The organism is Viridibacterium curvum (assembly GCF_039544165.1).
Classification (GTDB): domain Bacteria; phylum Pseudomonadota; class Gammaproteobacteria; order Burkholderiales; family Rhodocyclaceae; genus Viridibacterium; species Viridibacterium curvum.
In genome coordinates, this window is record NZ_BAABLD010000011.1 from 114001 (window position 1) to 171671 (window position 57671).

Consider the following 57671-nt stretch of genomic DNA (forward strand, 5'->3'; position numbering starts at 1 on the left):
TGCGGCGAAGTTGGCTGGCGACAAGGCTTCGACGTATTGCTTGGTCATGAACTGCAGGCGACTCTTGGCCTGTTTGTCAGCGATCGGCAGCGCATCGGCCACTGCAGACAGGAACTGCGAGTTGAGGACGTAGGCCTGACGGATGTAGTCATAGAACGGACTGGCAGACCACTCCGGCGCAGAAAAACGGCGATCCTTGACCACCGCCGGCACCACAGGGTCGGCCGTTTCGTCCGGCTTGCGACCGGCAACGGAAGCCCACAGTTTTGCGTGCTGCTCAAGATGGTCGCGTTGCAAGCTGACCAGCTTTTCAGTGTCCATGCCGGGCATGACGACCGGTGCAACGGGTGCAGCGGAGATTGAGCCGGCGGCGCCCTGTGCGCCAGAAAACTGCTGGAAGAAGTTCTGCATGAAGGCCTGGCCGGCGCGCATCATGCCTTCAAGTGCTTCTCGGGACTGCTCGGGGGTCATGTTATTCATTGTCGAATCCGTTTGAAGTATTGTCTTCACGCAGCAGGCTGCGTTGTCTGTCAAGAACGTCTACGCGCAAACATTTTTGCACTGCACCAAAACCCCGTCAAGCAATCCGGCCCCTACCAAATCAGTAATTCTTATGTTTCCCATCATTGCGCTGGGCTGGCTCTACGTTGCCCTGATGCTGGCTGTTGGCTCAGGCTCCGTCGTGGCTGGCATATTTGCCTTTCTAGGCTGGGGCGTCGTGCCGGTTGGCATCCTCTGGTATCTGTTCGCGCGCAAGCCCTCAACGCGTGAGAAGCCCACCGAGGACGCCCAGACCCCGTCTCACTCGCCGCCGCCAGACTGATCCAGCCAGATCAGGCTGGCCATACGGCCGGTCACGCCGTCACGGCGATAAGAGAAGAAGCGCGCCGCATCGGTCACCGTACAGATCCCGCCACCATATATGTTTGCTGCCGCGAGGCCGCCCGCACGCAAACGTTGCCGGGCCAGCTCGAAGATATCGGCCATCAGGCGATCACCCTTTCCCGGCCTGAACGCCGCCGCGGCCTGCGCATCCTTGTCCATGAAAGCTGCGCGCACCTCCGGCCCGACTTCGAAGTGTTCCGGCCCGATGGCAGGCCCCAACCAGGCCATCACCTCTTCAGGCGGAACCGCCATCGCCTGCAATGTACGTTCCAGCACGCCGGCACAGAGCCCGCGCCACCCCGCGTGAGCCGCTGCGACCACTTGTCCCGCCCGATCCGCAAACAGCACGGGGAGACAATCTGCGGTCATGACGGTACACACCCGCCCCGTACTGCGCGTCACAGCTGCATCCGCACAGCGAGAATCCGAATCCGCGCGCCAGACATCCGTGCCATGCACCTGGTCAAGCCAGACCGGTTCCGAGGGCAGAACCGCCATCACCAGGCGACGGTTTTCCGCGACGTGAGCAGGATCGTCTCCTACCTTGCCCCCCAGATTCAAGGCAGACCACGGCGCCGCACTGACGCCGCCCAGGCGCATCGTTGAAATGGCCCGGACCCGCGCCGGTGCAGGCCACTCAGGCTCAATCAGGGCGAGACTCAACCAAGGCTCCGCAATGTATCGATCAGCACCTGCATGTCTGCCGCCATCGGAATCTCCCATTGCAGGGACTGCCGGCTGACCGGATGAATGAGACCCAGCCGGAACGCGTGCAAGGCCTGTCGCTCAAAGCCTGTTGCCCCCGGCGGCATGGCGCGCTTCGCGGCATAGACCGGGTCGCCGACCAAAGGGTGGCCGATGTGGGTCATATGAACACGAATCTGGTGGGTACGTCCGGTATCCAGCGCACATTCAATCAAGGCCGTTTTTTCGAACTGCTCGACCACCTGGTAGTGCGTACGCGCCTCCTTACCCCCCTCGACCACCGCCATTCGCGTACGCTGGGTCGGATGGCGGGCAATGGACGCCTCGATCCAGCCCGATAGCTTGGGCCGACCCAGCACCACGGCCGAATAGTTGCGTTTGACTGTACGCGCCTGCAGCTGGCGCACCAGATCAGTCTGCGCAATCAGGCTGCGCGCCACTACCATGAGACCCGAGGTGTCCTTGTCCAGGCGATGAACGATGCCGGCACGCTGCAAGCCCCGCAGTTGCTCGTCGTGCGCCAGCAAGGCGTTCTGCAGGGTGCCCGCAGGATTGCCGCTGCCCGGATGCACGACCAGCCCGGCCGGCTTATTGACCACGATGATGTGTTCGTCCTCGAACACCACGTCGAGCGGGATGTCTTCCGGCGCGTCAGCCAGTTCGGTATCGCTTTGCGCGGGACGCACCTCCAGGGCTTCGCCACCCACCACCCGATAGCGCGTGTCGGTCATCACGGCGCCATTGAGGCTCACACGCCCCTCTCGAATCCATTCCTGGAGACGGCTGCGCGAATGCTCGCTGAGGATCCTGGCCAAAGCCGCGTCGAAACGCATCCCGCCCAACTCCAGGGGCAGCAGGCAGTTCACGTTCGGGGGCTGGGGGCTTCCGCTATAATCCGCGGTCTCTAAAGTCTGTGGTGTCGGCATGTTCAATTTCACCCTTCGCAGTGTACCGGTTGTCCTCGCCCTTTGCCTGACGCTGGGCCTGACCGCCTGCGCGACGAATGAACGCCTCAAGGGCGATACGCCGCAAAAGCTGTTTGATGAAGCCAAAGAACTGCAGACCGCGGGCTCCTGGGAACAAGCGATCAAGGGCTTCGAGCAGCTGGAGTCCACCTTTCCCTTTGGCCGCCATGCCCAGCAAGCACAGCTGGAGATCGCCTACACCTATTACCGGATGCAGGAATATGCGTCCACCGTGGCGGCCTGCGACCGCTTCCTGAAGCAATACCCCAACCATGCAGCGGCGGACTATGCCTTGTATCTGAAGGGTGTAGCGACACAAATCGAGGAAGACCGTTTCTTCGCCCTGTTCTTCGAGCGTGACCTCGCAGGCCTTGATCAAGCGGCTACACGCGAAGCCTTCGAAGTCTTCAAGACTTTGGTCACGCGTTTCCCCGACAGTATTTACGCTCCCGAGTCACGCGAACGCATGGAAAAAATATCCAACGCGCTGGCCCGGGGTGATCTGAGTGTTGCCCGCTACTACTACCGGCGTGGCGCTGTGCTGGCGGCAGCCAACCGGGCCAAATCTGTCATGACTACGCACCCCGACTCGCCAGTCGTTGAAGAGGCACTGGCTATCCTGATGGCAAGCTACAAGCAGATGGGGCTTGATGACTTGCGTCGCGATGCTGAGCGCGTACTGCGACTCAACTACCCACAAAGCGCCTGGCTGTCTCGCGAGTACAAAGCGCCGAGCTGAGCCCCCCTCGTTCCACTTGCCTATTTTCACTGGCTGATTTGTGGCGCATTACGCGCCACGGGGTCCGCATGCAGATCCATCACGACATCTCATCCCTGCGCGCAGCACTGCGCACCGCTGACCGCGTCGCCTTTGCCCCCACCATGGGCAACCTGCATGCCGGGCACGTCAGCCTCATGCAGCAGGCACATGACCATGGTGATTGCGTTGTCGCCAGCATCTTCGTCAATCGACTGCAATTCGGGCCGCGCGAAGACTTCGACAAGTACCCGCGCACCTTCGAGGCCGACTGCGACAAGCTGCGCGCCGCCGGAGTCCATCACCTGTTCGCTCCGGATGAAAGGGTGCTCTACCCCAATCCGCAGCAGTATTTCGTGCAGCCTGCCCGCGCACATGACAGCATCCTTGAGGGCGCCTCGCGTCCCGGTCACTTTCAGGGCGTCGCGACCGTCGTCACCAAGCTGTTCAATATCGTGCAACCAGACGTAGTCTTGCTCGGAAAAAAGGACTATCAGCAGCTGATGGTGATCCGCCACCTCGTGCGCGAACTCAACATGCCCATCGACGTCGTTGGCTGTGACACCGTGCGCGCCGACGATGGCCTCGCACTGTCGTCGCGTAATGGCTACCTTTCCCCGGCCGCGCGCGCCGAAGCGCCGCGCCTGTATGCCCAGCTTCAGGGTATCGCCACCGCCATCAAGGCCGGTGAGCAGGATTTTGCCAAGCTTGAGAAAATGGCCTGCGATGTGCTTGCTGCACAGGGCTGGCAACCGGATTACATCAGCGTCCGCCGGCAGGTGGATCTTTTGCCACCGACTGTCGGGGATGACCTTGTCGTCGTGGCGGCAGCACGTCTCGAAACAACACGACTGATCGACAATCTGGAAATTGTCTGATCTGTGCAGAACTACACTGACAGCGGGCAATGAACCCGTTGCAATGCGAGCATCCTGAAAGTGCCAAAGTCCGGTAGATGCTAGCCGGCAGAAGAAGCGCCGACCGGGTATCGAAAAAAGGAGCGACGCTGTGCAGTACGACAGCTCGGGCATGGGCATGAGACTGGACTACCGGGAGGTGTGGGCGGCACCGCTTTGGCGCGCACTGGCGCTGGCCTGCGGCCTGATCACGTCTATCGCCCACGCACAGGGCGAGGACCTGCCGCTGGCCATTGCCCCGCATCTGGACGCTCACGCTCCGGCCGCTGGATCGGCCCCTGTCGCGCAGGCGGAACACGCCACGCCGGTCGTACTGCAGTTGAGCGCCCAACTCGCTCAACCCGTCGACAACGCCCCTCCGGCCGATAAGGTCAACCCTGTGGCAGCGCCAGCAACGCCGCCAGCACCCAGTGGGCGCGGGCTATGGACCTTCACTTTCTGGTTCGCCCTGCTGTTGCTGATAGGCATTGCCGCGCGCGACAGCATGCGCGTGATGCTGCAGATCCTCTGGCAGCCCGCGCCCCCGCGCGCGCGCCTGCCCTATGCCAGCTGGCCGAGCATTTGCCTGAGCTTCAGTGCCAACGACGCCGAGTCACTGGAGCAGACTCTGTGGCGCATTCGCGACCTCGACTACCCGCCAGAACGCTTGCTGGTCGTGGCGCTGATCGACATGGCGTCGGAGAGCGCGCTCGCCACGCTGAAGGCAGCTCGCCCACAGATGCGCAGTGAGGTCATAGCCAGCCCCCTGGACACGCAACTTGAGCCGGTACGTCAGTGTTTCGCAGCGGGCCTGCAACACGGACGCGGCGACATCGTGATGACCATTCCGGCTGGAGAGCCCATCGACAGCCAGTCACTCAAGCAAGCCGCCGAAGCTTTCCTCGATCCGACCCTCGGAGCGCTGCTTGGCTATCTGCCGCCAGGCACACCAGGCGACCAGGGCATCGCCGCGCGCCTGGGGCGGCTGCAACGTCGTGCCACCACCCAGCTGGACCTGCCCCCACCACAGAGCGTCCCACCCGGCACAGGTCTGGTCGCCATCCGGCGTGGCTGCGTCCAGTCAGCCAGCATCGACCCGACCCTGCCGAATGGCACGCTGTCCGTACTGCTCGATATCGAAGCCGCAGCGTGGCGTATCAGCCTGCAACCAGCCCAGATCGCTGCCGGCGCGCCGATGCAGGACTGGGACAGCCGTGCCAAATGGTTGCGCCGCCGCGCCCGCGCCCGCATCGAGAGCAACGCCGCCGTGCGCCTTTTCGGTCTGCTTCGCCATGGCCGTTTTGCCGGGGAACCCGGTCCCATGCTGACCCTGCTGTGGATCGCTGTGCTGCTTGCCTCTCTATTGCGCTTCTTCATGGGCGACATCTTCTCCGCCGCCATCGGTCTGGCAGCCTGCATGGCATGTGCTTTCGGCGTTGAAGCGCGCCCGGCCTCGCTGCTGGCACTGGGCATATTGCTGCGGACAACGGGACGCAACCCTGCTGCCATTCTGTCGGCATTCGCACCGGTGGTTTTCCTGCACGACCTGCAAGTCACCTTGCGACAGACCATTCGCAGTGTCATGACACGGCTGCGCCCCGGTAAAGCCACCGCCACGGCCCGAGCGTCCGAACTCGGCGCACCGTCGGTTACGACGCACTGAGGCCAGCCCATGCACGTCTCGTTCGCCTCCCTGCTGTTCGTGCCGCTGGCGCTGGCCGTATTGTTGTGCCCGCTTTGGCCCGTATGGCGGCAATGGCAATTCCCGCGTCGCGAAACCCCGCGTACAACCGAAGCGCACACCGAATGGAACGAAGACGCACTTGATGCTTTGCAAAGCACACAGATTGCCTTCGCCGAGCTGCTGGCCGTTGCGGAGCGTGACGGCGTGGTACGCGGCGCGGGCGAAGATGGCATCCCTTTCCTTGTGCTCGGCCCCAAGGATTATCTGTCTGGCCAGCTGCCGTCCAATGTCACGCGACTACGCATGCAGGTCGTCGCAGCACGTCACCTCGATGTGCCCGGCGAGCTGCTTTGTGACCGGTTGATGTTCGCGCGTAACCGCCTGAACATCGCGCACAACGCCATCGTGAAAACAGCACTTGCCGGCCGCGATGCCACCATTGGCCCCCGCGCCCGCGTGCGCCGCTGGCTGCATGCCGAGTCGCGCGTCGATGCGGCAGAAGGTGCCGTGCTGGGTGGCTGCTGCAGCGCCGGGCACGAAATCACCCTGGCTCGTCGCGTACGCTTCGAACAAGTTCTTGCGCCGACCATCCGTTTCGGCAAAACCGAGACGCCGCGCACCCCTGTCGTCCCGGTGCAATACATTCTCATGCAACCACCCGCCAACGCTTTTGTGCCCGGCGATGGACGCTGGATCATCAATGGCGACATGAGCGTTCCGCCCGGCCACCGCGTTAACGCCCATCTCGTCGTGCGCGGCAACCTGCTGGCGGGAACCGGTGCCTTCCTGCGTGGAAATGTGCGGGTCATGGGGGACTTCGTCATGCACCACGACGCCCGCTGCGGCTCGGCTGTCATCTGCGATGGCGACATGCAGACCGGTGAGTGCTGCCAGATCGGGGGGCCGCTGATTGTTGAAGGGGGATTGCAGATCGGCGCACAAAGCGAAATCGGCAGCCTCGCACAACCCAGCTCGGTCAGTGCGCGCAATCTGCGCGTCAATGAAGGTGTCGTGATTCACGGCGCCGTTCAGGCCAAGCGCCGCGGCGAAGTGGTCAACGATTCCAACCGGGGGCAACAGGCATGAGCAAGCCGCTAACGCCCCTGCCCGGCTCCTCGCGCATGCCGAATAGCCGACTCTTTTCTACACGCCGGCGACAACCACGTCCCAATAGTCAGGCACTGCCGTCACGCATCCTGCACGCTGTGCTGATGGGCTGCTTTGTCAGCCTGGTAGTGTGGCTGGCGCTGGCACCGCTGAGCCTCGCTTTTGCCGACATCGTCATCCAGGGGGCCGGGTTGCTCGACCTGCCCGCCATGCTCCAGCAGGAACCACTCAACATGGGCGGCAATGTCGTTCTGACCCGCTTCGGCCTGGCCGATGAGCCGATGGCCGTCAGCAGCTCTGACCTCATGCTCCATGTGCTGGGCATTGCCGTCCTGCTGATCGCCGGCAGCCGCCTGCGGCGCGTGCCGGTTCGCCATGCAGTGTTTGCCGTCTGCGCGCTGCACCTGCTGGGCACTGGCGTGGCATGGCTGCAGGGCGATGCCTTTCCGCACAACATGCTGACGCATACTCGCCTGGTGGCCGACACGAACCTGCTGTGGCTGGCATTAAGCCCGATCATGCTGACTCTCGGCTTCTACGTTGTCGAGCGCAGCTGGGTGAATCGCGTGTTGGCCACGGCCCTGTTTATCGGCTGGCAGATTGTGGCCCTGCCGCTCAAGGTGCTGTTGTCCGCCGTGCTGATCCAGGCGCTGACCCCCGCCGTCATTCCCTTGCTGTTCGTCGCAACAGGCCCGATGCTGGACGTGCTGTTGATGGCCGCGCTTTACGCCTGGTGCATGACCTGGCCCCTGCTGCAGCTAGACGAGCGTGGCAGACTGGCGACGCGGCCCGACCTGCAGGTCAGTCCTCCAAAGTAAGGATCGACGCGCCTTCCTCGGCCGTGCTGACCACCGCACGCAAGCTGCCGAACAATTCGCGCCCCATGCCGAACTGTGGTGCTGCGATGGCGAACGTCGCCGGTGTCCGAGCGGCGAACTCGGCAGCATCTACCTCGATACGCAGCGCACCGGTCTCGGCATCCAGTTCGATGATGTCGCCATCCCGCACGCGCGCCAAAGCACCACCCGCAGCGGCTTCGGGGCTGACGTGTATCGCTGCCGGCACCTTGCCCGACGCGCCGGACATGCGGCCGTCAGTCACCAGCGCCACCTTGAAGCCTTTGTCCTGCAAATTGGCCAGCGTCGGCGTGAGTTGGTGCAGCTCGGGCATTCCGATGGCCTTGGGGCCCTGGAAGCGCAGCACAGCGATGAAGTCGCATTCGAGCTGCTTCGCCTTGGCGGCCTTGAGGAAGTCATCCTGGCTCTCGAAAACCTTTGCCGGCGCCTTGACGTAACGGTGCTCCGGCTTGACGGCCGACACCTTGATGACCGCGCGGCCGAGGTTGCCCTGCAAGAGGCGCAGGCCGCCATCGGCACTGAACGGCTTGCTGGCCGACGACAGCACCGACTCGTCACTGCTGGTCTTGACCGGCGCCCAGTGCAGCGCCGTACCTTCGAGGGCCGGGGCCGTAGCGTAGGGACGCAGGCCCTGACCCACGACGGTCAGCACGTCTTCGTGCAGAAGACCCGCATCGAGCAGTTCGCCGATCAGATAGGCCATGCCACCTGCGGCATGGAACTGATTCACGTCGGCCTTACCGTTCGGATAGACCTTGGCGAGCAGCGGCACGACATGCGAGAGCGCCTCGAAGTCACCCCAGTCGATGAGGATGCCTGCCGCACGCGCCATGGCGACAAGGTGCAGGGTGTGATTGGTCGAGCCGCCCGTGGCGAGCAGGCCGACAATGCCGTTGACGATGGCGCGTTCATCGACAACGCGGCCGATTGGCGCGAAGTCTGGCTTGCCGACCGTGATGTCGACGACGCGCTGGGCGGCGGCACGCGTCAGCGCTTCACGCAGCGGTGTGCCGGGCGACACGAAAGCAGCCCCCGGCAGGTGCAGGCCCATGATCTCCATGAGCATCTGGTTGCTGTTGGCCGTGCCATAGAAGGTGCAGGTGCCGGGCGCATGGTATGAGGCGGCTTCGCTCTCCAGCAGTGCGTCCTGCCCCACTTCGCCCGCCGCGTACTGCTGGCGCACCTTGGCTTTCTGGTCGTTGGAGATACCGGTCGGCATGGGGCCAGCGGGCACAAAGATGAAGGGGACGTGACCGAAGCGCAGCGCACCGATGACCAGCCCCGGCACAATCTTGTCGCACACGCCGAGACAGAGCCCTGCATCGAACATGTTGTGCGACATGCCGATGGCCGTGCTCATGGCGATCACGTCGCGCGAGAACAGCGACAACTCCATGCCCGGTTGGCCCTGCGTGATGCCGTCGCACATCGCCGGTACGCCGCCAGCGACCTGCGCCGTGGCGCCAACTTCACGCGCAGCCTTCTTGATGATTTCGGGGTAGGTCTCGAACGGTTGATGCGCAGACAACATGTCGTTGTACGCCGTAACGATACCGATGTTCGGCGCCTTCACCGTCTTGATTCGGAACTTGTCCTCGGCCGGGCTGGCAGCGAAGCCGTGCGCCAGATTCGTGCAGCCGAGCTGACCACGATAGGGCGAGCCGGGAATCGCAGCGTCCAGCCGTGCCAGATAGCGCGCACGCCGCTCACGGCTGCGGTCAATGATGGCTTGGGTGGCTGCGGCTAGCTTGGCATGGACAGGCATTTAGAACCTCGACGGTAAAGGTGGCAATCATCAACGGAAGCGAAGGCTGTGCCATAGCTTACGCCTTGTGCGCGAACCTGTTGCATGGCAGCACTCCCTGATTCGACAGCCGCACGGCTGGTGGTAAATTGCCGCACCTGTCCGTCCACATCTGACGGATTCACTCACAGGCCTCGACACCATGCAATCCGCCCATTTCTCCGATCTCAAGAACAAGCGCGTCCTCATTACCGGCTCCACCATGGGCATCGGACTGGCAGCAGCCAAAGCTTTTGCCGCGCAAGGCGCCAAGGTCGGCCTGAATGGCCGCCGCGCGCCGGAAGAACTTGATGGCTTGCTCACAGGCCTGCGCGCCAATGGCGGTGATGCAGCATTCTTCGCGGCGGACCTGTCAGATTCGGCCGCTTGCGACAAGCTGGTTGCCGACTTCGTTGCGCGCTTCGGCGGCATTGATGTGCTCATCAACAACGCCGGCGGCCTCGTTGCCCGCAAGCCGCTGCCCGACATTGACGACGCGTTCTTCGACGCGGTGCACGATCTGAACATGCGCTCGGTGCTGATGACCACGCGCGCCGCACTGCCTCATCTGAGCGCGTCGGCAAAAGCGTCAGGGCAGAGCAGTGCTGTCATTTCGGTCGGCTCGATTGCCGGCCACACCGGCGGCGGCCCGGGCGCCTCGCTCTATGGCGCTGCCAAGGCCTGGCTGCATAACATCCACAAAAACTGGGTCGATTACCACACCGACGACGGCATCCGCTTCAACATCGTCTCGCCGGGCACGGTCGATACGGCGTTCCACGCTGACAAAACCGAAGAAGTGCGCCAGCGCATCAGCGCCGGCATTCCCATGGGACGCTTCGGCAAAGCCGAAGAAATGGCCCCCGCCTTCCTGTTCTTTGCCTCGCATGCCTGCAGCGGCTACATCACGGGACAGATTCTCGATGTGAATGGCGGGCAGTTCATGCCCTGATCGCCGCCTGAATGGTGCCTTCCGCCGCCGTAGCGGGCTCTCGGCCCGCACGGAATCACGGCATCGCTTCCTGGTACGGAAAATCTGCCCCGCAGACTCCGCCGCCCCGGCTCAAGCCCTGACAAAATTTTCCGGATACCAAACATGCAACGCCTCGCCCCCCTATTCCTGCTCTTGCTCGCCGCAAACGCCAGTGCCGCTGTCGGCGGTTACGCACAAGCCACCGGTGGCGGAAATGCCAAGCCGATCGTGGTCCGTGACAAGTACGAAATGCAGGACGCGATCAACGAGTACGCCGGCGCCGGCGGGCTGGTGCTGCTCTACACCGGCAAGTTCGATGCAGCCCCCATTCTGGCCGACGTCTGCAGGCAATGGCGCAAACCCACCATTGAACTGGTCATCCACGACAAGCGAGACATCACCATCCTCGGTGCAGACGGCTCCACCGCCAATTTCGGCATCCGCATCAAAGGCTTCGCCAGCAACATCATCGTGCGCAACATGAGCATCGGCCTTGTGCCGGGAGGCGCGAACAACGGCGACGCCATCGGCATCGAGGGGCGCGCGAACCACATCTGGATCGATCACAACGAGCTCTACAGCCAGCGCATCCATTGTCCCGATACGCCGGGCGACGACACGACCTTCGACGGCTTGCTCGACATCCGCGACAACGTCGACAACATCACCATCTCTTACAACTACATCCACGACCACGACAAGGTCGGCCTCAATGGTTCCAGTGATCGCGATACCCCAGACCGCCACATCACCTACGCCCACAACTGGTACCGCAACGTCGGCCAGCGCCTGCCCCTGCAACGTGGCGGTTTCGCCCACATCTACAACAACTACTACGACGGTATCGCCGAGCACGGCATCAATGTGCGCATGGGGGGCCAGGCCCTCATCGAAGGCAACTGGTTCGAGAACGCCCGTAATCCCGTTACCTCGCGCCTGAGCCCGAAAACCGGCGACTGGGAGCTGCGCGACAACAACATCGCCTCACCCGCCGACTTCGAGCGATTCAACATCACCTGGAGTCCTGTGCGCAGCGGCCCCAGCCGCGACGCCACCGACTGGGCCAGCACCATCCAGTTCCCGCAGCCCCTGCCCTATGCCTACACAGCGCAACCTTCAGCCCTGGTGAAATGTCTGGCCATGGCGACGGCGGGTCCGGGCAAGCAGTTGGCTGAGGTGGATGCCGCCCTGCCAGGCTGCAAAACCGCACGCTAAGCCCGGCCTGACACTGTCGCATTGCCTCGCTCATCAAGGGCTGGCGCGGACATCACCTGCTCGCTGCACTGCGAGATTGTCAATCCGGCTGTTCTATCCCACACTACATCAGCTTGCCCAAGGGGCGCAGACCCCGGCATGCCAATGCGCCGTCACCGCGGCGCAACAAAACCCATAGATTCAGGAGACAACCCATGAAGTCGATGCATCTCAAACATGCAGCGGTATTCGCTGCGCTTGCCGCAAGCAGTCTCGTTCACGCAGCCGTTCCCGGCTTTGCCACCGCGACCGGCGGCGGCAACGCCACTCCCGTCGTTGCCAGCAGCCTGTCTGCCATCCAGAGCGCCATTGACAGCTACTCCGGCACTGGCGGCCTCGTCATCCAGTACACCGGCACGTTCGACCCCGCTCCGATCCTCGCCAACATCTGCGGTCAATGGAGCAAGGCCAAGCAGGAAGTGTCGATCAGCGGCAAGAGCAACATCACCATCCTTGGCGCCAACGGGTCGTCGGCCAACTTCGGCATCCGCATCAAGGGTTCGTCGAGCAACATCATCGTGCGCAACATGACCATCGGACTGCTGCCCGGCGGCGCCAGCGATGGTGACGCCATCGGCATCGAAGGCACGGCCAACAACATCTGGATCGACCATAACGAGCTCTACAGCCGCAACTACAAATGCGCCGGTACGCCAGGCGACGACACGACGTTCGACGGCCTCATCGACATCAAGTCCGGCGCCACCAACATCACCGTCTCTTACAACTACATTCACGACCACGCGAAGGTCTCGCTGGGTGGCTCCAGCGACAGCGACGTCTCCACCGTTCGCCGCGTCACCTGGGCCTACAACCGCATCGAGAACATCCAGGAGCGCGGCCCCTTCAACCGTGGCGGGCTCTATCACCTGTACAACAACTACTACAACCAGATCCTGGGCAGCGGCATCAATGCGCGCGTCAACAGCAACAACCTGATCGAGGGCAATTACTTCGAGAACTCGGTCAATCCTGTGGTGGCGCGCTACAGCAGCGTCATCGGCTACTGGGATCTGCGTAACAACAACATCCTGAGCCCCTCGGACTTCGGCGCCTATGGCATTACCTGGACGGTAGACAGCGACACCAAGAAGAACGCGGACGACTGGACAACAACCAAGCCCTTCCCCATCGCCCTGCCCTATACCTACACCGTGCAACCGGCGCTGAAGGTCAAGTGCATCACGCTGGCTGCGGCGGGTGCCGGCAAAGGCCTGAAGGAAGCTGCCGACGTGGTGGGTAGCTGCGGCACGTCTTCGTCTTCCAGCAGTGCCACCTCGTCATCGTCCAGCAGCGTCGCTTCGTCCAGTAGCTCCAGCGCCGTGTCGTCATCGAGCAGCAGCTCGATATCCAGCAGCGCGCCGAGCAGCTCGTCCTCATCCAGCGTCAGCTCGACACCAACCGGCACCAACCTCGCCCTGAGCGGCAGCGCCACGGCATCCGGTCAATCGGGCAGCAGCCGCACCGCCGCCATGGCCAAGGATGGCAACGTCGCGACGCGCTGGGAAGCGAGCAACAGCAGCCCCGGCAGCTGGCTGAGCATCAACTTCAGCTCGGCCAGGACGGTGAGCAGCGTCACCCTGCGTGAGTACCTGTCGCGCGTCACTGGCCACCGCGTGGAGTACCTGAGCGGTTCAAGCTGGGTCACGCTGGGCAGCGGCTCAAGCATCGGAGCCGCCAAGAGCTACAGCTTCACGCCGGTCAGCACCACGGCCATCCGTGTCTACTTCACCGGCGCTTCGGGCCAGCCCTCGATCACCGAGTTCGAGGTGTACTGAGTCAGGCTGCAGCAGTAAAAACAAACGGCGCCCGCGGGCGCCGTTTGTTTTTGCAAGCAAAGCGATCAGGCTTTCTTGGTCCCGACTATCTCCATGGCTGCGGTAATCAGGCCCGCCATGTTGCCCATGTCAGCCGGCACGACCACGGTATTGCCTGCCTTGGCGATGTTTCCGAAAGATGAGACGTACTGCTCGGCAACCTTCAGCTGGATGGCCTTTTCACCCCCCTCGGTCTGGATGGCCGCTGCGATGGAACGGATCGCAGTGGCCGTTGCTTCCGCCACCAGCTTGATGGCTTGCGCCTCGCCCTCGGCGCGATTCACGGCCGCCTGGCGCTCACCGTCCGAAATCATCACGGCCGACTTCTGCTCACCCTCGGCCTTGTTCATGGCCTCCTGGCGCTGACCTTCCGAGCGTGCAATCAAGGCACGCTTCTCGCGCTCGGCCTTGATCTGCAGTTCCATCGCATGAAGGATGCTTTCGGGCGGCGTGATGTCCTTGACCTCGTAACGCAGCACTTTCACACCCCAGGCGCCGGACGCTTCATCGAGCGCCGACACCACGGCCTGGTTGATCTCGGTACGCGCCTCCAGCAGACGGTCCAGCTCACGCTTGCCCGCCTCCGAACGCAGCATGGTCTTGGCCAGTTGCTCGATGGCGAACTCGTAGTTGGCGGTGCCGTACGAAGCAAGCTGCGGATCCGTCACCTGGTAATACAGAATGCCGTCGATCTGCACCTGCGTGTTGTCACGGGTGATACAGGTCTGCGGTGCGACATCCATCGGCACTTCCTTGATCGAGTGCTTGTAGGCCACGCGATCAATGAAAGGCACGAGGAAATGCAGTCCCGCATCCAGTTGCTCGTTGAACTTGCCAAGGCGTTCGATGATGAACACCGTCTGCTGCGGCACGATGCGGACCGCGCGCACCACAAAGATGAAAGCGATGATCAGCAAACCGAGGGCGAGGAAGGATACATTCGTCATACGTCGTTACTCCCGTCTGTGTCAGCCTGGAAATCCGGCCCTGCTCCGGGCCATGGCGTCAGGTAGCGCCAGTCAGTTCTTCAGTGAGAGGCCGACTTCCAGCACATTGCCCTGGCGGCCCAGCACCTCAAGCTTTTCTCCCACCATGGCCGAAGTCGGGCCATTGGCATCCCACTCCGTGCCGCGCCAGCGCACGCGCAGCTTGCCCGGCACGATCACCTGCGCCACCTCGACATTGCCGCCACCCAGGTTCTGCGGCATGGCCGCAGCCGGCTCCGGTTTGAAACGGCGAACAAACAGGGCACCGAGCACGCCAACCAGCGCAGCACCAACGCATTGCCAGCTCAGATCGAAACTGTTCCAGGCCAGGGCCGCGCCAGCCGCACCTGCAATGCCGATGACCAGCAGGTACAGCGTACCCGTCATCATTTCCGCCACGATGGCGCCAACCGCCACCACCAACCAGAAAAGCGTCATGCACATCTCCTCTCGGGCAGCCGGAATGGCTGCGTGGCGGAGATTATCCCAGCGCCGTGACCGCTCGGGGGTACACTCGGGCAAATGGATGCACATGATCAATCCGCCAGCACGGATCACACCGCCTCGGCGGAACAGCCCTTCGCCTCGCTGACGCCGTCAGCCCTGCTCGATGCGATCGATAGTCTGGGCCTGCGTACCGACGGGCGTCTGCATGCGCTGAATAGTTTCGAGAACCGCGTCTACCAGGTTGGCATCGAAGCAGACGACGGATCGACAGCCCCGATGCTGATTGCCAAGTTCTATCGCCCGGGGCGCTGGAGTGATGCGGCGATACGCGAAGAGCACCGCTTTACCCACCAATTGGCTGACGCAGAAATCCAGGTTGCCGCGCCGCTGGCCTTCGGAGACGAAACCCTGCATCACGTGGGCGATTTCCGCTTTGCGCTCTATCCCCGCCTGCGTGGCCGTCCACCTGAACTCAGCGATCTCGACGCGCTCACCTGGATGGGTCGCTTCATAGGTCGCATTCATGCTGTCGGCGCACGTTCGACTTTTCGCGAACGCCCAGCGCTAAGCCTCACACGCTTTGGCGATGAACCGCTGCAATGGCTGAACACACAGGATCTGGTGCCGCCCGAGTTGCGCGAAGCCTGGCGCATCACCGCCGAACGTGCCTTGCAGGTTGCGCGGCTTCGCTTTGCCGATGCCGGCGAGCTACGCACGCTGCGCATCCATGGTGATTGTCACGCTGGCAATATCCTGTGGGCTGATGACGGCCCATGGTTCGTCGACTTCGATGACTGCTGCAGCGGTCCTGCGGTGCAGGACCTGTGGCTGCTGCTGTCAGGCGAGCGCGAAGCGATGTCACTGCAGCTAGGTGCCGTACTACGCGGCTATCGCCAGTTCCACGATTTCGATCTGCGTGAGCTGGGGCTCATCGAAGCGCTTCGCACTTTGCGCCTCATCCACTATGCGGCATGGATCGGCCGCCGCTGGCACGACCCTGCCTTTCCGATTGCGTTTCCATGGTTTGGCTCGGCACGCTACTGGCAAGACCGCATCCTTGAACTCAAGGAGCAGATTGCCGCAATGGAAGAAGAGCCGCTGCAGCCGGCGGATCCGGCATGAAAACCAGCAAGGCAGCGAAACCATTGCCTTGCCCCTGTGGCAGCGTGAGCTATGCAGACTGCTGCGGCCGCTATCACGCCGGCGACGCAGCGCCGAGCGCCGAGGCCCTGATGCGCTCGCGTTACAGCGCTTACGTGCTGCGGCTGTCGCCCTATCTCATGGCTACCTGGCATCCGGACACCCGGCCTGCGTCGCTGGATCTTGATGAAGACGCCTGCCAGTGGATCGGTCTTCAGGTGCTCTCACATGCGCGGCAGGATGACAGCCGTGCAACCGTTGCCTTCGTCGCCCGATATCGCATCAATGGCCGCGCCCATCGGCTCAGCGAGCTCAGCCGATTCGTGAGGCAGGATGGGCGCTGGCTCTACGTCGACGGGGATACGGGCAGCTGAGTCGGAAAGCTGCTTCGGACGGCTGGGCCGCGCGGGCTGAAGTCCCCTCCGGGAACACCCTCATTGCAGTGCACCATCCGCAGACCATACTGAAAAATCGTCCCAACCGAGGCATACCCATGGGTTCAAGCAGCGCCTTGCCGCGGGCCTACCTGCGTCACCCTGCGGACATCCCGATCGAGATCCGTGCCCAACCCATTCTTGAAGCCGCCCCCCGTCGCCTCAAGGATGTCGGCATGGGCGGCCTGGCTTGTCGCTCGGACAAGGCACTGGAGGTCGGCACGCCGGTCGAAGTCAGCATTGAACTCGTCACGCCCCCCTTCACCGCCGAGGGACGTGTTGCCTGGTGCAAGCGCTGCGGCACGCATCATGAAGTCGGCATCCAGTTCACGAATGCCGACGACGCATTTGCGGCGCGCATGGTGGAGCAGGTCTGCCACATCGAGCAGTACCGGCAAGATGCCCTGCGTTGCGAGGGGCGGGTGATCGACGGACGCACGGCTGCTCTGGAGTGGATAGACCAGCACGCCGCAAATTTTCCGTCCGTGTCGGAATTCAAATACGACTAGCGCCGCCTCAGCGTGCGGGCCCCGCGCTCAGACCTTGAACTGATGCACGGTCTCGTTCAGTGCATTCATGGCCGAGCGGGTCTGTTCGATCAGTCGGTCAAGCGACTCCGCATCATGGCTGGCCTCATGCACATCCCGGCTGACTTGCTCGATGATGCGCGCAACCTCGTTCTGCGTACTGCGCTGAGCCGCAAGTGCATCGCGAATACCGTGCATGCCGGCAACCACGTTGGCTGCCGCCACGGGGATCTCAGCCACTGAGCGCGCCGAGCTGGAAGCACGCTCTATCCCTGCCGTGACCGAACTGACACCGTTCTCGACACCACGAACGGCGTTTTCGCTTGCAGCACGTATTTGCTCGATGCGAGAGAAAATCTGATCCGTCGAGTTGCTGGTGCGCTCGGCAAGCTTGCGTACTTCGTCAGCCACCACGGCGAAGCCACGGCCCTGCTCGCCCGCACGCGCCGCTTCGATGGCAGCGTTGAGCGCCAGCAGGTTGGTCTGGTCGGCAATGTCACGAATCGCCGAGGCAACGCCGGAGATCTCGTTCGCCTCATGGGCCAGCGAGGTGATGATTGCGGCGATCTCTTTGACCGTATGTGCGAGGCTGTCGAACTCGCGGGTGCTGTTCGTCACGTCCTGCGCGCCAATCTGCGAGATCTTGCCGGCCTGCTCGGCGGCGCTGGCCGCCTCCGAAGCGTTTTCAGCGATCACGTTGATGCTCTCGGCGGATTCTTCAAAGCCGGCCATCGCACGTTGCATCAGGCTGCTCTGTGCGCCAGCGTTCGTGCGGACACGACCGGAAAGCGCACCGAGCTCCTGCATGTGCTTGTAGATGGTGCCTGCCGTACTGTGCGACTGCGACACGACAGCGCGCTGCCGCACGATAAGCTGGTTGAAGGCGTTAGCTACCTGCTGCACTTCCTCGCAGCCCACCTCGCCAAGCGTGATGGAAAGATTGCCGTCACGCGCGATACGCGTCGTATCCGCAGCCATACGCTGCAACGGCGGCACACTGGTCTGATAGACGCGCCAAGCCACCAGGCTGAGGATGCCCAGCGCGACGACCGCTCCCAGCCAGATCACGAAGCGTGCCTGGCTGACGGCCGATGCATTGGCCTGACTCTCGCTGGCCGCATAGGCCTCAATGGCCTTCGTCAGATCGCCGAGTCTGATCTCCAGCGCTTCAAAGTCATTCTGGAAGCGCTCCAGCTCCGCCGCGCTGTCTTTGTCCGGATTGGCCACGATGCGGCGTGCGGCCTCGAAGTAGCGCTGCAAGGTTGGCTTGGTGTCATTGGCGAGCTTGCGTGCTTCGGGAGGCAGGCGTTCAAGGTTGTCGTTGAACAGTTTTTCGAGGTCGCCCGCGTGCTCGTCCAGATCCTTGCGAGCCGCAGCAACGCCTTCCGGATTGCCTTGCTTGACAAAGAGGAGAACGGCCAGCACATCGGCACGTACGGCGTCGTGGTTCATGTCGACGTCCGCCTGTTGCTGCGTGATTCGGCCGGTATCGAGCAGCTTGTCGTTGGCGTCCAGCAGGCGCGAAATGTTGATCTGCGCAAGCACCGCAAGGACGAGAATGCCGCTCAGGGCACATATGGCAATCGTCAGCAACAGGCTGCGCAGCGAGAGGCTGGAACGGGTAGGCATGGAGCGATCCTCCTCCATAAGGGTTCAACTGCACTTAACGGCCAGGATGCCGATACCCTTAGCTATAGCCGACCGATATCGCCCACGTCCGGAACCGCCAGTGCCTCGGGCTGTCTGTGCGGGACCTGCCCGGTGCTATCCTCGCTGCCTCGCAGCTCCCCCCGTTCCTTCCGGATCCCGCCATGCATCTCCTGCGTATTCCGTTTGCCGGCAAACTTGCCGCCCTCTTGCTGACTTTCTGCTGTCTCTCCGCCCAGGCGGCTGACGACAGGAGCATCGTCGAACAACGCATCCAGGCCATGAACGGCAAGCTCGCCAACGAGCACCCCCGGCTACTGATCCGCCCGGCCGACATCCCTGCCCTGCGCAAATCCCTGCTGGAGACACTGCCTGCACAGCCTGACACGGCCGCCCTGGCAAAACTCGCGCTGGCGCCCCTCGACAACAAGCCCTTGCCCCCTCAACCCCTCGCGGTTTCCAACGGCACCGATGAAGGCAGCAAAGCCTGGCGCGAGGGCTACCAGACGGCCAGCGACACCGGCAACCAGGCCTGGCGCTATGCCTTGGGCTGGCAGCTGAAGAATGACGCCCAGTACGGCCGCGAAGCGGCCCGCTGGTTGCTTCACCTGGCCAGCTGGAAGATTGACCGCGAAGTGCTGCGCACCAACGACGAGCTGTTCATCCAGCACCTGCGCCCGATGATCTTTGCCTACGACTGGGCCTACGACGCACTGACGCCGGAGGAGCGCACTACCGTGCGCACAGCCCTCGAAGCGCGGCTCAAGCTGCTCGCCGAACACATCCAGCCGAAGTTCTCGCTGACTCAGCCGACTTCGCCCGACAACTCGCTGAGCCACCCCATGCGTTTCATCTCGACGCTGGGCCTGGGTGGTCTCGCGCTGTATCACGACACACCCGCCGCGCCAGGCTGGGTGGCATGGGCGTACGAGTACTACAACCGCCAGTTCCCGGTATGGGGCGGCGATGCCGGCGGCTGGGCTGAAGGGCTCAACTATTGGGCGACCGGCATGACGCAGCACATGCGCTTCCTCGAAGCCATGCAGCTGCAAGGTTTCGACGAGCCGCTGGCACGCCCCTTCTTCCGCAACACGCCCTGGTTCGCCACCTACTTCCAGATGCCCTATGGCGGCAGCTCGTTCGGCGACCTCACCAACATCATGGCGCCCACGCCCAGCATGGCGTTGCTGCTCGAAAAATTCGCCCTGCTGCAACAGGACCCCTACCTGCTGCAAGCCGGCCGCCTGTTTTCCAGCAAGCTGCCGACCGCATTCAACTATTACGACTACGGTGCCATCGACGCACTGCTGCATCTCTTCCGCCGTGGTCAGTCGAAACTGGTGGAAGCCGAGCTGTACCAGCTGCCACGCGCGCGCCTTTTCGACGACATCGGCTGGGTCGCCATGCACGGCAAACTCGGCGACAAAGCCACCGACGTGATGATGGGCTTCAAGTCCAGCCCCTTCGGCTCAGCCAGCCACAGCTTCGCCGACCAGAACAGCTTCGTCATCAATGCCTTTGGCGAGCCGCTGGCAATCAGCTCCGGCTACCGCGAGTACTACGACAGCCCACACCACAAAGGCTGGACACGTACCACCGCGGCCAAAAACGCCATCCTCGTCGGCGGTGAGGGGCAACCGATCAAGCAAGCCAGTGCAAAAGGCCGCATCGCCCGTTTCCTGGCAGGCGACCAGGCAACCTACGTTCTGGGTGATGCGCGCGAAGCCTATGCCGGCAAACTGTCGCAAGCGCTGCGCCACGTGCTTTTTGTGGACAAGCGCTACTGGGTGATGCTCGACGAGCTTGCGGCCGACGAGGCTCGCAACTTCCAGTGGCTGTTACACGCCCGCGAGAAGATGCAGATCGACGAAAGCCGTAATTTCGTGCAGATCGCCAAGGGTGCTGCGCGCCTTGACGTGTATTTCCTGTCGCCGGCGCTGGGGCAGCTCGCCTTCCGCCAGACCAACCAGTTTGCGGTACCGGTCGCCAATGGTTACGAAAAACGAATGCCCGACGAATGGCATATGACCGCAGAGACGAAGAAAGAAGCACGCAGCCAGAGCATTCTCTCGGTGCTGTTCCCCCGCCGTGACGGTTACACCGGCGACGAAGCCAGTGTGCGGGCACTGCCGGCACGCAGCGGTTTTGCCGCGGCAGTCACCCATGACGCCGGTGTGGACCGCATTTACATTGCACGCGACAAGGACCGCAGCATCCGGGCCGATGGCATCAACGCTGATGCACGGGCCGCCTGGCTCGGCGAGCGCGGTGAAGACACCCGCCTGCTCCTGGTCGATGTCCGTCGCTTCAACGAAAAGAAGGTGTTTTTTGAGGCCAGCAAGACGCTCAGCATGGAAGGCTATTTCAACTGGTCTGTCTTCAACGTGCGCTTCCTCGAACCGCCGCCGGAAGGCACCACGATCCAGTTCCGTATCGGTCTGCCGCCGCGGACGCTGACCGGTGTGCCAAAGAACGACTGGATCTATGACGAAGACAACAAAACACTGGACATCAAACTGCGCCCTTCGACAAGCCTGCTGCGCATCGTCCCCGCACGCCCCTTCGACGAAGAAGAAAACCCCAATCCCCTGCTGCGCTGATGGCAGACGACTTCTCCCTGCTTGCCCACCGCCCCTTCCGTAACTACTGGTTGGGGCGCGTCAGCAGCGTGATGAGCAACAACATCCTGGCCGTCGCCATCGGCTTGCAGATGTATGACCTGACCAGCAGTGCCATGGATCTGGGCCTGGTCGGCCTGTTTCAGTTCCTGCCCGCCCTGCTGTTCACACTGGTGGTCGGCCAGGTTGCCGACCGCTTCGACCGCCGGCGCCTGCTGGGCCTCTGCCTGCTCCTTCAGGTGCTGGTCGTCGGCGCCCTGTTCGCCGGCACACTCGGACACTGGCTGACACGTGAAGTCCTGTTCATCGCCTCGTTCCTGATCGGCACCGCGAAGGCCTTCCAGATGCCGACGCAGCAAGCACTCGCCCCTCTGGTCGTACCGCCCGAGGTATTGCCGCGCGCGCTCGCAACAAGCTCATCCGGCGTGCAATTCGCCATCATCACCAGCCCGGCTCTGGGCGGCTGGCTCTGCGTGGCAGGGGCCGAGTTTGCGTACGCCTTCTGCGCAGCACTGGGGCTGCTCTCCATCATCGCCTTCCAGCGCGTCGAGGCACGACCACAGGTCGTGCTGCGCGAACCCGTCAGCCTGCGCAACCTGTTTGCCGGCGTGGATTTCATCTGGCACCGCAAAGCCGTGCTGGGTGCGATTTCGCTGGACCTGTTTGCCGTGCTGCTTGGCGGTGCCACGGCACTGTTGCCAATCTTTGCACGCGACATCCTGCTCGTCGGCCCGTTGGGGCTGGGCCTGCTGCGTAGCGCCCCCGCTGCAGGGGCCTTGCTGACCTCGCTGTGGCTCGCCCGCCACCCCGTGAAGCGCCGCGCCGGCAAGATCATGTTCGCCTCGGTTGCGGTCTATGGCATCGCCACGCTCGTATTCGCCTTCTCGGAGTCTTTTATGTTGTCCCTGGTGGCCCTCGCCATCAGTGGGGCGGGCGACATGGTCAGCGTGGTCATCCGTCAATCGCTTGTGCAGCTCGAAACGCCAGACGACATGCGTGGCCGCGTCAGCGCCGTCAATTCGATCTTCATCGGCGCCTCCAACCAGCTTGGCGAATTCGAATCCGGCGTTACCGCGCACTGGTGGGGGGCCGTCACCTCAGTCGCCGTGGGTAGCGTCGGCACCCTGCTGGTGGTCGCCACCTGGATGGGGGCTTTCCCCGAATTGCGCAAGCGCGAGACCCTGCAAGGCGGTCAGACCGGTCAGACCTGACGGCCAGGCATCGGCAACCAAGGCTGGGGGGCCATTGCACCGCAGGGGACTACCCACCTTTACGGCAAATCCCTCTATGATTTGTCGCAAGCATAACTAGACAAGGCGACAGCAGCGCCGACCACCCCTGTGACCACCCGGCTCCTGAAACTCATCCACTGGCTCAACCGCATCGCTCGTCCGATCGCTGCGGTACTCGGTGTCGGCCTTCTCATCCTGATTGCCGTGCTTGATGCCGTCACCGGTCCGACCCTGGCGCTCTCCATCCTCTACCTGGGCCCCATCGCCCTGATTGCCTGGCGACTCGAACGCAACGCCGCCATCTCCATGGCCATCTTCGCCGGCATCGTGCATGCGCTGCTCAACCCGCACAGCATCCGCTCGGACAGCAGTACGCTCATTGCCATCTGGAACGTGATGATCCTGTGCGCAATCTTCGCTGTGTTCGCAGTCATCATCTACGAGCTGAACCGTCTGCTGGAGAAGGAACGCGATCTCGCCCGCACCGATTTCCTGACCGGCACGCGCAACCGCATGGCGTTCCTCAAGGAAGTCGACCAGGAAATCCTGCGCGCCGTGCGCCATGGACAACCGATCTCCCTGGTGTATGTCGACCTCGACAACTTCAAGGCCATCAACGACCGCCTCGGCCATCGCGAGGGCGACCGCCTGCTGCTGGCCGTCGGCCAGACCCTGATGCAAACGATTCGCGGCATCGACACGGTGTCACGCCTGGGTGGCGACGAATTTGTCATCCTGCTGCCCAACGCCGACTCTGACGCTGCGGCCACCGTGGCGCCGCGCATCCGCCAAGCCCTGCTGGCGCGCATGAAGCAAGACCTGTGGCCGGTCACCTTCAGCATCGGTGTGCTCACCTGCCCGATCCCCCCTGGCTCGGCAGAACAGCTCATTCACCGCGCCGATGAGCTGATGTATCGCGCCAAGCTGCAGGGCAAGGACAGACTGGTGTTTTCGGTGCAGAGCGCCTGAGCGCTGCGAAACTGCTCAGCAATCGCTGCGCGGGACCGACTTGATCGGCCGCAGGCCGACCGGGCTGTCTTCTGTCTGCTCGTAGAGCTCTAGGCGGCAACCCTGCTGTACCAGCTCGTAGGCCAGATAGTATTTCTTGCCGGCTTCGAGCTTCTCTGCCGCGAATCGTCCAGAACAGGAATACGTGTAGTTGTAGTCGCTGCCCACAGTCTTGGTAACAACAAAGTTCAGCTTGCGCCCTACCGGGAACGGGCGGTTTTCGATGCCCGCCCCAGCCACGACCAGATAGCGCTTGTCGTCCATGCAGAACAGCACGCTACCCGTCGATCTCAGATTGATGATGGCGGTCGGCTCCCCGTTCTCGGGCGCCCAGGGCAAACCACAGCCGCTCAGCGATGCAGCCAGACCGAGGCCACACAAAAGTTTCCTGATGTTCATTTCTGCGCCTCGATTTCTTCCCATTTTTTGAGAATGGGTGCTGCCTCAAGCGCCCCCGGAGCGGGCTCATCCAGAAACAGGACGTAGGCATAGGCCCCCGGTTTGATGCCAATCACATACGAACTTGGCGTCTTGGCGGTCACTCCGAAGTGCGCCTGCCAGATGGATTGATACATCAGGAAGTAGGGCTTCTTGGCAGTGATCGCAAGCTCCGCTATGCGACGCACCGTATTCTCCTTGACCCGCTCTTCTGAGGTAAACCCGTTGCCGAAGAACTCGACTTTGGTCAGCTTCCCGTAGCCTTCCGAGTGAGTGTAACCACCGGAAATGCTCAGGGCAGCGTTCTGATAGCCCGTCGCACACGCGCTCAGGCCCAACACAACAATGAATGCAAAGCAGTTTTTCATGTTTTGACATTACCGGGCGTATGAAGCGCCCGGCTCCCCGGCACGGATTGTGCCAGAAAGGCCAGGCCGGAGATCGTCTGGCCTGAGGCTGCAGCGCCTATCCCGCCTCGGCCTCCATCGTGATCGCCCCGCACGGACACTCCTCCGCGCAGATTCCACATCCCTTGCAATAGTCATAGTTGAACTCGAACTTCTGACCGGGACCAAGTTTCAGCACGGCATTGTCGGGACACACACCGTAGCAGTTGTCGCACTCGAAGCAATTACCGCAGGAGAGGCAGCGCCGCGCTTCGAACAGCGCATTGCTCTCGTCCAGCCCGCCCTGCACTTCATCGAACGTACTCTGGCGACGGATGATGTCGAGCATGGGGCGCAGGGTCTTCGAGGCGTCGGTGTAGTACCAGGTATTGAGCTTGTCGAAGCTGGCAATCTCGCCAGCTACTGGTGGTACGTATTGCGTGTCACGCAGCCAGGCGTCGATGTGGCGTGCGGCGAGCTTGCCGTGACCAACGCCGACCGTCACCGTGCGCTCCGAGGGCACCATGTCGCCCCCCGCGAAGATGCCGGGATAACCCGTCATCATGTTGCCACCAACCTCGACCACCCCGTCACTGAAGCTCAGGCCCGGCACACCGTTGAGCAGCGACAGGTCAACGTCCTGCCCCAGCGCCAGCACCACCGAGTCGGCCTCAAGCGTCTCGAACTCGCCCGTCGGCACCGGCTTGCCCGCTTCGTCGAGCACGACCTTTTCCACCGTGATTTCGCCCTCGCCCACTTCCTTGATGGTGGAGAGCCACTTCATCATCACGCCTTCCTGCAACGCCTCTTCGACCTCAAAGTCATGCGCAGGCATTTTTTCGCGTGTTCGGCGATAGACGATGATGGCCTCCGACGCACCGAGACGCTTTGCGGTACGTGCGACGTCGATAGCGGTGTTGCCGCCGCCATAGACCACAACGCGACGACCCAGCATGGGCTTGTCTTCGCCTTCCATGCTGCGCAGCACCTGCACGGCATCGAGGATGCGTGCCGAAGCACCGGCCGGAATGTTGGTGCGCTTGGCGATGTGTGCGCCGACGGCGAGGAAGGTGGCGTCAAAGCCCTGCTTCATCGCGTCGAGCACGCTATCGACCTTGGTGTTGAGTTCCAGCTTCACGCCCATGTCGAGAATGCGCTGCACCTCGGCTTCGAGCACTTCGCGCGGCAGGCGGTACTTGGGAATGCCGAAACGCATCATGCCGCCCGACAGAGGGCCTGCCTCACGAATCGTCACCTTGTGGCCGAGGCGTCGCAGGTGATAGGCCGCAGCCAGACCCGTGGGGCCGGCGCCGACGACCAGTACATGCTTGCCGGATTCCTGCGCCGGCTGCGCGAACTTCCAGCCCCGCTTGATGGCTTCGTCACCGAGAAAGCGCTCGACCGAATTGATGCCTACCGCCGCATCAAGCTGTCCGCGGTTACAGGCCCGCTCGCAAGGGTGGTAACAGACGCGGCCCATCACGGCGGGCATGGGGTTCTCGGCGGTGAGTACGCGCCAGGCCGTCTCGTAGTCACCACTCTCGGCGTGGTAGAGCCAGCCTTGCGTATCCTCACCGGCCGGACAGGCGTTGTTACAGGGCGGCAGACGCTTGAGATAGACCGGCTTGAAGGTGCGCCAGCTACCGGTCTTGTTGACGCGTGAAGAACCGGGGTCCAGCGTGATGGCGAATGGTTTCTGTTCCATTGTTCAATCTCCTCAGACCGGTTCGCCGCCGGCGTAGTGATAGACGGTCTCATCCTGCAGCAGCCCGAAGCGCCGGATGTTGTGGTCGGCAATCTCCTGGTAGCGCGCGAGGATGTCGATGCGCGGGTTCTTGCCAAACAGATGCGCAAAGCGCTTCTGCAGGCGCAGGTAGTCGTCGACGGGAATCTTGCGGCGAATCTTCGAGACATGCGTGACGCTGCCGTACTCGGCTTCGAAGACGGGGAACAGACCGGTCTCCTTGGCCATGCGGGCGAGCTTGATGGTGTCGTGCGAGGCCGCGCCCCAGCCCAGCGGACAGGGCACGAAGATGTGGATGTAGCGCGCACCGCGCACCGACATGGCCTTGGCCACCTTGTGTTCCAGGTCGTGAAGGTCAGCCACCGTCGCCGTCGCCACATAGGGAATGTGGTGTGCCATCGCAATCAGCGGCAGGTTCTTGCCCTGACCGAAAACGTTGCCCGGTTCATTCGGCACCGGCACGGTGGTCGCCGTGCGTGCAGCCGGTGGCGTGGCACTCGAGCGTTGCACACCCGTGTTCATGTAGGCCTGGTTGTCGTAGCAGATGTACAGCACGTCGTCATTGCGCTCGAACATGCCGGACAGGCAGCCAAAGCCGATGTCCGTCGTGCCGCCGTCCCCGCCCTGCGCGACGACGCGCACATCTTTGTTCTTCACCTTCATCGCCGCCGCAATGCCGGTGGCCACCGCCGCCGTATTGCCGAACAGCGAGTGAATCCAGGGAATCTGCCACGAGGTCTCGGGATAAGGCGTCGAGAACACTTCGAGGCAACCCGTCGCGTTGGCCGCAATCATCTGTTTGTTGGTCACGCGCATCGCAGCGTCGATGGCGTAACGCGCGCCGAGTGCTTCACCACAGCCCTGACAGGCACGGTGCCCGGAGTCGAGCGAGTTTGTGCGGTCGACCGCCGACTGCACCGAGCGCAGCTCGGGCGGCAGCAGACGGTTGCCGACGGTGAAGGTGCCGGTCTGGTAGAACTTGAGTTCCTGGTGTGCCATGTCTGTGCTCCTCAGGCGCGCGAAGTGGAAGGAGATTGAGCAAGGCCGCGATCACGCAGGATGTTTTCGGCAATCGGCCCGGAACGACGTGCGCTGCGCTCGCGTTCGAGTTCCTTGTTCACGATGTTCCAGTCGAGGTCGAGGAAGTGCAGCGATTCGAGCTGGTCATGCATGGCCAGGCGCAACATGCGATGCAGGGAAGCGCGCGTGATCGGCCGGCCACCGAGGCCCGCGACGACGGTGTAGACGCGGTGGTCAAGCCCGTCGAGCGCGAGACGCACATCGGTCGCGACGATGCCGCCAATGCCCACGGCGAGGCTCTTCTCCAGCACCACGATGCGCCGCGCATGAGACAGCGCACGGCGCACGGCCGCGATCGGGAAGGGGCGGAAACTGTTGATGCCCAGCACGCCGATGCGCATGCCGTCGGCGCGCATCTCGTCGATCGTGTCCTTGATCGTGCCGAGCACCGAGCCCAGTGCGATCACCACGGTATCGGCGTCGTCCAGACAGTAGGGACGCACCAGCCCGCCGGCCTCACGGCCAAAGATGTCCTGGAAGTCCGACGCGATGCGCGGAATCAGATCCAGCGCCTGCATCTGCTTGGCATGCGCGAGGTAACGCACCTCCGAGAAGGCATCCGGGCCGACCATCGCTCCGATCGACACCGGGCTCGCCGGGTCGAGCACCTGGCGCGGCGAGTACGGCGGCAGGTAGGCATCGACCTGCTCCTGCGTGGGCACGTCGATGCGCTCGTAGGCGTGGGTGAGGATGAATCCGTCCATGCACACCATCACCGGCAGCGACAGCTCTTCGCCGAGCCTGAATGCCTGGATGTGCAGGTCGGCCGCTTCCTGGTTGGTTTCGGCGAACAGCTGGATCCAGCCGCAGTCGCGCTGGCTCATCGAGTCCGTGTGATCGTTCCAGATGTTGATGGGCGCCCCGATGGCACGGTTGGCCACCGTCATCACGATGGGCAGGCCCAGGCCGGAGGCGTTGTAGACCGCCTCGGCCATGAACAGCAGGCCTTGCGAAGCCGTTGCCGTGTAGGTGCGCGCACCGGCCGCCGACGATCCGATACAGGCCGACATGGCGGCGAACTCGGATTCGACGTTGATGAATTCGCAGGTCTCGATATCCCCTGAGCGCACCATCTCGCCAAGGCCTTCGACGATGTGGGTTTGCGGTGAGATCGGGTAAGCGCAGATGACTTCGGGACGACAGAGGCCAACTGCTTCGGCAATGGCGTGCGAACCTTCTACCTGCTTAAGCATGGCTGGCCTCCTTGAGGGTAAGTTCATAGGCTTCCGTGGCCGCGGCAATGTTTCCCTCGGCGACCTTGCCACTGAATTTGTCGCGAATGGCGGACGCCACCGACTCCAGCGAGATGAGCCCCGATGCGGCGGCAAATGCGCCCAGCAAGGGCACGTTGGGCACGGCACGGCCCACGTGCTTCAATGCCAGATCCGTCGCGGCAATCGCGACGAGGCGCTCCGGGCGCATGCGGCGGACGAGGTCTTCCAGACCCAGTTCCTCGAATGTGCGCTGCGTGTTGAGCACGACGTAGCCATCGCTCTTGAGGCCGGCGAAGACATCGACCTGATGCAGCAGCGTCGCGTCCTGGATGATCAGCGCGTCGGGCTGCATGATCGGCTCGCGCAGGCGGATCTCCTTGTCAGCGATGCGACAGAACGCGATGACCGGCGCACCGGTGCGCTCCGAACCAAAGCTGGGAAAGGCCTGGGCGTGGCGGCCTTCGAGAAAGGCCGCGATCGAGAGCATCTCGGCCCCCGTCACCACCCCCTGCCCGCCACGGCCGTGAATGCGTACCTGGAACATGGCTGTCTCCTGTTGAGCTTCCCCTGCGGGACACAGCGCGACAGTAGGGCCACAGTGGCGGATAGGTTCTGCTTATGGTCAAGAAGCGCCGAGAATGCCGCCACACGTCCGACGCCACGCCGCGCGTCGTATCGACCGATAAAATCCGAAAACTTTATGTGCTGATCCCGGTCAAGCCTCAGTCAGCGCGCCTGCATGCCGTAGACATCACCAGTTTCCCTCACCCACCGACACGATGAACGCACCCCTCACTCCTGCCATCAGCACTCCCGCTCAGGCCAGCGCGCTCGCCCACCGCATCCTCGACCAGCTCGGCCAGATCGTGCTCGGCAAGCCGCAGGTACTGCGCCTCGCCCTGACCTGCCTGCTGGCACGCGGCCATTTGCTCATCGAAGACCAGCCCGGCGTTGGCAAGACCACGCTGGCGCATGCGCTGGCTGTCGCACTGGGGCTGAAATTCCAGCGCGTGCAATTCACGAGCGACCTGCTACCGGCAGATCTCATCGGCGTATCGATCTTCGATGCACGAGAGCAGTTGTTCCGCTTCCACCCCGGTCCGGTGTTCTCGCAGGTACTGCTCGCTGACGAGATCAACCGCACGACGCCCAAGACACAGAGCGCGCTGCTGGAAGCCATGGAAGAGCACCAGGTCACCGTCGATGGCAAAGCACACGCGCTGCCCGATCCCTTCTTCGTCATCGCGACACAGAACCCCTCACACCAGATCGGCACCTTTCCGCTGCCGGAGTCGCAGCTCGACCGCTTTCTGATGCGCCTTTCGATCGGCCTGCCTGACGCCGTGGCTGAACGTGCGCTGCTTTCGGGGCAGGATCGGCGCGAAATGCTGCAGCAGCTGCCGGCGCAGACCGATCCGGCCAGCCTCAGCGCTCTGCAGGCCATTGCTGCGAGCATTCATGTCAGTGACCGCCTGCTCGACTACGTGCAGGCTCTGCTGACCGCCAGCCGCAGCATGAGCGGCGTTGCCCATGGCCTCTCGCCGCGCAGCGGCATCGGCCTGCTGGCTGCCGCGCGCGCCTGGGCGCTGCTGGCCGGGCGTGACCACGTGCTGCCCGAGGACGTACAAGCCGTACTGCCCAGCGTGGCGGGACATCGCCTGCACGGCGGCGGCACTGTAGGCGCCGGCGAAAGCCTGGTACGCAGCCTGATCGAAGCCGTCCACGTTGCCTGATCCCACTACATGCTGAGCGCTCCCCTGCGTTCGCTCCGCCAGCAGATGCGTCGCTGGATGCAGCGCGTCGCCGGCCCCGAACCGCAACCCATCCTGCTGCCGCAACGGCGTGTCTATGTGCTGCCCACGGCGGCCGGGTTGGGCGTGCTCCTCATGCTGTGCCTGATGCTGCTGGCGGCGGTGAACTACAACCTGTCACTGGCCTACGCCTTCACCTTTCTCATCGCCGGCAGCGGCGTTGCCCACATCCTCGCCACCTGGCGCAATCTGGTCGGCCTGCGCATCGCAGTGCAGGCCGATGGCGAATGCTTCGCCGGCGATAGTGCACGTTTCCGTGTCACGCTGGATAGTCCGCGCCCCGGCGACAGGCATGCCATACACATACTCGACGAGAGCGGCTCACCCATGCTGGAAGCCGACGATATCAGCCATGCTGCACGCCACGACGCCCTGCAAAGGCCAGCAGGCAAGCGCGGCCTCATGCCGATTGGCCGGCTCACGCTTGAGACCCGTTACCCGCTGGGTTGGGTGCGGGCCTGGAGCTACATCGAGCCGGATGCACGGACTCTGGTCTACCCCAGACCCGCCGGGGACCTGCCACGCAGCGATGCACGCAGCTCACGCGGGACGCAGGAGCAAACACTGATCGGTGGGGGCGAAGAGGAGTTCGCAGGCTTGCGCGAACGCCGACCGAGCGATCCCCCCTCGCGCATCGCATGGCGACGCACGGCACGCGATGGCGAACTGCTGGTGAAGGATTTCCATGCCCTGGCAGCTGAAGAAGGTCTCATCGACTGGCATGCCCTGCCTGCATGGATGGACACCGAAGCACGCCTCTCCCAGCTCACCCAATGGCTACTGCAGGCACAGACCCAGCATGCACGCCTGACGCTGCGCCTGCCCGACGGCACGCTGGGCCCGGACAACTCGCCACAGCACTATCGAGCCTGCCTGGCTCGCCTCGCCCTGTTCGGCCTTGATGACGCAGGGGCTGCGCGATGACCGCCGCCACGCCTACGCCGCGCATACCGCGCCGCCTCGCCCTGCAGCTGTGCGTGCTATGCGCCGTCTGCCTGTGGCCCTACGTCCTCTTCCAGCCCTGGTTCCTGAGTACCGTGTCCGCCTTGCTGCTGGTCTGGCGTGTGGTGCTGGCCTGGCAAGACCGGCCGGCCCCACCACAATGGCTGACGCTGCTCTTCGGCATCGGCTGCGCCGCCCTGGTGTTCTACGCGTATGGCATTCCTGTCGGCCGCCAGCCGGGGCTGTCGGCACTGTGTCTGCTCATGCCGCTCAAGTTGCTCGAAACACGCCGCATGCGCGACGTTCGTGCCACGCTACTGCTGGCTTTCTTCCTGGTCGTCGGCATGTTCGCGCACGAGCAGTCGGCACTCATCGCTGCGGCTGCGGCGCTGGCCACACTGACCTCGCTGACCGTCGCTGCGCTGGCGCAACGGCCACGCGCTTCCGTGCGCTCGGCAGTCAAAGTTGCGGCCGGCCTGCTGGGCATGGGCATCCCTCTGATGCTTGTACTGTTCTTCCTGTTCCCGCGCATCGACGGCCCCCTGTGGGGCATGCCACTCGACGCCTACAAAACGACAGGCTTGTCGAACCGTATGCGACCCGGCAGCATCAGCCAGCTTATCCAGTCCGGCGAGATTGCGTTTCGCGCCGCATTCAACGGCAAGGTTCCCGCCCCCTCGGAACGCTATTGGCGCGGCCCCGTGCTGACGCATTACGACGGCAGCGAGTGGTTGCCACAGACCCTGCCACGCGAAAACGAACAGTTCGCCGACACCGGGCGCGAATGGCAATACACGGTTACGCTGGAGCCGCACAACCTGCGGTGGTTGCTGGCGCTCGACTACCCGGTCGACAGCAATGTGAGCAACACGCGCACCGACAATTCGCTGATATCGCGCGAACCCATACGACAGCGCATCCGTTACAGCGTCACCTCCCGCCCTGACCTGCAGATCGGCATCGACGAAGACATGGCGACACGACGCATCGCCATGTGGCTGCCACGCAACTTCGATCCGCGCACGCTGGCCGAGGGGCGCCGCATTGCCAGCGAGTACAAGGACGACATCACGCGCATGCAGGCCGCTCTGCAGTTCATGCGTGATCGGCGCCTGCAATACACGCTGGATCCGCCTCCGCTGGGACGTAACAGCGTCGACGACTTCCTGTTCGTGACCGGACGCGGATTCTGCGAACACTTTTCGTCCGCCTTCGTCGTGCTGATGCGCGCAGCCGGGGTACCCGCACGCGTCGTCACCGGCTACCAGGGGGGCGAGATCAATCCTATCGACGGAACACTGGTCGTACGCCAGTCCGATGCGCACGCCTGGGCCGAGGTGTGGCTGCAGGGGCGTGGCTGGCGACGTATCGATCCGACCGCGGCCAGCTTCCCGCAACGCATCGACGAGAACGGCCTGCAAGCCAGCCTGCCCCCGGGCGAGACCCTCTCCGTCCCCTTCGTCGTGCGCACCGACCTCGCCTGGCTTCGTGACCTGCGTTACCGCTGGGAGGCCGTGGGCAACGCGTGGAACCAGTGGGTGCTGGGCTACAACGCACAGCGTCAGGCCGAGCTGTTCAAACGCCTGGGCCTGCCCGATGCCGACTGGCGCACTCTCGTCAGTCTGATGGCCGTTGCCGGAGGGCTCTGGCTGGGTTGGCTGGGCTGGCGCTACCGCGCCCGGCGTCCGCAACGCGATGCGCTCGACAAGCTCTGGCAAGGCTTCTGCCAACGTCTTGCTCGTGCTGGCGTGCCTCGCCTCGACTGGGAAGGCGCACAGGACTACATCCGTCGTGCCAGCACGCACTGGCCAGCACAAGCTGATACCCTGCAAGGCATTGCCGACCACTACACGCGCATGCGTTACGGCCCCGGCATCCCTGATGCAGAACGCATGCAGCAACTCCGACAACTCATCGACCGATTCCGTCCATGATCACACGCCCCCAGTTGCGCTACCTCACACTCAGCCTCGCCCTGCTGCCCGCAGCGAGCATGGCCCAGAACATCCCTCAGACTATCCCCATGGCTCCCGCGACAGACGCGAGCGCCGCCGCTCCAACCGCAATCTCCCCCGCAGCCAGCAGTGCGGCGGCGGCCTCTGCACCCCTCTCAACACCGGCAGCCGCACCGATCAGCACCACACCTGCAACCGGCTACCTCGCCCGTCGAGAGGTGCAGGACTTCGTGGCCAACCTCACCCAGCGCCTCGGCGTACCGCGCGCCACAGTCGAACAGGCGCTCGCCGAAGCGCAGCCCACGCCGCAAGTCATCGAGCTCATCAAGCCCCCAGCCAATCCTCTCGTGCGCAGCTGGCAGCGCTACCGCGCGCGCTTCCTCGACAACGCCCGCATCAGCGGCGGTCAGGCTTTCATGCGCGAACACGCCGAAGCACTCGCCACTGCGGAAACGGCTTACGGCGTACCCAAGGAAATCATCACTGCCATCATCGGCGTGGAGACGGTCTACGGTCGCAACACCGGCAACTTCCGTGCGCTCGATGCGCTGACCACCCTGGCCTTCGACTATCCACCGCGTGCTGAACTGTTCCGCAAGGAGCTCGAAGCGCTATTCCTGCTGGCTCACGAACGCAAGGAAGACGTGCGCAGCTACAAGGGCTCCTACGCAGGCGCCATCGGCCTGCCGCAGTTCCTGCCCAGCAGCATCCGCGCCTTCGCGACCGACTTCGACGGTGACGGCCACATCGACCTGCGTGGCAGCCCACGCGACGCCATCGGCAGCGTCGCCCGCTACCTTGCCGAGAACGGCTGGAAGCAAGGCGAACGCATCGCTATTCCTGCAAAGCTCGGTGAGCGTACCGACCTCGACAAGCTGCTCGCCGCCGGCTTCATCCCCAGCCTCGGCACCGAACAGCTGAGCCAGAGCGGCGTCAGCAGCAGCCTCGGCGCCAACGAAAAGGCCACGCTGATCGACCTCGTCACGCCAGGCGAAGCCACCGAATACTGGCTGGGGCTGCAGAATTTCTACGTCATCACGCGTTACAACAAATCGAGCTTCTACGCGATGGCGGTGAAGGATCTGGCAGAAGCTTTCAGCCAACCAGCCGTTGTCAACAAGCAGCCACGTCGCAAAACTGCTTCTGCACTTCGCAAGCCAAGACGGCGCTGATGGTCGAAGCAAGTCGTTCGATACGCCGCCGAGCGATCCTGCCAACATCGCTGCTCATCGCGCTTGTGGGACTACTGACTTACGCAGCGTCGGGCGCCCCCTATCAGCTGCGCTTTGCATTCGCCCCACTCAACTACTGGATAGTGGCCGGCATGACAGTGGCGCTGCCCGCATTGCTGCTATGGCTAGCTTGGCTGATCCCGGGGAAAAAGCCGAGACTTTCCGGTATCGCCCTTGCATGCCTCGTCGCCCTGCCCTGCGTGGTCTTTGCCTTGCTGGCGCTGATGGTCAGTCCGGATCTGACCGGCAAGGATCAAAGTTTTGAACTGATCAGCGAAACACAGGCCAACGGTACCCACTATCGGCTCTACCGCAGCGACTGTGGCGCTACGTGCGACACGGGATTGGTCTTGCGTCAGGAACTTGATTTGTCCGGGGGGCTTCGGATCGTCAAGAAGGTGTGGGCGCAATATCACGCACATGAAGGCACCGTCCAGACATCAGGGGCTGTCGTGCAAGTGGTCGATAGCGACGGGATTCTCGCAAGTCTGCCCACGCGATGAGCTTCATGCCAAAGCCATAAAACAATGCCCGCAATTGCGGGCATTGTTTTATCTGTTACTCGGCCACTCTCACTTATGCGAAAGCCTTTTCCACCGTGTCAGCAATGCTGCGTGCGAGACGCTCCACCTTCTCGCCATCGCTGCCCTCGACCATCACACGCAACAACGGCTCGGTACCCGAGGGACGCAGCAGCACGCGGCCGCTGTCCGCCAGTTCGGCTTCGGCCTGCTCACGCGCCGTGCGGATGGCGACATTGCTTGCCCAGTCAAAACCAGCAGGCATGCGCACGTTGATGAGACGCTGCGGATAGAAAACGAGATCTTCGCAAGCCTGTGCAAGCGTCTGGCCAGTCTGGCGCAGGGAAGCGAGTACCTGCAGTGCAGAGATGATGCCGTCTCCGGTTGTATGACGATCGAGGCAGATGATGTGGCCGGAGTTTTCTCCACCGAGGTTGATGCCCTGAGCGCTCATCATCTCCAGCACATAACGATCACCCACTTTGGCGCGATGGAATGCGGCACCGAGACGACGGATCGCATGTTCAAAGCCCAGATTGCTCATCAGTGTACCCACCACACCATCGAGCTTGCCCTGTGCATGCAACGCCTTGGCAATCACGTAGAGCAGCTTGTCGCCGTCGTACACCTCACCATTGGCATCGCACATCATCACACGGTCGGCATCGCCGTCGAGCGAGATACCCAGATCGGCACCACTCTTCAGCACGGCTGCACTGAGATTGGACGGCACGGTAGCGCCAACGCCATCGTTGATATTGCGGCCGTTCGGCTCCACACCCACGGGCACAACGTCAGCACCCAACTCATGGAAGACCTTTGGCGCAATGTTGTAAGCGGCGCCGTTGGCGCAATCGAGCGCGATCTTCAGGCCACGCAAGTCGAGATCGTTGGGGAAGGTGCTCTTGCAGAACTCGATATAGCGACCTGCTGCATCGTCGATGCGCTTTGCACGGCCCAGATCAGCGGAGTCGGCGCAGCCCATGGGCTCGTCCAGGTAGGCCTCGATCTGCAGCTCGACCGCGTCGGGCAGCTTTGTACCTCCGGCCGAGAAAAACTTGATGCCGTTATCGTAGTAAGGATTGTGCGAGGCGGAGATCACCACACCGGCCTGCAGGCGCAAGGCACGCGTGAGGTAGGCCACGGCCGGCGTCGGAATCGGGCCGGCGAGGATGACGTCGACACCCGCCGCAGCGAAGCCGGCTTCCAGCGCGGCTTCGAGCATGTAGCCCGAGATGCGTGTGTCCTTGCCGATGAGTACGCCAGGGTGGTCGCCGGGGCGCAACGTCTTGCCCGCAACGAGGGCCTTGCCGGCGGCGTAGCCGAGGCGCATGACGAAATCGGGGGTGATCGGCGCTTCACCTACACGTCCGCGCACGCCATCGGTGCCGAAGTATTTACGGGCCATTACTTGCTCCTTCATTGTTGTTCGTTGCGGTGTGCGCATGTTGCCAACCGCGCCCACACGGTGATGTCTGATTTCAATCCAGCTGTTCCAGCACAGCCAGCGCATCGCGCGTGGCCGCCACGTCATGCACACGCAACACGGCGGCGCCCTTCTGTGCGGCCAGCAGCGCCGCAGCAGCACTCGCGGCGACACGCTCTGGCGCGGGGCGACCGACGATGTCGCCCAGCATGGTCTTGCGCGACACGCCCACCAGCAAGGGACCAAGAGCGGCGAGGCGCGGCAGGGCGCGAAACAGCGACTGGTTGTGCGCAAAACGCTTGCCGAAGCCGAAGCCGGGATCCAGCAGGATACGCTCCCGTGCTACCCCCGCTGCGTGCAATCGCTCACTCTGTTGCCGCAAAAACGCTTCCACTTCGTTGACTGCATCATCGTAGGCGGGTGCGGCCTGCATGGTACGCGGCTCCCCCTGCATGTGCATCACGCATACCCCGACGTCGGTAGCCACCACAGCCTCAAGTGCGCCCTCGGCCCGCAGGGCGTTGATGTCATTGATCAACGAGGCTCCCGCACGGATCGCGGCCGACATCAGCTCAGGTTTGACGGTGTCGATCGAAAGGGGCACGCCACAATCGCGCAGCGCCTCGACGATGGGCAGTACGCGGTCCATCTCTTCCTGCAGGCTCACCGACGCGGCTCCGGGTCGCGAGGACTCCCCGCCAATGTCGAGCAATGCAGCTCCCTCGCGCAGCGCCAGCTCGGCCTGGGCGAGGCATTGATCGCGTCGCCCTAGCAGGCCGTCTCCGGAAAACGAATCCGGTGTGACGTTGAGGATGGCCATGATCAGGGGCTTGTCGAGCGACAGCCTGAAGCGGCCGCAGTGGAAGATGTTCGACATGAAAGGAAAGCACCAATGAAAACGGCCCCGCTGCGGGGCCGTTCAATCGTGGAAACCGGGATCAGGCCGGTGCGGCGGCGTTCGGCTCGGCACCAGGTGAATTGTCCGAGCGCGGTGGCGTGCTGCCCGCCGAAGGCTTCGGCGGACGCGGCGGACGCCCGTCCATGATGTCCTTGATCTGGTCCGCGTCGATGGTTTCCCAATCCATCAGCGCAGCCGTCATGGTCTCGACCTTGTCGCGATTCTCTTCGAGGATGCGCTGGGCTACGGCGTACTGCTCGTCGATGATGCGACGGATTTCGGCGTCGACCTGCTGCATCGTCGTTTCCGACACGTTCTTCTGCGTCGTCACCGAGCGGCCAAGGAAGACCTCTCCCTCGTTCTCGCCATACACCATCGGGCCCATCTTCTCGGACATGCCGTAACGCGTCACCATGTCACGCGCCATGGCCGTCGCACGCTCGAAGTCGTTCGAGGCACCGGTAGAGATGCGGTGGATGAACAGGTCTTCGGCAATTCGGCCACCGAACAGGATGGAGATGCGCGACAGCATCTGGTCCTTGTACAGGCTGAATGTGTCGCGTTCCGGCAGTTGCCAGGTCAGACCCAGCGCGCGGCCGCGCGGCATGATGGTGACCTTGTGAACCGGATCGGTGCCCGGCAGCATTGCCGCCACGATGGCGTGACCAGACTCGTGATAAGCCGTGGCCTGGCGCTCTTCTTCGGTGAGCACCATTGAGCGACGCTCTGGACCCATGAAGATCTTGTCCTTGGCCTTTTCGAAATCGTCCATGTCGACAAGGCGCTTGTTGGCCCGTGCTGCGAACAGCGCCGCCTCGTTGACGAGGTTGGCCAAGTCAGCACCGGACATGCCCGGCGTACCGCGTGCCAGCACCATTGCATCGACATCGGGCGCAATCGGCACCTTGCGCATGTGCACCTTGAGGATCTGTTCACGACCACGGATGTCGGGCAGCGGCACGACAACCTGACGGTCGAAGCGGCCCGGACGCATCAGCGCAGGATCGAGCACGTCCGGACGGTTCGACGCAGCAATGACGATCACACCGGTCTGGCCTTCGAAGCCATCCATTTCGACGAGCAGTTGGTTGAGGGTTTGCTCGCGCTCATCATTGCCACCACCAAGACCAGCGCCACGCTGACGACCCACCGCATCGATTTCGTCGATGAAGATGATGCAGGGCGCATGCTTCTTGGCGTTCTCGAACATGTCGCGCACACGGGCTGCGCCCACGCCAACAAACATCTCGACAAAGTCGGAACCCGAGATGCTGAAGAACGGCACCTTGGCCTCGCCGGCAATCGCCTTGGCGAGCAAAGTCTTACCGGTACCCGGCGAACCGACCATCAGAACACCCTTGGGGATGCGGCCGCCGAGCTTCTGGAACTTGGAAGGGTCGCGCAGGAAATCCACCAGTTCAGAGACTTCTTCCTTGGCTTCGTCGCAACCGGCGACGTCGGCAAAGGTGATGGAGTTGGCTGATTCGTCGAGCATGCGCGCGCGGCTCTTGCCGAACGAGAAGGCGCCACCACGGCCACCGCCCTGCATCTGGCGCATGAAGAAGATCCACACACCGATCAGCAGCAGCATCGGGAACCAGGAAATCAGGGCACTGACGAGCCAGTTCTGTTCTTCACGAGCTTTGACGTCGAACGGCGTCTTGTACTTGACGATAAGGTCTTCCATCAACCCACGGTCGAGGTAAGTACCCGTCGTCGTCACGCGGCGCCCATCGGTGCGCTCAGCCACAATTTCAAGCGAGCGTCCGCCCTCGTGGATTTCCACCGACTTGAACTGGCCGGCATGCAGGCTATCGATGAATTCGGAATAGGTGACGTCTTGCGCGCCGCCATTGCCACTGCCGGAAATGCGCGTAATGACGGTCATGATGACCACGCCGATCACCAACCACACCGCAAGATTCTTGAAGAGATTGTTCAAGTTGATTCCTCGCTGCCCGCCTTTGCGGGCCTACTTGTCTGCCACCGGGGCCTGCGCCCGGAATGCAGACCCATTCTAAGCCGCTTCGTTCCGTCGATTCAAACCTGTACGGGCGGAATTACCCTGATTTCTTCAAGCCCAGCAGATAAACCTCCGCCGAACGGTCTCGCGAAGCCTCCGGCTTGCGGGACAGCACGCTGCCGAACATCTGTTGCATGGCCTTTCGGTAATCCATGAATCCTGCCCCCTGGAACAACTTGATCAGCATGTTGCCTCCGGGCCGCAAGTGATTGGCAGCAAAGTCCAGGGCAAGTTCCGCCAGATGCATCATGCGTCCGTCGTCGCTGACGGACACTCCCGAGATATTGGGGGCCATGTCTGATAAAACAAGGTCCACCGTCCGCCCGTCCAGCAAACGCTCGAACTCGGCCAGTACGGTGTCCTCCCGGAAGTCACCCTGCAGAAAGCTCACGCCGGGCACCGGATCCATGGGAAGGATGTCAAGCGCCAGCAGCAAGCCGCCGGGCTGGATGCGTTTGACCGCCACCTGGCACCATGACCCGGGCGCAGCGCCCAGGTCGACAACGACCATGCCCGGTTTGAGCAGGTGATCCTTGTCATCGATCTCCATCAGCTTGTAGGCCGCGCGGGCACGATAGCCCTCCGCCCTGGCCTTCTGCACCCACGGGTCGTTGAGATGTTCCTTCATCCAGCCTTTGCTGGTCTTGCTGGGCTTCATAACTTAAAATGCTGCTTCAATCTGCTCCCCGGCCTGCATTGCCAGGCCAGAAATCCCTCCGGGGAGCCGGGAAAGTCCTGTGGATGTTCTCGAAGACACGTCACCGACGTGTCGCTTTCCTGATCACGAAAGATACCAATGACTGCACTGACCCAAGCCCAGCGCCGCGACCTGCGCGCCCGCGCCCATCACCTTGACCCCGTCGTGAGCATCGCCGGCAACGGCCTGACCGAGAGCGTACTCAAGGAAATCGACGTCGCACTCAAGGCACACGAACTCATCAAGATACGCGTCTACGGTGACGACCGCGAGGCGCGCATCGCCTATCTGCAGGCTATCTGCAAGGATCTGGGTTGCGAAGCCGTGCAAAGCATCGGCAAGCTGCTGGTCGTTTTCCGCGCCAACCCCAAGGTCGCAGCAGCACCAAAAGCCGCCGCGACCGGCAAAAGCTCGGCTCAACCCCGTACACCGTCCCGCGCTACCACCAAAGCCCCGCCCCGCGCCAAGCTGCGTGGCGTGTCGGAACGCGTTCGCAAAGCTCCGCTGGGCAGCTCTCGCCCCAAGAAAAGCGCCCGCTGAAGCCAGCGCCCGATCCATGATCGGGCTCAACGCTTGAACAGCTGCGTCACCAGCACCAGACCCATCGCGGCTTCGATCAGGTAGACCAGACTCGATACACCGTGCCAGGCGAGGAAGCGACTGCGAAACGCACTGGCCAGCACCTCATGCGGCAAGGCGTCGGCGCGCAGCTGGCTGAGGATGGGCGTGATACCGAAGTGGGCGGCCACGGTGAGCAGCAGCATCAGCAGCATCAGCCAGAACACCAGTGTTTTCATGATGCCCGCCCCGCTCTGCCGGAACAGGTAGATCAGCCCGTACACGCCGGCAAGCATCCCCAGCCAGGCGACAGCCGCGAACAATTGACCGGCCAGATTGCCTGCCAGCGTTCTGTCCGCGAGCTGCTTCTGGAGGAGTGCGGCCGCAAAACCGAACGCCCACAGGCTACCGACCCACAGCGTGATGAGGATGGTGAAAAGGTAGGTGCCGAATTGGCGCACTGATCGAGCCTCAAACCAACCCGTCATTCCCGCGAAAGCGGGAATCCAGTGACTTCCTGCAGCAAAGGCAAAGACGCTGGATTCCCGCTTTCGCGGGAGTGACGGCTTTTTAGATGTACTTGACGTCGAGAATCTCGTACTCGCGCACGCCGCCCGGCGCCTGCACTTCGGCGACGTCGCCAGCAAACTTGCCGATCAGTGCGCGCGCGATAGGCGACGACACGGAGATCTTGCCCGCCTTCAGATCGGCCTCGTCTTCTCCAACGATCTGATAAGTCACGCTTTCACCCGAACCGAGATCTTCGAGATCCAGTGTCGCGCCGAATACCACGCGACCATCGGCGTCCAACAGTTGGGGATCGATGATCTGGGCGGAAGAGAGCTTGCCTTCGACCTCCTTGATACGCCCCTCGATGAAGCCCTGGCGTTCCTTGGCCGCATCGTATTCGGCGTTTTCCGACAGATCGCCGTGCGAACGTGCCTCGGCAATCGCCTCAATGACGCGCGGACGTTCGACGGTCTTCAGTTGATGCAGCTCGGCGCGCAACAGTTCAGCGCCCTTGACGGTCAGCGGTACCTTGTTCATGTCAGTCCGTTCGATTCGTTCAGGCTTCCGCCAGTTCGGTGTGCAGTTGCTGGACCGAATACACCTCCAGCCCGGCGAGATGACGCATGCCCATACAGGCGGCACGCGCCCCTTCGATGGTCGTAAACACCGGCACCTTGGCGGCAAGCGCGCTGGTACGGATCGAGCGGGAATCCAGGATGGCCTGGCGCTTCTCTTCCACGGTGTTGATGACCAACACGATCTCGTTGTTCTTGATCATGTCGACGATGTGCGGACGGCCTTCCATGACCTTGTTCACCGGTGTGACGGCGGTGAGTCCTGCTTCCTGCAGATGCGTTGCCGTGCCCTTGGTGGCCACAACCTTGAAGCCCAGATCCAGCAGCTCACGCGCCACCTCAACGGACTTCGGACGATCCGACTGCTTGACACTGATGAAGGCGGTTCCCGACGCAGGCAGACGCGTGCCGGCGGCGAGCTGGCTCTTCACGAAGGCTTCGGCAAAAGTGCGGCCAACGCCCATGACCTCACCGGTCGACTTCATTTCCGGCCCGAGGATGGTATCTACGCCCGGGAACTTGTTGAACGGGAAAACGGCTTCCTTGACCGAGTAGTACGGCGGCACAACTTCAGCCGTCACGCCCTGAGAGGCAAGGCTCTGGCCGGCCATGCATCGCGCGGCGATCTTGGCCAGCGGCAGCGAGCAGGCCTTGGACACGAACGGCACGGTGCGCGAGGCACGCGGGTTCACTTCGAGCACATACACCGTCTCGCCCTGAATGGCGAACTGCACGTTCATCAGGCCAACCACATTGAGCGCCTTGGCCATCAGCTCGGTCTGGCGACGCAACTCATCCTGCAGCGCGGCCGACAGCGTGTAAGGCGGCAGCGAGCAGGCCGAGTCGCCCGAGTGCACGCCGGCCTGTTCGATGTGCTGCATGATGCCGCCGATGATGACCTGCTTGCCGTCGGACAGCGCGTCGACGTCGACTTCGGTCGCGTCGTTGAGGAAGCGGTCGAGCAGCACGGGCGAATCGTTAGAGACCTTGATGGCGTCGCGCATGTAGCGTTCGAGATCCTTCTGCTCGTGCACGATTTCCATCGCGCGGCCACCCAGCACGTAGCTCGGACGCACCACCAGCGGATAACCGATTTCACCCGCCAGACGGATCGCATCCGATTCGGTACGTGCCGTGCGGTTGGGCGGCTGCTTGAGGCCCAGGTCGTTGATGAGCTTCTGGAAGCGCTCGCGGTCCTCGGCGGCGTCGATCATGTCCGGCGAGGTGCCGATGATGGGCACACCGTTGGCTTCGAGATCGCGCGCGAGCTTGAGCGGCGTCTGGCCACCAAACTGCACGATCACACCGACCGGCTTCTCGATGGCGACGATTTCCAGCACGTCTTCGAGCGTAAGCGGTTCGAAGTACAGGCGATCCGAGGTGTCATAGTCGGTCGACACGGTCTCGGGGTTGCAGTTGACCATGATTGTCTCGTAACCGTCTTCGCGCAGTGCCAGCGCGGCATGCACGCAGCAGTAGTCGAACTCGATACCCTGACCGATGCGGTTCGGGCCACCACCCAGCACCATGATCTTCTTCTTGTCGGTGGGCTGTGCTTCGCACTCTTCCTCGTAGGTCGAGTACATGTAGGCCGTGCTCGATGCAAACTCGGCAGCACAGGTATCCACACGCTTGTAGACCGGGCGCACGCCCAGTGCCTGACGTCGCGCACGCAGGGTCGACTCATCGATCTTCAGCAGCTTGGCCAGGCGACGGTCGGAGAACCCCTTGCGCTTGAGGCTGCGCAGCTCGGCCGCGTCGATTGAACCCAGCGAGCGGTCATCCAGCTCCATCTCGTGATCGACGATATCCTTGATCTGTGCGAGGAACCACGGATCGATCTTGGTGAGGCTGTGCACTTCTTCGAGCGTCATGCCGCTTTCGAAAGCATCGCCGACATACCAGATACGCTCGGGGCCGGGCTCGCCCAACTCCTTCTCGATTTCTTCGCGGTCGTTCGTCTTCTTGTTGAGACCATCAACGCCTACTTCCAGGCCACGCATGGCTTTCTGGAAAGACTCCTGGAAGGTGCGGCCCATGGCCATCACTTCGCCCACCGACTTCATCTGCGTCGTCAGGCGGTTGTTGGCCGTCGGGAATTTCTCGAAGGCGAAACGCGGCACCTTGGTGACGATGTAGTCGATCGAGGGCTCGAACGAAGCCGGCGTGGCTCCGCCTGTGATGTCGTTCTTGAGTTCGTCGAGCGTGAAGCCAACGGCGAGCTTGGCGGCGATCTTGGCAATCGGGAAACCCGTGGCCTTGGAAGCCAGCGCCGAAGAGCGCGAAACGCGCGGGTTCATCTCGATGACGATCAGGCGGCCATCCTTGGGATTGACGGCGAACTGCACGTTCGAGCCGCCCGTATCCACACCGATCTCGCGCAGCACCGCCACCGAGGCGTTGCGCATGATCTGGTATTCCTTGTCGGTCAGCGTCTGGGCCGGGGCGATGGTGATCGAGTCGCCGGTGTGCACGCCCATCGGGTCGAGATTCTCGATGGAGCAGACAATGATGCAGTTATCGTTGCGGTCACGCACGACCTCCATCTCGAACTCTTTCCAGCCCAGCAGCGACTCTTCGATGAGCAGCTCATTGGTCGGCGACAGGTCCAGACCGCGCGTGCAGATCTCGACGAATTCTTCGATGTTGTAGGCGATACCGCCACCGCTACCACCCATGGTGAAGGACGGACGGATGATGGCCGGGAAGCCCATTTTGGCTTGCACGGCCAAGGCCTCTTCCATACTGTGGGCGATGCCCGAGCGCGCAGATTCGAGACCGATCCTGGTCATCGCATCCTTGAACTTGAGGCGATCTTCGGCCTTGTCGATGGCTTCAGGCGTCGCACCAATGAGCTCAACCTTGTACTTGTCGAGCACGCCATTGCGCCACAAGTCCAGCGCGCAGTTCAGCGCGGTCTGCCCCCCCATCGTGGGCAGCACGGCATCGGGACGCTCCTTCTCGATGATGCGCTCGACCACCTGCCAGGTGATGGGCTCGATGTAGGTCACATCGGCCATGTTCGGGTCGGTCATGATCGTGGCCGGATTGCTGTTGACCAGGATGACCTTGTAACCCTCGTCACGCAGCGCCTTGCAGGCCTGGGCGCCGGAGTAGTCGAATTCGCAGGCCTGACCGATGATGATCGGGCCGGCGCCGATGATGAGGATGGATTGGATGTCTGTCCGCTTGGGCATATCAACACCTGAAGTGCATTGCTTGTTGGAACGCAGCCAGCTGGCTGCGCCCGGAATACTTTGTTACTTGGCCGCGGCCATCATCTCGATGAAGCGGTCGAACAGGTAGGCCACGTCGTGCGGGCCCGGGCTCGCTTCCGGGTGCCCCTGAAAACACAGGGCCGGACGATCGGTCCACACCAGCCCCTGAAGGCTGCCGTCGAACAGCGAGACGTGACTGGTGCGTACGTTGGCCGGCAGCGTCGCGGCATCAACCGCGAAACCGTGGTTCTGGCTGGTGATCAGCACGCGCCCCGAATCCAGATCCTTTACCGGGTGGTTGGCACCGTGGTGGCCGAACTTCATCTTGAGCGTCTTCGCGCCTGCTGCGAGACCCATGATCTGGTGACCCAGGCAGATGCCGAAAGTCGGCAGCTTGCGGGCCAAGAATTCGCGCGCAGCGGCAATAGCGTAATCACAGGGTTCCGGATCACCAGGGCCATTGGACAGGAACACGCCGTCAGGATTGAGTGCCAGTACGTCCGCCGCACTGGTCTGAGCCGGCACGACGGTCAGCTTGCAACCACGCTCGGCAAGCATGTGCAGGATGTTCTGTTTCACACCGAAGTCATAGGCCACGACGTGGTAGCTGGCCGCCGCTTGCTCGACAAAGCCCTTGCCGAGCTGCCACTCGCCTGAAGTCCAGGCGTAGGACTTGCCGGTCGTCACGACCTTGGCGAGGTCCATGCCGGCCAGACCCGGAAAGCCGCGCGCTTCGGCAATTGCCGCCTCGGCGTCAAGCGATTCGATCGTTGCAGCGGTGACCAGGCAGCCAGCCTGCGCACCCTTTTCCCGCAAGATGCGGGTGAGCTTGCGCGTGTCGATGCCGGCGATACCTACGGCACCTTCGGCCTTCATGTAGGCATCGAGGTCCTGTTCAGCGCGGAAATTCGAGACCCGCAGAGGCAGGTCGCGAATGATCAGACCGGCCGCATAGACCTTGCCCGCTTCGCTATCTTCCCTGTTGACGCCCACGTTGCCGATGTGGGGATGCGTCAGGGTAACGATCTGGCGCGTGTAGGAAGGATCGGTAAGGATTTCCTGGTAGCCGGTGATGGCGGTGTTGAACACCACCTCGCCGACGGTCTTGCCGACGATGCCGAAACCCTGACCACGGAACACGGTTCCATCGGCGAGGGCTAGCAGGGCGTGCAGGCGTGCAGGCGCTTGAAGGGACACTGAAAACTCCTGAATGGCAACGCGGGGAAGCGCAGCGGCGGCGGTCCTGCAACGTCAAACCCCGGGGAGCGTTTGACGTAAAAAACGGGACGGTCCCCGATCAGTTTCCTGGGCCCATCCCGTGATTGCGCTGCTGCAGCAAATTTTCGGAATCGTAACATTTTGGCCGTATCTCGGCAACGCCGAAGGCGCGCCAAGACGCCGGGCCGGTCCGGAAATGCCGATCCACAACCCCGTCAGCCGCTCAGCTCCGGCCGGTATTGCGTCCGCAGGAAATCAGCCAGTCGATTGAGCTCGCCAAGAAGGGGCGAGGCCAGTGCCACGGCCGTCGATGCGTCGCCACTACGGCCTGCCATCTCGACCTTGAGCGCCGCTTCGGCTGCCGGAACGGCGCCAAACACGCCGACCGACGACTTGACCGAGTGCGCCACGGCCCCCAGCGCCTTGGCGTCGGCTTTCTGCAGAGCAACCTGCAGTTTCTGGCAGGTATTGCCCACATCGCTGAGGAAAACACCGATCAGGGCTTGCACCGCCCCTTCATCGCCTTCGAGCAGGCTGCGCGTCTGGTCAAGGTCGGCCAGCGGGCTGGCGCCCACGCCCTGCCCCAGGAACTCTTCCGGCGTGGCATCCCCCTCGGCATCCGTGCTGATGTCACGTGCACTGACGCGTTCAATGGCGGCAAACAATTCGGAAGGCTGGATGGGCTTGGAGACGTAATCATCCATGCCTGCATCGAGACAGCGCTCGCGATCACCGGCCATGACGTGCGCCGTCATGGCGATGATGGGGACCGACTCCCAGCGACCAGACATGGCCCAGCTGCGCCGGGCTTCACGCGCACGGATGGCCTTGGTTGCATCCAACCCACCCAGAACAGGCATCTGCACATCCATGAGAATGATGTCGAACCGCTGCTTCTCGAACCACTCGATGGCCTCCTGCCCGTCGCCTGCCACAGTCACCCGGAAACCAGCGCGCTCCAGGATCTTGGTCGCGACCGTCTGATTCACCGGATTGTCTTCGACCAGCAGGATGTCGCGGCGCCGCACCTGTGTGCCGGCTTCAGCAAGCGCGTCATCGACCCGGAACTCGTCCAGCGTCATGCTCGGCTCGACATTTGCCACCAGCGCCAGGCGGATTGCGTCGAGCAACTCGGTCGGCGCCATGGGCTTGACGACGTGGGCACGCACGCCCAGCTGGCGGCAGCGCGCCGCATCGTTACGCTGCGAATCGGTCGTCAGCATCATGATGATGCGATCGCATGGAGCGCCCTCGGCGTGAAAGCGCGACGGCAGCTCGAATCCGCCAGGCTCCGGCATGCGCGCATCGACCAGCATCAGATCGAAGGCTTCGCCAGATTTCTGTGCCACCTTGAGTGCCATGTTGGCCTCTTCACCGCTTGCCGCGATGGCTGCCGCCATACCCCAACGACGCATGGTTTCAGCAATCTCACGCGCAGCCGTCGCATTGTCGTCGACGACCAGCACGCGCAAACCATTGAGCCGCTTCTCGACGCGTTCGGCAGCTGCCTCCTCACGCACCACTTCGACCTCGGCTGTGAAATGGAAGCAACTGCCCTTGCCTAACTCACTCTCCAGCCACAAACGGCCGCGCATCAGCTCGACAAGGCGACGGCAAATGGCCAACCCGAGACCGGTGCCGCCGTAACGCCGCGTGGTCGACGTATCGGCTTGGGAAAACACACCGAAAACTTCTTCCTGCTTGTCTGCTGCGATACCGATGCCCGTGTCACGAACGGAAATCTGGATCGTTGCCGTACGTCCGCGGTGCGACACCTGACGCACCGACACTTCAATCTCGCCCTTCTCGGTGAACTTGATGGCGTTGCCCAGCAAGTTGATGATCACCTGCCGCAGCCGGTTGGGGTCGCCACGCAACACCTGTGGCGTCCCGGGCTGCATGCCATACACCAGCTCCAACCCTTTCTGGTGGCCGCGCAGAGCCATCGATTTGTAGGCATCGGCGAGCAATGCCGGGAGCGAGAATTCGATGTTTTCGAGCTCCAGACGCCCCGCCTCGATCTTCGAGAAGTCGAGAATGTCGTTAATGATCGAGAGCAGTGATTCGGCCGACGACTTCACCGTCTGCAGGTAACCGCGCTGCTCGGGATCAAGCTGTGTATCGAGCGCCAGTTCGGTCATGCCGATGATGCCGTTCATTGGCGTACGGATTTCATGACTCATGTTGGCAAGGAAGTCGCCCTTGGCACGACTCGCCGACTCGGCAATTTCCTTCGCCCGCAATAGCTCAGCTTCGAAGCGCTTGCGCTCTGAAACGTTGCGATGCACGCCGACCACTCGCAAAGGAGCTCCGGCCGCATCGCGCTCGATCACCCGACCGTAACTTGCCACCCAGTGCCAATTGTCGTCCGCAAAGCGCAGGCGGTACTCCGCCTCGAAGCCCGGCGCACCACCGGACAGATGCTTCTCCATGCGTGCCATGGCTCCGGCGAAATCATCGGGGTGAATACGCTCCTGCCAGGCAGCAATGCCCTTGCCGCGGTCCGCTTCCGAAAAACCCACGTCCTGGCGCCACTGCGGGCTCAGGTAACCACCATTGGTGACAACGTCCCACTCCCACAGTCCGTCGTGCGCGCTGTCCAGCGCCAGCTCGATGCGGGTCTTCTCGCCCAGCTCGGCCTCCAGTAGCGCTTTCAGGCGCCAAGCCAGCTCATCGGGCGCGTCGTTGCAGCCTTCGAAATAACCGGAACGCCCTACACGCGCCGCGAGAATCTCCAGCTCGCGGCGCAACTCGGATTGAGACAAGGTAGGCGGCACGGTCATCGTTTCAGGCAGGCATCCGTGGCAAAAAAAGGGACCGGCGATCAGCCGGCGGTCAGCGCAGCGCAGGCCGCTTCGAGCCGGCGCAAGCCTTCATCCAGCTCATCATCTGTGATCGTCAGCGAAGTCGCAATGCGCAGGACATTGGGGCCTGCCTGTAGCGCCAGCACACCATGGGCCGCCGCTTTGCCGATCAGCTCGCCCGCGCGGTTTGCAAAACGCTCACTCAGCTCGCAACCGATCCATAAACCCTGGTAGCGGATCTCGGAGAAACAGCCCAGGCGCGCGCCCATGTCACGCAGACGGCCCGCTGTCCGTTCTGCCTTGTCACGCACGCTGGCCAGCAGCGCGGGATCGCGAATCGCATCGAACGCTGCCTCGGCCACTGCGCAGGCAAGCGGATTGCCGCCAAAGGTCGAGCCATGGCTACCCGGCTTGAAGTGATTGCCCACAGCCGCCGTCGTCAGCATCACGCCGATCGGAAAACCACCGCCGATACCTTTGGCTGTCGTCAGGATGTCCGGCACGACATCGCCGTTCATATAGGCATACAAGGCGCCGGTTCGGCCGTTACCGGACTGGATCTCGTCGTAGATCAGCACCGCATCGTTGGCCGTACACAGCTCGCGCAAAGCCTTGAGGAATTCTGGTTTGGCCGGGATGATGCCGCCCTCCCCGACCACCGGCTCCACGATGACCGCGCAGGTCTTCGCCCCGATGACGCGCCGTGCCGCCTCGATGTCATTGTAATCAACATGCACGATGCCAGCCGGGTTCGGCCCCATGCCCGACGAATACTTGGGCTGACCACCGACCGACACTGTGAAGAAGGTGCGACCGTGGAACGAGCCGTTGAAGGCCACGATCTCGATCTTGTCGGGCGAGATATCCACGCCGCGCTTGCGAGCGAGTTTCAGCGCAGCCTCGTTGGCCTCGGCACCCGAGTTGCAGAAGAACACCTGCTCGGCAAAAGTCGCCTCGCACAGCTTCTTCGCCAGACGCAGCGCGGGCTCGTTGGTGTAGTAGTTCGACACATGCCACAGCTTGGCGGCCTGATCCTGCAGCGCCTTGAGCAGCACGGGATTGCCATGGCCCAGCGAAGTCACCGCCACGCCGGCGCCAAAGTCGATGTAGTCACGCCCCTGCTGATCCCACAGGCGCGAACCCTCACCTCGCACGAAGATCATCTCGAGCGGGCTGAAGACAGGCACCATGTACCGATCGAAATCGGCGCGTTGGACAGCGGTGGTCACTGGCGTTCCTTTCATTGAACGTGGAGGGAATTCCCGATATTACTACCTGAATGCCCGGCTGCAAGAAGGCACGGGCCCGGTTGCAGCATTCCCCCTCTCCCGGCCTTCGGCCACCCTCCCCTCAGGGGGAGGGAACTGCAGAGCACATCACCCAAAGAGTCTCCGATTGGCCAAGTACAAAAGCAAAACCCCGCCGGAGCGGGGTTTGATAGAAGCAGACAGGAATAAGTTGTTGATTGCCGTAGGGAGCGAGTCAAGGTCGCTTCGAGAAGCGCAGACGTACTTGGGTACGTCGAGCATCGCCGAAGCGAGATTGGCCCGCGCAGTAGGCAAGCGACTTCTTATTCAGCCGAAGCGGCCTGTTATGTAGTCCTCGGTTTCCTTGCGCTGAGGCTTCACGAAGATCTTGTCGGTCTCACCAAACTCGATCAGCTCGCCCAGGTACATGTAGGCCGTGTAATCCGAGATGCGCGCAGCCTGCTGCATGTTGTGGGTCACAATGACGATGGTGAATTCGTTCTTCAGCTCGTCGATCAGCTCTTCGATACGCATGGTCGAGATCGGGTCCAGCGCCGAGGTCGGCTCATCAAGCAGCAGGACTTTGGGCTTGACCGCCACACCACGCGCAATGCACAGACGCTGCTGCTGACCACCGGAGAGGCCGGTGCCGCTCTGGTGCAGTTTGTCCTTCACTTCGTCCCACAACGCAGCCTTGCGCAGCGCCCATTCGACACGCTCTTCCATCTCGGCGCGGCTGAGCTTTTCGTGCAGCTTCACGCCGAAGGCGATGTTGTCAAAGATCGACATCGGGAAAGGCGTCGGCTTCTGGAACACCATGCCGACTTTGGCGCGCAGCACGCTGACATCGATGTCCTTGCCCAGCAGGTTCTTGCCTTCCAGCAGCAGCTCGCCGTCGGCTGATTGCTCGGGATACAGATCGAACATGCGGTTGATGGTACGCAGCAGGGTGGACTTGCCACAACCCGATGGACCAATGAAAGCGGTGACCTTGCTCTTGGCGATGGACAGGTTGATGTCCTTCAGCGCACGGTACTTGCCGTAGTAGAAGTTGAAGTTCTTGAACTCGATTTGCGGGACAAGCGTAGTCATGTTTTCTCTCTCGTTGCCGGCGCCGGGCGCCAGACACATGTCAATGTTTCTGGCGGAAGAAGACGCGCGCCACGATGTTGAGGGTCAGGACACCGAAGGTGATGAGCAGCACGCCCACCCAGGCCAGGCGCTGCAGGTTCTCATCGGGATTCATCGCGAAGTCGAGGATCACCTTGGGCAGGCTGGCAATGGGTTTGCCCAGATCGACGCTCCAGAACTGGTTGGACAGCGAGGTGAAGATCAGCGGTGCGGTCTCACCGGCGATACGCGCCACAGCCAGCAGCACGCCGGTGACAACGCCAGCGCGGGCTGCACGCAGCGTGACACTGAGGATCACCGAGTACTTCGGCGCGCCCAGCGCAAACGCGGCTTCACGCAATGAGTTGGGCACCAGCTGCAGCATGTTCTCGGTTGTACGTACCACCACGGGCACGACGATCAGTGCCAGCGCCACGATGCCCGCCCAACCGGAGTAACCACCGGTATTGGCCACCACCACGGTCCACACGAACAGGCCGATAACGATGGATGGTGCCGACAGCAGCAGGTCATTGACGTAGCGGATCGCATCACCCAGCCAGGAGTGACGGCCGTACTCGGCAAGGTAGATGCCGGCCAGAATGCCCAGCGGCGTACCGACGAGCGTTGCCAGACCGACCAGCATGCTGCTGCCGACGATGGCATTCAGCAAGCCACCGCCTTCCGCCCCGGGGGGCGGCGTCATCTGGGTAAAGATGTCCAGCGACAGACCGCCAAGGCCCAGCTGGAGCACCGTAATCAGGATCCACATCAACCAGAAAAGGCCGAAGCTCATGGCGAGCATCGACATGGTCAAGGCGACTTTATTGATGAGTTTGCGACGCGCGAGCAGTTCCATGTATCCCTCTGATCAGCTCTTTGCGCCTTCGCTACGCGCCAGGCGTGCGAGGAACAGTTTGGAAATCACCAGCACGATCAGCGTGATGATGAAGAGCAGCAGACCCAGCTCCATCAGGGCTGCCGTATGCAGGCCCGGAGCCGCTTCCGAGAATTCGTTGGCGAGTGCCGAGGTGATGCTGTTGCCCGGCATGAAGAGCGATGCCGAGCTAAGGAAATTGGTGTTGCCGATGACGAAGGTAACCGCCATGGTTTCGCCCAGGGCGCGGCCCAAGCCCAGCATGACACCGCCGACCACCCCGGTCTTGGAGTGCGGCAGCACGACGTTCCAGACAACTTCCCAGGTTGTACAGCCCAAGCCGTAAGCCGACTCCTTGACCATCGCCGGCGTCACTTCAAAGACGTCGCGCATGACGGAGGCAATGAAGGGAATGATCATGATCGCGAGGATCACACCGGCAGTCAGCAAGCCAATGCCCAGCGGTGCGCCCGAGAACAACGCGCCGATCAAAGGGATCTTGCCCAGCGTACTGGCGAGCAGCGGCTGCACGTACTTGGCGAACAGCGGGGCAAACACCAGCAGCCCCCACATGCCATAAACGATGCTGGGAATGGCGGCCAACAGCTCGACAGCGGTACCAAGGGGGCGACGCAGCCAGGCCGGCGACAATTCGGTGAGGAACAATGCAATACCGAAGCTGACCGGCACTGCGATGATCAGGGCAATGATCGAGGTCACCAGCGTGCCGTAAATCGGAATCAGCGCCCCGTAACGATCCATCGGAGGATTCCACTCCGATGTGAACAGGAAGCTGATGTTGAAAGCCTTGATTGAAGGCCACGCCGCGTAGCAGAGGGCCAGAACGATGCCGACCATTGTCACGAGCACAAACAGTGCGACGCCCGTAGTCAGCCAGGAAAAGATCTGATCGCGCGTGTCGCGACGGGGTTTTTCTGAGGTACTCATTGTGGCTTCATGTCCCGGTGACAAAACATCCGGGACCAGAGTGGTCCCGGACGAGGTCCCGGCTGCAGTGGCGGCGGGGAGAGACATGATGTTACTTCACCGAATGCACGGGTTTGCCTGAAGCGTCCTTGATCTTTGCCCACGAGGCAAAAATCAGCTTCACGGTGTCGTCAGGCAGCGGCACGAACTCCAGCTCGGTCGCAGTCTTGTCACCGTTCTTGTATGCCCACTCGAAGAACTTCAGCACTTCGGCACCTTGAGCCGGCTTGTCCTGGGTGGCATGCATCACGATCCAGGTCGCAGCGGTGATGGGCCACGCATTGGCGCCCGGTTGGTCGGTCAGGATCTCGTAGAAACCCTTGCTCCAGTCAGCCTTGGCGGCTGCAGCCTTGAAGGTTTCGTCGTCAGGTGCCGGATAAGCCTTGTCCTTGTTCTGCACCAGGGCGTAGGAGAGCTTGTTCTTCTTGGCATACACATACTCGACGTAACCGATCGAGCCCGGCAGGCGCTGCACAAAAGCGGCGACGCCTTCGTTGCCCTTGCCACCCAGACCCACCGGCCATTGCGGAGCCGTGCCTTCACCGACCTTGGTCTTCCATTCCGGCGAGACCTTGGACAGGTAGTTGGTGAACACGAACGAGGTACCCGAACCATCAGCGCGACGCACGACGCCGATGTCCGAATCCGGCAGGTTGGTCGTTGGGTTCAGTTCCTTGATGGCCTTGTCGTTCCACTTGGTGATCTTGCCCAGGTAGATGTCAGCCAGCACAGCACCGGTCAGCTTGAGCTGGCCAGACTGGATGCCCGGCAGGTTGAAGACGGGCACCACGCCACCGATCACGGTGGGGAACTGCACGAGTCCGTCCTTGGCCTGCTGTTCGACGGTCAGGGGAGCGTCCGAAGCGCCGAAATCGACGGTCTTGGCTGCAATCTGCTTCAAACCAGCGCCCGATCCGACAGACTGATAGTTGATCTTGTTGCCGGTGGCCTTGTTGTAGGCATCGGCCCAAGCCGTGTAGATCGCGTTGGGGAAGGAGGCGCCGGCGCCGGTGACTTCAGCAGCGGCAGCAGACAGGGAGACGCTGGCCAGGACGGCGGCAGCGAGGGAGGACACGAAATACTTGCGCATGGCGGTGTTCCTTGGGTTACGGAAACTGAAGAGCCGCCAGCGTATTGCGGGAAAGTTACAGAAATATTGCACACACAAAAGTACCTGCCCGCCACCCGGAAAAACAAACGCTACCTCGCAAGGTGGCGTTTTGCTTGGTGAAACCGCCGGGGTCAGACCGACATGTTCATGATGTCCTGGTAGGCCGTGACGAGCTTGTTACGGACCTGCACCATCTGCTGGAAAGACAGGTTGGCCTTCTGCAGGTTGACCATCACATCCTGCAGATTGACGTTCGGATCGCCAGCGGAGAAGTTCTGCGCCATCTGCTGAGCCGACTGCTGAGCCTCGCTGACCTGCGCCAGCGCGCCCTGCAGGGCCTGGGCGAAATCGGCACCACCCGCTGCGGGTGCAGATGACGTGGACTTGCCCGCGGCGAGATCTGCCGTGGCACGAAGCTGTCCGATCATCTGTTCAATACCGCGAGTGTCCATGAGGTTTGCCGGTTTCCGGGAAAAGTGGGTGATCTACGAGCTTTTTAGCAAGTACCGCGCCTAGATATCGGTGACGCCCTCTTCGCGGTACTGCTGAAGCTTGTAACGCAAGGTCCGTTCCGAGATGCCGAGCTTCTCGACGGCCTTCTTGCGTGATCCGCCAACCGCTTTGAGCGTCTCCAGGATGTGCTGCTTTTCCAGGTCGCGCATGCTGGTCGGACTGCCAACCGGCTGATTTGATGGAAGATTACCGCCACCTGCGCTACCGAAGGCTTCGACCCTTGGCGCGCCGGCTGGCGGCGAAACACGCGAGGCGTCGGGCAGACACAGTCGCACATCGTCAGCCTGGATGGTGTCTCCCGTAGCGACGATCAGAGCGCGCTGAACGGTGTTTTCCAGCTCCCGTACATTGCCGGGCCATTGCCAGGCGGCAAGAATTGCCGCCGCCTCGTCGGCAATTCTTGCCGTTTTGCCGATCCGCTCGCCATGCCGCTCGATGAAATGCCGGGCCAGCGGCACGATGTCGGCGGGTCTGTCGCGCAGACTGGGAATCTCCAGCGGGAACACGTTGAGGCGATAGAAAAGGTCTTCGCGGAATCGCCCGGCTTGCACCTCGCGCATCATGTCGCGGTTGCTGGTCGAGAGCACGCGGATATCGAGCGACACCGGCTTCTTGCCCCCCACCCGCTCCACTTCGCGCTCCTGCAGGACGCGCAGCATCTTGGCCTGCAGGCCCAGCGGCATTTCGGAGATTTCATCAAGGAGGATGGTGCCGCCCTGCGCCTGTTCGAACTTGCCGGCCTGGGAGGTCTGCGCCCCGGTGAAACTGCCCTTTTCGTACCCGAACAGCGTGGCCTCCAGCAGGTTTTCCGGAATGGCTGCACAGTTGATAGCGACGAAGGGGCCAGCACGGCGGCGCGAATGCTGGTGGATGTAGCGGGCGAAAACCTCTTTACCCGTGCCGGACTCGCCGGTCAGCAAGATAGTGGCGTCGGTCTCGGCGACCTTGGCCGCCAGCGCCAGTGCGTTGCGGGTACGCGGGTCTTGCGCAATGGTGTCGTCCTGCCCCGGCGCCACCGTCGCGTGACGTCGTACGTTCTCCAGCAGAACGTCCGGCTCGAACGGCTTCATCAGAAAGTCACAGGCGCCCCCGCGCATGGCGGCCACGGCTTTATCGACGTCGCCAAACGCTGTCATCAGCAAAACCGGCAGCTGTGCGTATTTGGCGCGGATGTTGGCGAGCAGCGTCAGGCCGTCCATGGGGTCCATGCGCAGATCCGAAACGACCAGGTTGAAGCTGACGGACTCCAGCGCGGTCAATGCCTCGGGGCCACTGGCGGCCAGCGTGACGTGATGTCCGGTGGATTCGAGAATCATGCTGATGGCGTCGCGCAGCGCGGCGTCATCGTCGACGACAAGAATGTTGAGTGACTCGATCATGATGAGACTTCCTGATACGTCATTGACGAGAGAGGTTTGGCAGGCGCCGTCGTGCCCACACCCTGCACGCGTGGCAGCCGGAGGCTGAACTCCGTCCCCTGCGCGGCAGACGAAACCAGCGAAATGTCGCCGCCATGAGCCCGAGCCACACCACGCGCGATGGCGAGCCCGAGGCCTGTACCGTTGGCCCGCGTGGTGTAGAAGGGCTCGAACAGGCGTGCCTGCAGTTCGGCCGGAATCCCCTGGCCGCTGTCATGCACACGCAAGACCACCTGCTCGCCATCGAGCCCGGCCGAGAGGCGCAGCCGGCCGGCCGTTCCCAGCGCTTGCAGAGCGTTCTCAAGCAGGTTGATGAGGGCCCCGGCAATCTCCTTGCGGTTGCCGAAGATCTGTTCGCCGGGCACAGCGCAATCGCTCTGGAACTCCGTGCCCTGCCCTTGCGCGACTGGCTCGATAGTGGCAGCCAGTTCGGCGAGCAGATCACAGACACCAAACTGCTCACGCCCCAAGGCTTCGCCGCGCGCAAAGATGAGCATGTCATCAATGAGCTTCTGCAAGTGGCGCAAACGCTCCAGCGCTTTGTCGGCCACACTGCCACGCTGCTCGGCAGCAAGACTGGCATTCGCAAGATGGCCCGTATAGAGCAGCGCCGCCGCCAGCGGCGTACGCAGCTGGTGGGCCAATGAGGCGACCATTTCACCCATGGCTGCCAGGCGTTCATTCCGCGACGATGCGACGCGCATGCGCCAGGCTTCGGTCACGTCATGAATCAGCACGATGCGTCCGCCTGACGCGGTCTGAGCGGTGGCCGCAATCGAGACGCGACGTATCAGTGCCGGATCAACCGGCAGAGGCAGCAAGGCCCATTCCCCCGGGGTGTCGGTGGATTCAAACAACCGTGCCGCCAGCTCCTGCCAGTCACATCCCGTCAGCCCTTCACCCAACATGCTTGAGGCCGCGCGGTTGCACTGCTCGACGCGTCCGGCCTGATCCACAACCACCACACCTGCCGGCAAGGCCGCGAGCAAGAGATCCAGTCGCTCCGTCAGCACACCGACCTGCAATTGCAGGCCACTGTAGGCAACAGTGAGCTCGTCCGAGGCGCGCGCAAAAGCCTGGAATGCCTCGGCGAGGCGAGCGGCATCCAGCGGCTGATCGAGGTTTGCGAAGGGGGTGGAATCCATGACGAACGGGCTATGAGTACGCATCGCACTCTAGTCTCCGCGTCGGCGGCAACGCTGCAGGAGAAGCCGGTAAAACTTGCCGCTTATCGGCAACATGCGCAACCAGCGTCGCGCGCAGAATCCGGCCATCACAAATGGGCTACGTGTCCCTCAACAGACTGAAAAATGGCCGCTGAAGACGCCCTCCCGCAACCTGCCGCATCACCACTGGCAGCCATTGCAGACAACCTCGCAAAACTCACGGCGCAGCAGAAGATTGCAGCGGGGGTTCTGCTGGCCGTTGCTGTCGCG

At 62.6% G+C, this 57671-nt stretch carries 52 protein-coding genes (2 of these 52 only partly in view); 22 read left to right on the plus strand and 30 right to left on the minus strand.

What is annotated here, in order from left to right:
- On the minus strand, positions 1–480 hold the 5' end (the start) of the coding sequence (gene phaC, locus ABEA02_RS15040) for a class I poly(R)-hydroxyalkanoic acid synthase (RefSeq protein ID WP_345533911.1). 1269 nt of this gene lie to the left of the window's left edge; the window shows 480 of its 1749 coding nt (coding positions 1–480); it begins with the start codon at positions 478–480; its stop codon lies off the left edge, out of view.
- A 133-nt stretch (positions 481–613) separates the two neighbouring features.
- On the opposite strand from phaC, the gene ABEA02_RS15045 reads away from it, so the two are divergent.
- A complete protein-coding gene (locus ABEA02_RS15045) occupies positions 614–823 on the plus strand; it encodes a hypothetical protein (RefSeq protein WP_345533912.1) in 210 nt (69 codons plus the stop codon).
- Here the strand turns inward: ABEA02_RS15045 and pgeF are convergent.
- Together pgeF and ABEA02_RS15055 are read right to left on the minus strand one after the other, a co-directional pair.
- Positions 802–1608 carry a peptidoglycan editing factor PgeF gene (gene pgeF, locus ABEA02_RS15050; protein ID WP_345533913.1) on the minus strand — a complete coding sequence of 269 codons (807 nt, stop codon included), beginning with the start codon at positions 1606–1608 and terminating at the stop codon, positions 802–804. The two genes, ABEA02_RS15045 and pgeF, sit on opposite strands and share 22 nt — an antisense overlap.
- Positions 1545–2423 (minus strand): RluA family pseudouridine synthase, encoded by an 879-nt coding sequence (locus ABEA02_RS15055; RefSeq protein ID WP_345533914.1) that lies wholly within the window; start codon positions 2421–2423, stop codon positions 1545–1547. The genes pgeF and ABEA02_RS15055 overlap by 64 nt, the downstream gene beginning before the upstream one ends.
- Positions 2424–2514: 91 nt before the next feature.
- Here ABEA02_RS15055 and ABEA02_RS15060 point away from each other — a divergent pair, with 91 nt between their 5' ends.
- From ABEA02_RS15060 to ABEA02_RS15080, 5 genes are all read left to right on the plus strand, one after another.
- A complete protein-coding gene (locus ABEA02_RS15060; RefSeq protein ID WP_345533915.1) occupies positions 2515–3294 on the plus strand; it encodes an outer membrane protein assembly factor BamD in 780 nt (259 codons plus the stop codon).
- Between the two features lie 68 nt (positions 3295–3362).
- Positions 3363–4190, plus strand: a complete 828-nt coding sequence (gene panC, locus ABEA02_RS15065) for a pantoate--beta-alanine ligase (RefSeq protein WP_345533916.1) — start codon at positions 3363–3365, stop codon at positions 4188–4190.
- 130 nt (positions 4191–4320) lie between these two features.
- Positions 4321–5871, plus strand: a complete 1551-nt coding sequence (locus tag ABEA02_RS15070; RefSeq protein WP_345533917.1) for a glycosyltransferase family protein — start codon at positions 4321–4323, stop codon at positions 5869–5871.
- Between the two features lie 9 nt (positions 5872–5880).
- Positions 5881–6978 carry a hypothetical protein gene (locus ABEA02_RS15075; protein WP_345533918.1) on the plus strand — a complete coding sequence of 366 codons (1098 nt, stop codon included), beginning with the start codon at positions 5881–5883 and terminating at the stop codon, positions 6976–6978.
- Positions 6975–7817, plus strand: a complete 843-nt coding sequence (locus ABEA02_RS15080; RefSeq protein ID WP_345533919.1) for a hypothetical protein — start codon at positions 6975–6977, stop codon at positions 7815–7817. The genes ABEA02_RS15075 and ABEA02_RS15080 overlap by 4 nt, the downstream gene beginning before the upstream one ends.
- Here the strand turns inward: ABEA02_RS15080 and edd are convergent.
- Positions 7801–9621, minus strand: a complete 1821-nt coding sequence (gene edd, locus ABEA02_RS15085) for a phosphogluconate dehydratase (protein ID WP_345533920.1) — start codon at positions 9619–9621, stop codon at positions 7801–7803. The two genes, ABEA02_RS15080 and edd, sit on opposite strands and share 17 nt — an antisense overlap.
- A gap of 181 nt (positions 9622–9802) precedes the next feature.
- Between edd and ABEA02_RS15090 the strand changes: the two genes are divergently transcribed.
- From ABEA02_RS15090 to ABEA02_RS15100, 3 genes are all read left to right on the plus strand, one after another.
- Positions 9803–10591 (plus strand): SDR family NAD(P)-dependent oxidoreductase, encoded by a 789-nt coding sequence (locus ABEA02_RS15090; protein ID WP_345533921.1) that lies wholly within the window; start codon positions 9803–9805, stop codon positions 10589–10591.
- Positions 10592–10735: 144 nt separating this feature from the next.
- Entirely contained in the window at positions 10736–11827 is a 1092-nt protein-coding gene (locus ABEA02_RS15095; RefSeq protein WP_345533922.1) for a pectate lyase family protein, read from the plus strand.
- Between the two features lie 194 nt (positions 11828–12021).
- Positions 12022–13644 (plus strand): pectate lyase family protein, encoded by a 1623-nt coding sequence (locus ABEA02_RS15100; protein ID WP_345533923.1) that lies wholly within the window; start codon positions 12022–12024, stop codon positions 13642–13644.
- Positions 13645–13709: 65 nt separating this feature from the next.
- Here the strand turns inward: ABEA02_RS15100 and ABEA02_RS15105 are convergent, their stop codons facing one another.
- Both ABEA02_RS15105 and ABEA02_RS15110 read right to left on the minus strand, forming a co-directional pair.
- Positions 13710–14630, minus strand: coding sequence for an SPFH domain-containing protein (locus ABEA02_RS15105; RefSeq protein ID WP_345533924.1), 921 nt, complete (start codon positions 14628–14630; stop codon positions 13710–13712).
- Between the two features lie 72 nt (positions 14631–14702).
- Complete coding sequence (locus ABEA02_RS15110; protein ID WP_345533925.1) at positions 14703–15107, minus strand: NfeD family protein; 405 nt, start codon at positions 15105–15107, stop codon at positions 14703–14705.
- Positions 15108–15191: 84 nt separating this feature from the next.
- Here ABEA02_RS15110 and ABEA02_RS15115 point away from each other — a divergent pair, with 84 nt between their 5' ends.
- From ABEA02_RS15115 to ABEA02_RS15125, 3 genes are all read left to right on the plus strand, one after another.
- Positions 15192–16238: a serine/threonine protein kinase gene (locus tag ABEA02_RS15115; protein WP_345533926.1), complete on the plus strand. Its 1047-nt coding sequence runs from the start codon at positions 15192–15194 to the stop codon at positions 16236–16238.
- A complete protein-coding gene (locus ABEA02_RS15120) occupies positions 16235–16630 on the plus strand; it encodes a YchJ family protein (RefSeq protein WP_345533927.1) in 396 nt (131 codons plus the stop codon). Before ABEA02_RS15115 ends, ABEA02_RS15120 begins: the two co-directional genes overlap by 4 nt.
- A gap of 119 nt (positions 16631–16749) precedes the next feature.
- Positions 16750–17199 carry a PilZ domain-containing protein gene (locus tag ABEA02_RS15125; protein ID WP_345533928.1) on the plus strand — a complete coding sequence of 150 codons (450 nt, stop codon included), beginning with the start codon at positions 16750–16752 and terminating at the stop codon, positions 17197–17199.
- A 27-nt stretch (positions 17200–17226) separates the two neighbouring features.
- Here the strand turns inward: ABEA02_RS15125 and ABEA02_RS15130 are convergent, their stop codons facing one another.
- Positions 17227–18846, minus strand: coding sequence for a methyl-accepting chemotaxis protein (locus ABEA02_RS15130; protein ID WP_345533929.1), 1620 nt, complete (start codon positions 18844–18846; stop codon positions 17227–17229).
- Between the two features lie 182 nt (positions 18847–19028).
- On the opposite strand from ABEA02_RS15130, the gene ABEA02_RS15135 reads away from it, so the two are divergent.
- From ABEA02_RS15135 to ABEA02_RS15145, 3 genes are all read left to right on the plus strand, one after another.
- Positions 19029–21464: a heparinase II/III domain-containing protein gene (locus ABEA02_RS15135; protein ID WP_345533930.1), complete on the plus strand. Its 2436-nt coding sequence runs from the start codon at positions 19029–19031 to the stop codon at positions 21462–21464.
- Positions 21464–22693 (plus strand): MFS transporter, encoded by a 1230-nt coding sequence (locus ABEA02_RS15140; RefSeq protein ID WP_345533931.1) that lies wholly within the window; start codon positions 21464–21466, stop codon positions 22691–22693. Before ABEA02_RS15135 ends, ABEA02_RS15140 begins: the two co-directional genes overlap by 1 nt.
- 129 nt (positions 22694–22822) lie before the next feature.
- Entirely contained in the window at positions 22823–23683 is an 861-nt protein-coding gene (locus tag ABEA02_RS15145) for a GGDEF domain-containing protein (protein ID WP_345533932.1), read from the plus strand.
- A gap of 15 nt (positions 23684–23698) precedes the next feature.
- Here the strand turns inward: ABEA02_RS15145 and ABEA02_RS15150 are convergent, their stop codons facing one another.
- From ABEA02_RS15150 to ABEA02_RS15175, 6 genes are all read right to left on the minus strand, one after another.
- On the minus strand, positions 23699–24121 hold the full coding sequence (locus ABEA02_RS15150; protein ID WP_345533933.1) for a hypothetical protein: 423 nt from the start codon (positions 24119–24121) through the stop codon (positions 23699–23701).
- On the minus strand, positions 24118–24528 hold the full coding sequence (locus ABEA02_RS15155; protein WP_345533934.1) for a hypothetical protein: 411 nt from the start codon (positions 24526–24528) through the stop codon (positions 24118–24120). Before ABEA02_RS15155 ends, ABEA02_RS15150 begins: the two co-directional genes overlap by 4 nt.
- A 97-nt stretch (positions 24529–24625) precedes the next feature.
- Positions 24626–26251: an NAD(P)-binding protein gene (locus tag ABEA02_RS15160; protein ID WP_345533935.1), complete on the minus strand. Its 1626-nt coding sequence runs from the start codon at positions 26249–26251 to the stop codon at positions 24626–24628.
- Positions 26252–26263: 12 nt separating this feature from the next.
- Positions 26264–27289 carry a thiamine pyrophosphate-dependent enzyme gene (locus tag ABEA02_RS15165; protein WP_345533936.1) on the minus strand — a complete coding sequence of 342 codons (1026 nt, stop codon included), beginning with the start codon at positions 27287–27289 and terminating at the stop codon, positions 26264–26266.
- Between the two features lie 11 nt (positions 27290–27300).
- The gene (locus tag ABEA02_RS15170; RefSeq protein WP_345533937.1) at positions 27301–28563 is read right to left on the minus strand and encodes a transketolase C-terminal domain-containing protein; all 1263 of its coding nucleotides are present in this window, start codon (positions 28561–28563) and stop codon (positions 27301–27303) included.
- Complete coding sequence (locus tag ABEA02_RS15175) at positions 28556–29128, minus strand: 2-oxoacid:acceptor oxidoreductase family protein (RefSeq protein ID WP_345533938.1); 573 nt, start codon at positions 29126–29128, stop codon at positions 28556–28558. Before ABEA02_RS15175 ends, ABEA02_RS15170 begins: the two co-directional genes overlap by 8 nt.
- Before the next feature lie 235 nt (positions 29129–29363).
- Between ABEA02_RS15175 and ABEA02_RS15180 the strand changes: the two genes are divergently transcribed.
- From ABEA02_RS15180 to ABEA02_RS15200, 5 genes are read left to right on the plus strand one after another with little or no spacing between them, the layout of a single operon-like run.
- Entirely contained in the window at positions 29364–30317 is a 954-nt protein-coding gene (locus tag ABEA02_RS15180; RefSeq protein WP_345533939.1) for an AAA family ATPase, read from the plus strand.
- A gap of 9 nt (positions 30318–30326) precedes the next feature.
- Positions 30327–31319: a DUF58 domain-containing protein gene (locus tag ABEA02_RS15185; RefSeq protein ID WP_345533940.1), complete on the plus strand. Its 993-nt coding sequence runs from the start codon at positions 30327–30329 to the stop codon at positions 31317–31319.
- Positions 31316–33271 carry a transglutaminase TgpA family protein gene (locus ABEA02_RS15190; protein WP_345533941.1) on the plus strand — a complete coding sequence of 652 codons (1956 nt, stop codon included), beginning with the start codon at positions 31316–31318 and terminating at the stop codon, positions 33269–33271. The genes ABEA02_RS15185 and ABEA02_RS15190 overlap by 4 nt, the downstream gene beginning before the upstream one ends.
- Positions 33268–34464 (plus strand): lytic murein transglycosylase B, encoded by a 1197-nt coding sequence (mltB, locus tag ABEA02_RS15195; RefSeq protein WP_345533942.1) that lies wholly within the window; start codon positions 33268–33270, stop codon positions 34462–34464. The genes ABEA02_RS15190 and mltB overlap by 4 nt, the downstream gene beginning before the upstream one ends.
- Positions 34464–35027, plus strand: a complete 564-nt coding sequence (locus ABEA02_RS15200) for a hypothetical protein (RefSeq protein ID WP_345533943.1) — start codon at positions 34464–34466, stop codon at positions 35025–35027. The genes mltB and ABEA02_RS15200 overlap by 1 nt, the downstream gene beginning before the upstream one ends.
- A gap of 73 nt (positions 35028–35100) precedes the next feature.
- Here ABEA02_RS15200 and glmM read toward each other — a convergent pair whose 3' ends face one another.
- The 4 genes from glmM to ABEA02_RS15220 all read right to left on the minus strand — a co-directional run bounded on the left by glmM (position 35101) and on the right by ABEA02_RS15220 (position 40050).
- Positions 35101–36453, minus strand: coding sequence for a phosphoglucosamine mutase (gene glmM / locus ABEA02_RS15205; RefSeq protein ID WP_345533944.1), 1353 nt, complete (start codon positions 36451–36453; stop codon positions 35101–35103).
- A 73-nt stretch (positions 36454–36526) separates the two neighbouring features.
- Complete coding sequence (gene folP / locus ABEA02_RS15210; protein WP_345533945.1) at positions 36527–37348, minus strand: dihydropteroate synthase; 822 nt, start codon at positions 37346–37348, stop codon at positions 36527–36529.
- A gap of 61 nt (positions 37349–37409) precedes the next feature.
- On the minus strand, positions 37410–39311 hold the full coding sequence (gene ftsH, locus ABEA02_RS15215; RefSeq protein ID WP_345533946.1) for an ATP-dependent zinc metalloprotease FtsH: 1902 nt from the start codon (positions 39309–39311) through the stop codon (positions 37410–37412).
- A 118-nt stretch (positions 39312–39429) separates the two neighbouring features.
- The gene (locus ABEA02_RS15220) at positions 39430–40050 is read right to left on the minus strand and encodes an RlmE family RNA methyltransferase (RefSeq protein WP_345533947.1); all 621 of its coding nucleotides are present in this window, start codon (positions 40048–40050) and stop codon (positions 39430–39432) included.
- A gap of 138 nt (positions 40051–40188) precedes the next feature.
- On the opposite strand from ABEA02_RS15220, the gene yhbY reads away from it, so the two are divergent.
- Entirely contained in the window at positions 40189–40629 is a 441-nt protein-coding gene (gene yhbY, locus ABEA02_RS15225; RefSeq protein WP_345533948.1) for a ribosome assembly RNA-binding protein YhbY, read from the plus strand.
- 26 nt (positions 40630–40655) lie between these two features.
- On the opposite strand, the gene ABEA02_RS15230 is transcribed toward yhbY, so the two are convergent.
- From ABEA02_RS15230 to ABEA02_RS15290, 13 genes are all read right to left on the minus strand, one after another.
- Positions 40656–41108, minus strand: a complete 453-nt coding sequence (locus ABEA02_RS15230) for a DUF4149 domain-containing protein (RefSeq protein WP_345533949.1) — start codon at positions 41106–41108, stop codon at positions 40656–40658.
- 109 nt (positions 41109–41217) lie between these two features.
- Positions 41218–41694 (minus strand): transcription elongation factor GreA, encoded by a 477-nt coding sequence (gene greA / locus ABEA02_RS15235; protein WP_345533950.1) that lies wholly within the window; start codon positions 41692–41694, stop codon positions 41218–41220.
- A 19-nt stretch (positions 41695–41713) separates the two neighbouring features.
- Positions 41714–44929, minus strand: coding sequence for a carbamoyl-phosphate synthase large subunit (gene carB / locus ABEA02_RS15240; protein WP_345533951.1), 3216 nt, complete (start codon positions 44927–44929; stop codon positions 41714–41716).
- A gap of 63 nt (positions 44930–44992) precedes the next feature.
- Positions 44993–46147, minus strand: coding sequence for a glutamine-hydrolyzing carbamoyl-phosphate synthase small subunit (gene carA / locus ABEA02_RS15245; RefSeq protein ID WP_345533952.1), 1155 nt, complete (start codon positions 46145–46147; stop codon positions 44993–44995).
- Between the two features lie 236 nt (positions 46148–46383).
- The gene (locus ABEA02_RS15250) at positions 46384–48951 is read right to left on the minus strand and encodes a response regulator (RefSeq protein WP_345533953.1); all 2568 of its coding nucleotides are present in this window, start codon (positions 48949–48951) and stop codon (positions 46384–46386) included.
- A gap of 41 nt (positions 48952–48992) precedes the next feature.
- Positions 48993–50201 carry an acetylornithine/succinyldiaminopimelate transaminase gene (locus ABEA02_RS15255; protein WP_345533954.1) on the minus strand — a complete coding sequence of 403 codons (1209 nt, stop codon included), beginning with the start codon at positions 50199–50201 and terminating at the stop codon, positions 48993–48995.
- A gap of 345 nt (positions 50202–50546) precedes the next feature.
- Positions 50547–51311 carry a phosphate ABC transporter ATP-binding protein PstB gene (gene pstB / locus ABEA02_RS15260; protein ID WP_345533955.1) on the minus strand — a complete coding sequence of 255 codons (765 nt, stop codon included), beginning with the start codon at positions 51309–51311 and terminating at the stop codon, positions 50547–50549.
- A 40-nt stretch (positions 51312–51351) separates the two neighbouring features.
- Positions 51352–52188: a phosphate ABC transporter permease PstA gene (pstA, locus tag ABEA02_RS15265; RefSeq protein WP_345533956.1), complete on the minus strand. Its 837-nt coding sequence runs from the start codon at positions 52186–52188 to the stop codon at positions 51352–51354.
- A 12-nt stretch (positions 52189–52200) separates the two neighbouring features.
- Complete coding sequence (pstC, locus tag ABEA02_RS15270) at positions 52201–53154, minus strand: phosphate ABC transporter permease PstC (protein WP_345533957.1); 954 nt, start codon at positions 53152–53154, stop codon at positions 52201–52203.
- Between the two features lie 91 nt (positions 53155–53245).
- Positions 53246–54283, minus strand: a complete 1038-nt coding sequence (pstS, locus tag ABEA02_RS15275) for a phosphate ABC transporter substrate-binding protein PstS (RefSeq protein WP_345533958.1) — start codon at positions 54281–54283, stop codon at positions 53246–53248.
- Positions 54284–54435: 152 nt separating this feature from the next.
- Positions 54436–54756 (minus strand): flagellar hook-basal body complex protein FliE, encoded by a 321-nt coding sequence (fliE, locus tag ABEA02_RS15280; protein ID WP_345533959.1) that lies wholly within the window; start codon positions 54754–54756, stop codon positions 54436–54438.
- 60 nt (positions 54757–54816) lie between these two features.
- A complete protein-coding gene (locus ABEA02_RS15285; RefSeq protein WP_345533960.1) occupies positions 54817–56196 on the minus strand; it encodes a sigma-54-dependent transcriptional regulator in 1380 nt (459 codons plus the stop codon).
- Positions 56193–57404 carry a sensor histidine kinase gene (locus ABEA02_RS15290; protein WP_345533961.1) on the minus strand — a complete coding sequence of 404 codons (1212 nt, stop codon included), beginning with the start codon at positions 57402–57404 and terminating at the stop codon, positions 56193–56195. The genes ABEA02_RS15285 and ABEA02_RS15290 overlap by 4 nt, the downstream gene beginning before the upstream one ends.
- A 141-nt stretch (positions 57405–57545) precedes the next feature.
- Here ABEA02_RS15290 and fliF point away from each other — a divergent pair, with 141 nt between their 5' ends.
- Positions 57546–57671: the start of a flagellar basal-body MS-ring/collar protein FliF gene (gene fliF / locus ABEA02_RS15295; RefSeq protein WP_345533962.1), read on the plus strand. The gene runs 1584 nt beyond the window's last position; only the first 126 of its 1710 coding nucleotides appear in the window; it begins with the start codon at positions 57546–57548; its stop codon lies off the right edge, out of view.

Coding starts and splice junctions, on each gene's coding strand:
- ABEA02_RS15045 (WP_345533912.1), top strand. CDS start 614: ATGTTTCCCATCATTGCGCTGGGCTGGCTCTACGTTGCCCTGATGCTG.
- pgeF (WP_345533913.1), bottom strand. CDS start 1,608: ATGGGAGATTCCGATGGCGGCAGACATGCAGGTGCTGATCGATACATT.
- ABEA02_RS15055 (WP_345533914.1), bottom strand. CDS start 2,423: ATGCGTTTCGACGCGGCTTTGGCCAGGATCCTCAGCGAGCATTCGCGC.
- ABEA02_RS15060 (WP_345533915.1), top strand. CDS start 2,515: ATGTTCAATTTCACCCTTCGCAGTGTACCGGTTGTCCTCGCCCTTTGC.
- panC (WP_345533916.1), top strand. CDS start 3,363: ATGCAGATCCATCACGACATCTCATCCCTGCGCGCAGCACTGCGCACC.
- ABEA02_RS15075 (WP_345533918.1), top strand. CDS start 5,881: ATGCACGTCTCGTTCGCCTCCCTGCTGTTCGTGCCGCTGGCGCTGGCC.
- ABEA02_RS15080 (WP_345533919.1), top strand. CDS start 6,975: ATGAGCAAGCCGCTAACGCCCCTGCCCGGCTCCTCGCGCATGCCGAAT.
- edd (WP_345533920.1), bottom strand. CDS start 9,621: ATGCCTGTCCATGCCAAGCTAGCCGCAGCCACCCAAGCCATCATTGAC.
- ABEA02_RS15090 (WP_345533921.1), top strand. CDS start 9,803: ATGCAATCCGCCCATTTCTCCGATCTCAAGAACAAGCGCGTCCTCATT.
- ABEA02_RS15095 (WP_345533922.1), top strand. CDS start 10,736: ATGCAACGCCTCGCCCCCCTATTCCTGCTCTTGCTCGCCGCAAACGCC.
- ABEA02_RS15100 (WP_345533923.1), top strand. CDS start 12,022: ATGAAGTCGATGCATCTCAAACATGCAGCGGTATTCGCTGCGCTTGCC.
- ABEA02_RS15105 (WP_345533924.1), bottom strand. CDS start 14,630: ATGACGAATGTATCCTTCCTCGCCCTCGGTTTGCTGATCATCGCTTTC.
- ABEA02_RS15110 (WP_345533925.1), bottom strand. CDS start 15,107: ATGACGCTTTTCTGGTTGGTGGTGGCGGTTGGCGCCATCGTGGCGGAA.
- ABEA02_RS15115 (WP_345533926.1), top strand. CDS start 15,192: ATGGATGCACATGATCAATCCGCCAGCACGGATCACACCGCCTCGGCG.
- ABEA02_RS15120 (WP_345533927.1), top strand. CDS start 16,235: ATGAAAACCAGCAAGGCAGCGAAACCATTGCCTTGCCCCTGTGGCAGC.
- ABEA02_RS15125 (WP_345533928.1), top strand. CDS start 16,750: ATGGGTTCAAGCAGCGCCTTGCCGCGGGCCTACCTGCGTCACCCTGCG.
- ABEA02_RS15130 (WP_345533929.1), bottom strand. CDS start 18,846: ATGCCTACCCGTTCCAGCCTCTCGCTGCGCAGCCTGTTGCTGACGATT.
- ABEA02_RS15135 (WP_345533930.1), top strand. CDS start 19,029: ATGCATCTCCTGCGTATTCCGTTTGCCGGCAAACTTGCCGCCCTCTTG.
- ABEA02_RS15140 (WP_345533931.1), top strand. CDS start 21,464: ATGGCAGACGACTTCTCCCTGCTTGCCCACCGCCCCTTCCGTAACTAC.
- ABEA02_RS15150 (WP_345533933.1), bottom strand. CDS start 24,121: ATGAACATCAGGAAACTTTTGTGTGGCCTCGGTCTGGCTGCATCGCTG.
- ABEA02_RS15155 (WP_345533934.1), bottom strand. CDS start 24,528: ATGAAAAACTGCTTTGCATTCATTGTTGTGTTGGGCCTGAGCGCGTGT.
- ABEA02_RS15160 (WP_345533935.1), bottom strand. CDS start 26,251: ATGGAACAGAAACCATTCGCCATCACGCTGGACCCCGGTTCTTCACGC.
- ABEA02_RS15165 (WP_345533936.1), bottom strand. CDS start 27,289: ATGGCACACCAGGAACTCAAGTTCTACCAGACCGGCACCTTCACCGTC.
- ABEA02_RS15170 (WP_345533937.1), bottom strand. CDS start 28,563: ATGCTTAAGCAGGTAGAAGGTTCGCACGCCATTGCCGAAGCAGTTGGC.
- ABEA02_RS15175 (WP_345533938.1), bottom strand. CDS start 29,128: ATGTTCCAGGTACGCATTCACGGCCGTGGCGGGCAGGGGGTGGTGACG.
- ABEA02_RS15180 (WP_345533939.1), top strand. CDS start 29,364: ATGAACGCACCCCTCACTCCTGCCATCAGCACTCCCGCTCAGGCCAGC.
- ABEA02_RS15185 (WP_345533940.1), top strand. CDS start 30,327: ATGCTGAGCGCTCCCCTGCGTTCGCTCCGCCAGCAGATGCGTCGCTGG.
- ABEA02_RS15190 (WP_345533941.1), top strand. CDS start 31,316: ATGACCGCCGCCACGCCTACGCCGCGCATACCGCGCCGCCTCGCCCTG.
- mltB (WP_345533942.1), top strand. CDS start 33,268: ATGATCACACGCCCCCAGTTGCGCTACCTCACACTCAGCCTCGCCCTG.
- ABEA02_RS15200 (WP_345533943.1), top strand. CDS start 34,464: ATGGTCGAAGCAAGTCGTTCGATACGCCGCCGAGCGATCCTGCCAACA.
- glmM (WP_345533944.1), bottom strand. CDS start 36,453: ATGGCCCGTAAATACTTCGGCACCGATGGCGTGCGCGGACGTGTAGGT.
- folP (WP_345533945.1), bottom strand. CDS start 37,348: ATGTCGAACATCTTCCACTGCGGCCGCTTCAGGCTGTCGCTCGACAAG.
- ABEA02_RS15220 (WP_345533947.1), bottom strand. CDS start 40,050: ATGAAGCCCAGCAAGACCAGCAAAGGCTGGATGAAGGAACATCTCAAC.
- yhbY (WP_345533948.1), top strand. CDS start 40,189: ATGACTGCACTGACCCAAGCCCAGCGCCGCGACCTGCGCGCCCGCGCC.
- greA (WP_345533950.1), bottom strand. CDS start 41,694: ATGAACAAGGTACCGCTGACCGTCAAGGGCGCTGAACTGTTGCGCGCC.
- carB (WP_345533951.1), bottom strand. CDS start 44,929: ATGCCCAAGCGGACAGACATCCAATCCATCCTCATCATCGGCGCCGGC.
- ABEA02_RS15250 (WP_345533953.1), bottom strand. CDS start 48,951: ATGACCGTGCCGCCTACCTTGTCTCAATCCGAGTTGCGCCGCGAGCTG.
- pstB (WP_345533955.1), bottom strand. CDS start 51,311: ATGACTACGCTTGTCCCGCAAATCGAGTTCAAGAACTTCAACTTCTAC.
- pstA (WP_345533956.1), bottom strand. CDS start 52,188: ATGGAACTGCTCGCGCGTCGCAAACTCATCAATAAAGTCGCCTTGACC.
- pstC (WP_345533957.1), bottom strand. CDS start 53,154: ATGAGTACCTCAGAAAAACCCCGTCGCGACACGCGCGATCAGATCTTT.
- pstS (WP_345533958.1), bottom strand. CDS start 54,283: ATGCGCAAGTATTTCGTGTCCTCCCTCGCTGCCGCCGTCCTGGCCAGC.
- fliE (WP_345533959.1), bottom strand. CDS start 54,756: ATGGACACTCGCGGTATTGAACAGATGATCGGACAGCTTCGTGCCACG.
- ABEA02_RS15285 (WP_345533960.1), bottom strand. CDS start 56,196: ATGATCGAGTCACTCAACATTCTTGTCGTCGACGATGACGCCGCGCTG.
- ABEA02_RS15290 (WP_345533961.1), bottom strand. CDS start 57,404: ATGCGTACTCATAGCCCGTTCGTCATGGATTCCACCCCCTTCGCAAAC.